Annotated in this window: 38 protein-coding genes and 1 pseudogene (1 of these 39 running past the window's edge); 20 read left to right on the top strand and 19 right to left on the bottom strand. The window is 63.5% G+C overall.

Going from position 1 to position 57,671, the window contains the following annotated elements; genetic code table 11:
• Together EV688_RS04190 and EV688_RS04185 are read right to left on the bottom strand one after the other, a co-directional pair.
• Positions 1–948: the 5' portion of a M24 family metallopeptidase gene (locus EV688_RS04190; RefSeq protein WP_131917550.1), read on the bottom strand. Its footprint begins 519 nt before the window's first position; 948 of the gene's 1,467 nt are visible here — the first part of the coding sequence; its start codon is at positions 946–948; its stop codon lies beyond the left edge, outside the window.
• 18 nt (positions 949–966) lie between these two features.
• Positions 967–4,137: a WD40/YVTN/BNR-like repeat-containing protein gene (locus EV688_RS04185; RefSeq protein WP_117317455.1), complete on the bottom strand. Its 3,171-nt coding sequence runs from the start codon at positions 4,135–4,137 to the stop codon at positions 967–969.
• A 270-nt stretch (positions 4,138–4,407) separates the two neighbouring features.
• On the opposite strand from EV688_RS04185, the gene EV688_RS04180 reads away from it, so the two are divergent.
• From EV688_RS04180 to EV688_RS04170, 3 genes are read left to right on the top strand one after another with little or no spacing between them, the layout of a single operon-like run.
• Complete coding sequence (locus EV688_RS04180) at positions 4,408–4,959, top strand: PepSY-associated TM helix domain-containing protein (RefSeq protein WP_131917549.1); 552 nt, start codon at positions 4,408–4,410, stop codon at positions 4,957–4,959.
• On the top strand, positions 4,956–5,258 hold the full coding sequence (locus EV688_RS04175; protein ID WP_117317459.1) for a hypothetical protein: 303 nt from the start codon (positions 4,956–4,958) through the stop codon (positions 5,256–5,258). The genes EV688_RS04180 and EV688_RS04175 overlap by 4 nt, the downstream gene beginning before the upstream one ends.
• A 10-nt stretch (positions 5,259–5,268) precedes the next feature.
• Positions 5,269–5,730, top strand: a complete 462-nt coding sequence (locus tag EV688_RS04170; protein ID WP_117317461.1) for a nuclear transport factor 2 family protein — start codon at positions 5,269–5,271, stop codon at positions 5,728–5,730.
• A gap of 54 nt (positions 5,731–5,784) precedes the next feature.
• Here EV688_RS04170 and EV688_RS04165 read toward each other — a convergent pair whose 3' ends face one another.
• Together EV688_RS04165 and EV688_RS04160 are read right to left on the bottom strand one after the other, a co-directional pair.
• Positions 5,785–7,419 carry a DUF885 family protein gene (locus EV688_RS04165; protein ID WP_117317463.1) on the bottom strand — a complete coding sequence of 545 codons (1,635 nt, stop codon included), beginning with the start codon at positions 7,417–7,419 and terminating at the stop codon, positions 5,785–5,787.
• A gap of 70 nt (positions 7,420–7,489) precedes the next feature.
• A complete protein-coding gene (locus tag EV688_RS04160) occupies positions 7,490–9,322 on the bottom strand; it encodes a DUF885 family protein (RefSeq protein WP_162883891.1) in 1,833 nt (610 codons plus the stop codon).
• Between the two features lie 477 nt (positions 9,323–9,799).
• Between EV688_RS04160 and EV688_RS04155 the strand changes: the two genes are divergently transcribed.
• Positions 9,800–12,619, top strand: a complete 2,820-nt coding sequence (locus tag EV688_RS04155; protein WP_162883892.1) for a TonB-dependent receptor plug domain-containing protein — start codon at positions 9,800–9,802, stop codon at positions 12,617–12,619.
• A gap of 209 nt (positions 12,620–12,828) precedes the next feature.
• Entirely contained in the window at positions 12,829–14,616 is a 1,788-nt protein-coding gene (locus EV688_RS04150; RefSeq protein WP_117317468.1) for a putative 2OG-Fe(II) oxygenase, read from the top strand.
• Here EV688_RS04150 and EV688_RS04145 read toward each other — a convergent pair.
• Genes EV688_RS04145 through EV688_RS04135 form a run of 3 tightly spaced genes read right to left on the bottom strand, consistent with a single transcriptional unit; the run spans position 14,591 to position 21,187 of the window.
• The gene (locus tag EV688_RS04145; RefSeq protein WP_117317470.1) at positions 14,591–15,580 is read right to left on the bottom strand and encodes a class I SAM-dependent methyltransferase; all 990 of its coding nucleotides are present in this window, start codon (positions 15,578–15,580) and stop codon (positions 14,591–14,593) included. The genes EV688_RS04150 and EV688_RS04145 overlap by 26 nt on opposite strands.
• 12 nt (positions 15,581–15,592) lie before the next feature.
• Positions 15,593–17,821: a prolyl oligopeptidase family serine peptidase gene (locus EV688_RS04140; RefSeq protein ID WP_117317472.1), complete on the bottom strand. Its 2,229-nt coding sequence runs from the start codon at positions 17,819–17,821 to the stop codon at positions 15,593–15,595.
• 39 nt (positions 17,822–17,860) lie between these two features.
• Positions 17,861–21,187 carry a VPS10 domain-containing protein gene (locus tag EV688_RS04135; protein WP_205686615.1) on the bottom strand — a complete coding sequence of 1,109 codons (3,327 nt, stop codon included), beginning with the start codon at positions 21,185–21,187 and terminating at the stop codon, positions 17,861–17,863.
• 364 nt (positions 21,188–21,551) lie between these two features.
• Here EV688_RS04135 and EV688_RS04130 point away from each other — a divergent pair, with 364 nt between their 5' ends.
• Complete coding sequence (locus tag EV688_RS04130; RefSeq protein ID WP_162883893.1) at positions 21,552–23,231, top strand: DUF885 family protein; 1,680 nt, start codon at positions 21,552–21,554, stop codon at positions 23,229–23,231.
• 32 nt (positions 23,232–23,263) lie between these two features.
• Here EV688_RS04130 and EV688_RS04125 read toward each other — a convergent pair whose 3' ends face one another.
• Together EV688_RS04125 and EV688_RS04120 are read right to left on the bottom strand one after the other, a co-directional pair.
• Positions 23,264–25,360 carry a TonB-dependent receptor plug domain-containing protein gene (locus EV688_RS04125; protein ID WP_117317476.1) on the bottom strand — a complete coding sequence of 699 codons (2,097 nt, stop codon included), beginning with the start codon at positions 25,358–25,360 and terminating at the stop codon, positions 23,264–23,266.
• Positions 25,361–25,378: 18 nt separating this feature from the next.
• On the bottom strand, positions 25,379–28,633 hold the full coding sequence (locus EV688_RS04120) for a WD40/YVTN/BNR-like repeat-containing protein (protein WP_240624341.1): 3,255 nt from the start codon (positions 28,631–28,633) through the stop codon (positions 25,379–25,381).
• A 166-nt stretch (positions 28,634–28,799) separates the two neighbouring features.
• Between EV688_RS04120 and EV688_RS04115 the strand changes: the two genes are divergently transcribed.
• From EV688_RS04115 to EV688_RS04105, 3 genes are all read left to right on the top strand, one after another.
• Entirely contained in the window at positions 28,800–31,826 is a 3,027-nt protein-coding gene (locus tag EV688_RS04115; RefSeq protein ID WP_205686616.1) for a WD40/YVTN/BNR-like repeat-containing protein, read from the top strand.
• Positions 31,827–31,836: 10 nt separating this feature from the next.
• Positions 31,837–32,760, top strand: a complete 924-nt coding sequence (locus EV688_RS04110) for an ornithine cyclodeaminase family protein (protein WP_117317480.1) — start codon at positions 31,837–31,839, stop codon at positions 32,758–32,760.
• A 195-nt stretch (positions 32,761–32,955) separates the two neighbouring features.
• The gene (locus EV688_RS04105; RefSeq protein ID WP_117317482.1) at positions 32,956–33,798 is read left to right on the top strand and encodes a sugar phosphate isomerase/epimerase family protein; all 843 of its coding nucleotides are present in this window, start codon (positions 32,956–32,958) and stop codon (positions 33,796–33,798) included.
• Positions 33,799–33,853: 55 nt separating this feature from the next.
• Here EV688_RS04105 and EV688_RS04100 read toward each other — a convergent pair whose 3' ends face one another.
• Positions 33,854–34,621 (bottom strand): SDR family NAD(P)-dependent oxidoreductase, encoded by a 768-nt coding sequence (locus tag EV688_RS04100; RefSeq protein ID WP_117317484.1) that lies wholly within the window; start codon positions 34,619–34,621, stop codon positions 33,854–33,856.
• 68 nt (positions 34,622–34,689) lie between these two features.
• On the opposite strand from EV688_RS04100, the gene EV688_RS04095 reads away from it, so the two are divergent.
• The 10 genes from EV688_RS04095 to EV688_RS04050 all read left to right on the top strand — a co-directional run bounded on the left by EV688_RS04095 (position 34,690) and on the right by EV688_RS04050 (position 45,515).
• Positions 34,690–36,381, top strand: coding sequence for a 2Fe-2S iron-sulfur cluster-binding protein (locus EV688_RS04095; protein ID WP_117317486.1), 1,692 nt, complete (start codon positions 34,690–34,692; stop codon positions 36,379–36,381).
• Positions 36,368–37,492: an NAD(P)/FAD-dependent oxidoreductase gene (locus tag EV688_RS04090; protein WP_162883894.1), complete on the top strand. Its 1,125-nt coding sequence runs from the start codon at positions 36,368–36,370 to the stop codon at positions 37,490–37,492. The genes EV688_RS04095 and EV688_RS04090 overlap by 14 nt, the downstream gene beginning before the upstream one ends.
• Before the next feature lie 101 nt (positions 37,493–37,593).
• Complete coding sequence (locus EV688_RS04085) at positions 37,594–38,928, top strand: ABC transporter substrate-binding protein (protein ID WP_117317490.1); 1,335 nt, start codon at positions 37,594–37,596, stop codon at positions 38,926–38,928.
• 75 nt (positions 38,929–39,003) lie between these two features.
• The gene (locus EV688_RS04080) at positions 39,004–39,903 is read left to right on the top strand and encodes a carbohydrate ABC transporter permease (RefSeq protein WP_117317492.1); all 900 of its coding nucleotides are present in this window, start codon (positions 39,004–39,006) and stop codon (positions 39,901–39,903) included.
• Complete coding sequence (locus EV688_RS04075; RefSeq protein WP_117317494.1) at positions 39,900–40,721, top strand: carbohydrate ABC transporter permease; 822 nt, start codon at positions 39,900–39,902, stop codon at positions 40,719–40,721. The genes EV688_RS04080 and EV688_RS04075 overlap by 4 nt, the downstream gene beginning before the upstream one ends.
• Positions 40,722–40,727: 6 nt before the next feature.
• Positions 40,728–41,807 carry an ABC transporter ATP-binding protein gene (locus EV688_RS04070; RefSeq protein ID WP_117317496.1) on the top strand — a complete coding sequence of 360 codons (1,080 nt, stop codon included), beginning with the start codon at positions 40,728–40,730 and terminating at the stop codon, positions 41,805–41,807.
• A gap of 46 nt (positions 41,808–41,853) precedes the next feature.
• Complete coding sequence (locus tag EV688_RS04065; RefSeq protein WP_162883895.1) at positions 41,854–42,783, top strand: dihydrodipicolinate synthase family protein; 930 nt, start codon at positions 41,854–41,856, stop codon at positions 42,781–42,783.
• Positions 42,784–42,832: 49 nt separating this feature from the next.
• Complete coding sequence (locus EV688_RS04060) at positions 42,833–43,618, top strand: SDR family oxidoreductase (RefSeq protein ID WP_117317500.1); 786 nt, start codon at positions 42,833–42,835, stop codon at positions 43,616–43,618.
• Entirely contained in the window at positions 43,618–44,313 is a 696-nt protein-coding gene (locus tag EV688_RS04055) for an SDR family NAD(P)-dependent oxidoreductase (RefSeq protein ID WP_117317502.1), read from the top strand. The genes EV688_RS04060 and EV688_RS04055 overlap by 1 nt, the downstream gene beginning before the upstream one ends.
• Before the next feature lie 239 nt (positions 44,314–44,552).
• Positions 44,553–45,515, top strand: a complete 963-nt coding sequence (locus tag EV688_RS04050) for a TolB-like translocation protein (protein WP_205686617.1) — start codon at positions 44,553–44,555, stop codon at positions 45,513–45,515.
• Between the two features lie 10 nt (positions 45,516–45,525).
• Here EV688_RS04050 and EV688_RS17855 read toward each other — a convergent pair.
• A pseudogene (locus EV688_RS17855) lies at positions 45,526–45,645 on the bottom strand (OST-HTH/LOTUS domain-containing protein); the annotation flags it as partial.
• A 95-nt stretch (positions 45,646–45,740) separates the two neighbouring features.
• On the opposite strand from EV688_RS17855, the gene EV688_RS04040 reads away from it, so the two are divergent.
• The gene (locus tag EV688_RS04040; protein WP_117317504.1) at positions 45,741–47,276 is read left to right on the top strand and encodes a M20/M25/M40 family metallo-hydrolase; all 1,536 of its coding nucleotides are present in this window, start codon (positions 45,741–45,743) and stop codon (positions 47,274–47,276) included.
• Between the two features lie 101 nt (positions 47,277–47,377).
• Here the strand turns inward: EV688_RS04040 and EV688_RS04035 are convergent, their stop codons facing one another.
• The 8 genes from EV688_RS04035 to EV688_RS04000 all read right to left on the bottom strand — a co-directional run bounded on the left by EV688_RS04035 (position 47,378) and on the right by EV688_RS04000 (position 57,418).
• Complete coding sequence (locus EV688_RS04035) at positions 47,378–48,655, bottom strand: aminotransferase class V-fold PLP-dependent enzyme (protein ID WP_117317506.1); 1,278 nt, start codon at positions 48,653–48,655, stop codon at positions 47,378–47,380.
• A 523-nt stretch (positions 48,656–49,178) separates the two neighbouring features.
• The gene (locus EV688_RS04030) at positions 49,179–51,254 is read right to left on the bottom strand and encodes a S9 family peptidase (RefSeq protein ID WP_117317508.1); all 2,076 of its coding nucleotides are present in this window, start codon (positions 51,252–51,254) and stop codon (positions 49,179–49,181) included.
• A gap of 60 nt (positions 51,255–51,314) precedes the next feature.
• A complete protein-coding gene (locus EV688_RS04025) occupies positions 51,315–52,478 on the bottom strand; it encodes a DUF819 family protein (protein ID WP_117317509.1) in 1,164 nt (387 codons plus the stop codon).
• A 26-nt stretch (positions 52,479–52,504) separates the two neighbouring features.
• A complete protein-coding gene (locus EV688_RS17850) occupies positions 52,505–53,119 on the bottom strand; it encodes a D-2-hydroxyacid dehydrogenase (RefSeq protein ID WP_424282594.1) in 615 nt (204 codons plus the stop codon).
• Positions 53,120–53,535: 416 nt separating this feature from the next.
• Positions 53,536–54,324, bottom strand: coding sequence for an ABC transporter permease (locus EV688_RS04015; RefSeq protein WP_117317512.1), 789 nt, complete (start codon positions 54,322–54,324; stop codon positions 53,536–53,538).
• Entirely contained in the window at positions 54,321–55,163 is an 843-nt protein-coding gene (locus EV688_RS04010; protein WP_117317514.1) for an ABC transporter permease, read from the bottom strand. The genes EV688_RS04015 and EV688_RS04010 overlap by 4 nt, the downstream gene beginning before the upstream one ends.
• A complete protein-coding gene (locus EV688_RS04005) occupies positions 55,160–56,218 on the bottom strand; it encodes an ABC transporter ATP-binding protein (RefSeq protein ID WP_117317516.1) in 1,059 nt (352 codons plus the stop codon). Before EV688_RS04005 ends, EV688_RS04010 begins: the two co-directional genes overlap by 4 nt.
• Positions 56,219–56,221: 3 nt before the next feature.
• Positions 56,222–57,418, bottom strand: coding sequence for an ABC transporter substrate-binding protein (locus tag EV688_RS04000; protein WP_117317518.1), 1,197 nt, complete (start codon positions 57,416–57,418; stop codon positions 56,222–56,224).
• Between the last annotated feature and the right edge of the window lie 253 nt (positions 57,419–57,671).

The following is a 57,671-nucleotide window of genomic DNA, read 5'->3' as shown; positions in this document are numbered from 1 at the left end:
CTTGCGCGCGGCCTCTTCTTCCGCCGTGGTCTCCCACTTCAGCGCCTCGTTCAGATTGCTCGCCGGTGACACGCCGGTGAGAAAGCCGAGACCGGCGCCATGCAGTCGATAGACGTAATCCACCGTGTGCATGACCTGCAGCGTAGTCAGTCCGGGGCTGGCCACTTTCATGCCCTCCATCAGCCCCTGTCCGGTGATCTCGATCGCGCGCAGCAGATTCTGCATGGCGAAATCGTCGAGAATCATGCGCATCGGGTCGAGCAGATCACCGGCATCGCGGACATCAAGCTCGGCGGTGGCTGCACGCAGACGGTCGACGAACGCGAGCCTGGGGTTGGCGGGTTCATTCAGATTGGTGAACCGCGGGTAATTCACGTAGAGCACCTTGGTCTGATCACCCCAGCCCAGGGCGTAATCCGACTCCACCTCCTTGAAGCGCAGCTGGGTGATGCGCAGGTTGCGATAGTCGGTCAGCGCGCTGCTCATGTGCTGCAGAAAACGCTCACGCGGGAACACGTGCTCTATACCCGACAGTCGACGCGCCTCAGCGGCGTCCATGTCCGTGTAAAGCACCTCCCGGTACTCGCTGCCACCCGGGTTCATGACCAGGATGTGCCCGGGCGGGTGCGAGTCGTAAATCCCGGTCAGAAACACGAAGTCCTTGTGCTCCGTGTCAGGCGTGTAGAACTCGTAAAGATTGGGCTGGGAGCGGTCCGCGCTGGTAATCACCGCGAGGCCCTCGCCCATGCGGCGCATGAAATCGCTGCGCCGGGCGATCGCCGCCTCGCGGTGACCCTCGCGATATTCGAGGGCAGCGAGTGAGGTATGCCCGGCGCCGTCCGCGGTCGCGGCGGGGGCAAGGCTGAACAGCAGGGGTATCGCAGCGATGACGGGAACGCAGAAGCGCATTCTCGCGGCGATCGACAGCATTGGTTTAAACACGGTCATGGTCTTGGGCACCTTTTGTTAACGGTAGTCGGGAATCAGGTTTTCCGCTGGCGCCTCGGGCAGCGAGTCAGCTGGCCAGGCGACGTCGGCCTGTTCGGCGCTGTCGCGCAACGCCGGCAGGGCCGTCTCCAGGAACGGCCTCAGTTCCGCGAGAACACGGCTCATGTCGCGGTGCGCCGCTTCGGTCAGCTCACGCTGTGCCGGGGTGGGAGCGCCGCTCCAGGACTCTGTTGTCATGTACAGACGCAGCGTGAGGTCGGCCAGGGGCAGTCGCGTTTCCTGCTGTGCATTGCCAAGCGCTTCGCCGCGCATCGCAATGTGCAGGCGCCGGGCTTCTTCCACCGCGGCCTGCGCCTGCTCCCGCAGTGCAGGATCAGCAGCGCTCTCGTCAAGGCTGCTCAGCAGCGCTTCTGTCTGCTCGACACCGGCATCGACGGCCTTGCCGGCGTGGTAAGCGGCCGTCAGCAGCTGCGCCTGCAGGGCCAGAACGGTCTCCCTGCCTCGACTGTCACGATCTGAGACGTCAACTGCGGGATCCCGGCGCACGCTCAGCGGCTGTGTATGAACCTGGTCACCGACGGTCAGGCGCACCTGATAGTCACCCGCAGGCACAAAACGACCCACAGGGGTGCGCCAGGATGACGTGCTGTCACTCGGCGGCGCCTCGTGCCGCAGGTCCCAAACAACACGCTGCGCACCGCGCTCGGCAGTGGACTCGGCGATGCGACGCAGCGTATTGCCACGACGATCCAGCACCTCGACCGTCACCGCCTCACCCTCGGCGGCTTCACCGATCCAGTAATCCAGAATGCTGCCGCGCGGCGGATTCTCCGCGCTCCAGTAGCTGTGGCCGAAATTCTTGCGCCCGCGGTTGACGTCACGGATCTGCGTTGCCGGCCGCGGCGTTGCCAGATAGCTGTGCCCGCCAACGACCTCAGGCGTCAGTGACTCCAGCAGGCTGAGCTCATCCAGCACCCAGAAGCCTCGGCCGTGGGTGCCGATCACCAGATCGTTCTCACGGGGGTGTACGACCATGCCCTGCACCGAGTTTGTCGGCAGGCCGGAGCGCAGCGCCAGCCAGTGGTCGCCGCCATCGCGCGACGCGTAGACACCGAATTCGGTGCCGACGAACAGAAGATCGCCATTACGCGGATGCACGGCAATGCTCCGGGTCGGGCCGAACTCCGGCAGATTACTGGTGATATTGCGCCATGTCCCGCCAAAGTCGTCGCTGCGCACGACGTGGGGCCGGAAGTCGTTGTCCTTGTGACCGTCGAACACGACAAACAAGGTGCCTTCTTCCGTCGCGGACCAGGCCAGCATGCCGACCTTCATCATCTCGGGCACGCCCGGGAAGGTATCGGAGCGCTGCCAGTTCCTGCCGCCATCGCGGCTGACCTGAACCAGTCCATCATCTGTTCCGGCGGCAAGCAGTCCGCGCCGCAGCGTCGACTCCGCCAGCGAATGCAGATTGCCGTACATGGCGGTGCTGGAATGCAGATCGATGGCGTCGGATGGCTGAACCCTGCCCTGCAGCGGCAGTTCGTCGCGACTGACCTGACGGGTCAGATCCGGGCTGATACGCTCCCAGCTGGTACCCCGATCCTTGCTGCGGAACACCACGTTGGCGCCGAAATACAGCGTTCTGGAGTCATGGGGGGAAATGACGAACGGCGAGCTCCAGTTCCAGCGGTAGGGCGGGAATTCGCCGTCCTGGGGCTGCCAGGGCTGAATGCGGCGCTGCTCGCCGCTCTTGCGGTCAGTGCGATACAGCACGCCGTACTGCGACTGGGAGTAAATGATATTGGCGTCGGTGGGATCGGCCACCGAATAGAAACCGTCACCGCCGGAGATGAACATCCAGTCTTCGTTGGTGATGCCGTCGGCGTAGCGGGTACCGATCGGCCCGCTCCAGGAGCCATTGTCCTGGGTACCGCCATAGACGTGGTAGAAAGGCTCCTGCATGTCGACTGACACGGTATAGAGCTGCATGACCGGCAGATTGCTGGTCCACTGCCAGGTGTCACCACCATCGCGCGAGGTGTAGACGCCGCCGTCATTGCCGGACATCAGATGCTCCGGATCGTCGGGATTCACCCACAGCGTGTGATGATCTGCGTGCACCATGGTCTGCGCAATGTTGTCGAAGGTCTCGCCACCGTCCTCGGACATGAGCAGTGGCGTCATGGGTGCATACACGCGATCGGGATTTTCCGGGTCGCAGACCAGTTCACCGTAGTACCAGTGACTCTGGACTTTCGCGTTACGACGCTCCCAGGAGTCGCCGCCATCCGTGGACCGGAACGTGCCGCCATCGGGGCCCACCGCCGTCGCGTAAAGGGTGTCCGGCTGGCTCGGGCAGAATGTCACGCCCACGCGACCCACGGCGTCCTCTGGGAAGCCGTTGCCCACCCGCCGCCAGGTGTCGCCACCATCATTGCTGCGAAACAGTCCGCCTTCATCGCCACCACCAACCATGCTCCACATGCGCCGCTCGCGCTGGAAGGTCGCGGCAAACAGCACGTCCGGGTTTTGCGGGTGCATCTGCACCTCGACAACGCCGGTGAACTCGCTGGGGCTGAGCAGTTGCGTCCAGGTGTCGCCACCGTCGGTTGTGCGATACAGGCCGCGCTCCGGGTTGGGGCCCCACAGCGACCCCATGGCCGCGACGTAAACGACATCGGGGTTGTCCGGGTGGATCAGGATGCGTCCGATGTGCCGACTGTCTTCCAGCCCCATGTGCTGCCAGGTCTTTCCCGCATCGTCAGAGCGGTACACACCATTGCCGAACTGCGAGCTGCGCACGCTGTTCTGCTCACCCGTGCCAACCCAGACGATATCCGGGTTGCTGGGCGCCAAGGCAACATCCCCCATGGATACACTGGATTGCTGCTCGAAAATGGGCTCCCAGGTGGTACCGGCGTTAACGGTTTTCCAGAGCCCCCCCGAGGCCGTCGCGGTATAGATGACCCTGACATCATCGGGGTGCACTGCGAAGCGGGTGATGCGGCCACTGGTTGCCGCCGTACCTACCTCTCGCCACTGCAGGGCACTCAGATCCGTTTCGCTAAGACCGTCAGGGGCGGCGGCAAGGGCTGCCGGCACGGGCAACAGTGCCGCGACGCCGAAAATGAAAAGAGAACGCGCGCAGCGGCGCAGGGCACTCACGGGAACAATGACTCGGGGCATGGTGGGGGAACCCTCCGGTTTTTTGATTATCGGGCGACTTGGCTGATCCTAACCCATCGCTCACTGGGGATTCCAGAGTTTTGCGAACACTTGTGCGTAGAGTGCAGCCATTCGTGGCAGCTAAGCCACTCGCGCCCACGTCAGGTTGCAAACCCTGTATGCTTGGGATTTCATGCGGGCTGCGAGACGGCCGCCATGCCACTCGATCATCATGAAAACTGATGTTGTTACAACGCTTTATCGAATACGCTTGCTTTCAGAGAGGTCGCCTTGACTGCAGCCACCCCCAACGCCTCGCGCCGCCGAAAACCCTCCCGGGGTGCCCGCGCCGTTACCAAAGGAATGTTTTACACCCACCTCTGGCTGGGCGTTATCGTTGCATTCCTGGTCATCATCATTGCGGTGACCGGGATCATGCTGAACCACAAACGGGCGCTTGGCTTCATGCCGGGGACGGACGCCCGGCAGCCCGGAGCCTTTGCCATGGCGCTGCCATTACCGGAGCTGGCTGAAAGGGCGGCGGCAGCGGTAGCCCCCGAGGTCGCGACCTCGGGCATCGACCGCATGGACGTCCGGCCCGACAAGGGCATCATCAAGGTGCGCTTCAACGACATTGGTATCACCGAAGTCACCCTGGCGCTGCATGATGGAGCCGTGCTTGTCACAGGACTGCGCAACGACAGTTTTCTCGAGCAACTGCATTCCGGGGATGTGTTCGGCGAGGAGGGCTATCTGCTCAGCGACCTGGCCGCCAGCGCACTGATCCTGCTGCTGCTGAGCGGTTTCTGGATGTGGCTCTACCCGCACACAAAGGTCCGATGAACAGTCTCGGTCTGATTCTCGGCGTTTTCGTCGTGCCGCTGGCAATGCTTGTGGCCTGTCACCGTTTCCGCAGGCTTTCCCGACAGCAGCGGCGGATTGTCTGGGGGCTGATCATCGGCTACGGCCTGGCACTGCTTCTGGTGCTGCCGGCTCTGTTCATACCGCCGGTCATGTGGGCCCCCGACCAGCCCGTTCGCACCTTCCTCGCGTATTGGGGCCTGTTTCTGATTCCGGTGACGGGCGCCCTTGCCGGACGCCTGCTGCCCCTGCGGCCCGACAAACTTCCCGAAAACCCCTGAAAGGCGCCCCATGGAAATCGAACGCACGCTACGCGAACTCACCGACCGCCAGGCCATCACTGACCTGATTCACGCCTACTGCGAGCGCTTTGATCGCAATGATCCCGAGGGGGTCGCGGCGCTGTTTACGCCCGACGCCGTGATCGACTACAACCCGGATACCCCGAACATTCTGGGCGCGGACATGGCGTCAACCATTGCCGTGGGGCTGCGCGATCTGTTCGCTGCCTCCAGTCATCATGTCAGCAACGTGATGATTACGCTCGAGGGCGAGGACGAGGCGCAGTCCCTGTGCTATATCGACGCCTGGCATCGCTACAGGGATGGCTCCCCGGACGGCTTTCTATGGGGCCGCTACCTGAATCGCTACCGGCGAACGGCGGATGGCTGGCGAATCACCCGCCTGCTGCTGCAGGGTGCGGGCACCATCGACTTTCACCGCGAGCGCATGCACGGCATCGGGCGCGCATAGGGCCACAGAAAGTGCCGCCCTCAGGTCAGAGGATAGCCGGCAGGCGGGCCCGGCTCACTGGTCGCCGGGGAACGGCTTGCCGACAACGTCTGCCCAGACGGCCCGGGCGCTGTCGTCCAGACCCGCCATTTCCCAGCGAATCAGCGTCACCGGGATAATGCCTCGGGACAGAAAGTCGTCGTGAAACTCACCCAGGTCGAAGTCGTCGCCGAGCTGGAACGCACGCTCTGAGATCAGCTGCTCGATCTGGGTCTTGCCCAGCAGGTACATGCTACCCAGCCCCGGGCGCCGCAGGTAACCCACCAGGTCGTAACGGCCTAGATCCTCTTCCATGTAAGGCACCCAGTCCATCATATAGGCGTTGGCCTCTTCCAGCGTCATCGTGCCGGTGTGCATGCCGATCTCGGCAAAGAAGCGGCTGCCGCGCTTGATCAGTGCCGCGTAGAACAGTTCGCGCACCCGCGGATTGTCCTTCGCGATACCGGCCTGGATCAGCGTTTCCTCGAGGTAGGTGGCCCAACCTTCGGCACGGGCACTCTCACCGTGGGTGCGCCGTATCGGGTTGGTCAATCTCTCGCGCAACCTGCTGTCGAAGCGGTGCCCCGGAATCGATGCATGTATGTGGTTGTTCAGTGCGTTGCGAAACTGGATCTCTTCCCAGAAATGGCGGTCGGTTTCCGCACGCGGGCTCCAGAAGACATCGGACTCAAACTCGTCGGGCATGTCGTCGGGGATGGTGAAGAGCTTCAGGTCCCGCACGAGCTTGCGGGTGTCCGCCTCGGCCTGACGGGTGCGCTGGCGGTGCTGCTCGGCGCTCCGGGTGAGTTCGAGCTCCTCCAGCGGAGCGTTGACGTGGCGGTCCAGCAGATAGTTGAAGCGGTAGCGGTGAAACTCCCGTTCGCCGATGCCGCGAAGGTCATCCACCGTCTGCGGCAGCAGGCGGACATGCTTCAGATACCAGTTGAAGTTGTCGGCGCCGATGGCCGCAGAGGCCTGCATGCTGTCAAGGTTGTCGGCCAGCCAGTCGTGATACTGCTGCGCGGCGGCCGTGGCCCGGCGACACGCGTCGACCAGGCTCCCGTTCTGCCCTTCCAGTCGGCCACAAAGATCCTTGAACCAGCCGATGGTTCCCTCCGGGGGCTCGTCGCGGTAGGGCTCGCCCTGGCCAACGCCATCGAAATTATCGAGCAGGAAAATAGCCAGCTCCGCCAGCTCGCCCGCGGGCTGCGTCAGGTTGACGATGGCACGGTCGACCATCGCCGGCACGGCCTTCAAGCGGTCCGCAAGCGCCGCCCGCTCCTCCGGCGTTGCCGGCACCTCGGCGTGCGGAATACCACGGAAGTGATACAGGTAGGTCAGCGGGTCACGCGACCAGGGCTGCATCACGCGGTGGTTGAACACAATGGCGTTCATCTTGGACCACACCAGCAGGTAGTCTATCTGTCGCGACACCTCCCACCCGGCGGTGTCGATCTCGCGCAGGCGCGCCTCGAAATCCTCCAGTGCCTCCCGCTGTGCCGCAATCGTGGCGGGACTCAGGTCCGGCACCCCCTCAATCACGGCAGGCTTGGCCAGCGCCAGAATCTCCTCGTTCATCTGCACCAGCCGCTCGTAGCTGCTCTGCGCAAAGGCACCGGCACAGAAGGCACAAGCCACTGATACCAGCAAAAGCCCCTTCAGGTTTTTCATGCTTGCAAACTCCGTTTAAAGATCTATCTGGCGGCACCGGCCTTCGCTGGCGGGCCAACAGGCACCGCCATCAGCGATGCCACTCGGGGCGGTACTCCCGCTCCAGCTCAACCATGAGCTGATCGCGGACCAGCTCCACCGGAATGAATCCGATGCGATAGACGCGGTCGTGGAAGTCCTTCAACGTGCCTTGCTGGTCTAGCTCGCGCATCTTGTTGAAGTAATCGTCGCGCAGCAGCATCCACTGGAAATAGCCGATGGTGGGCGCTGCGGTGTTGGTACCGCCGCCGGCAATACCGTCGATGTTGATCTCGGCGCCGCGGCGCACGAAACCGGTGCGCTCTGACTCCACCGTCACCGCTTCGTCCCAGGTCATCCGGCCGCCGTGCAGTCCGGAGTCGATGATCACCCGTCCCATGCGCCACAGCTTCAAGCGCAGGATCTCCAGCTCATAGCGGTCCTGCATCTCTTCGGGGAAGAAGCCGTATTCCGGCCGCGGTGTCAGCTCCCATTCCACATAGTAGCACCAGGCCTGATCGGAATAGCTGTACTCGTAGCGACGCAGGGGTCGGTCATTGCGGTGGCGGTAGAGGCGCATGAGGTGATGGCCCGGATAGGCCTCATGGGGTCCGATCGCGTAGTAGAAACTCCAGTCCTTTTCGGTGAGGTTTTCCTCGGCAACATCCGCGGGCCACTCGGGCTGTATGGGAATAATCGGCCAGGCCATCTTGGTGGACGGGTGTCCGGCGGGCAGATAGCCGGGGCCGAAGCCCCACCACTGGGACGCCGCCATGCTCGGGTCAGACGCCACCATCAGCATGTCATCGTCTTCCCAGGGAATGCTGACCAGGTCATTCTCGATAGTCCACTCCCGTGTCTTTCTCGACAGCACAATGCCTTCATAGACCAGCTGCTCATTGAACGGGTGCAGGCTCTTGGTCTCCCTGATGATCTCCTTCCACGTCTTGTCCGGGTCTATCGAAGCCGCCTTGCGCTCCAGGTGTCCCTCCACGATCTCGTACTGCTTCCAGCCCCAGTCATGGTAGTCCGGCATCCGGGTAAAGCCGCGCTCACCCCGCGAGATCTGCTCCAGGGCGCGATCGGCGGTGGGAATCTGGTGCCGGTGCTCGTGCAGGTAGTTGTACAGATCCGCGCCAATACGGAAGTCACCCTCGGGACGCTCGGTCCAGTCCTCGTTCACGAAACGGCGGAAGCGTCCCAGCGCCTCCACCGTCTGCTCGGCCTCCCTGATCAGCGCGTCGCGCAGGTCGGGTGACAGGCGTGAGGCAAACTTGCGCAGGTGTTCCTGCATCACGATGACCGTGCCGTCGATGCGGGCGTTGGCGTAGGGCAGCCAGTTCGGAATGAATTCGGTGAGATTGGTTTCGGCATTGACCAGGCGTGCGCGCAGGGTCTGCAGTTCGGCAACCAGGTCGCGGCCCCGCTCGTCGGGGTGGCGGTGATCCGCCTCGATCTTGAAGATCAGGCCATTGGTGAACACGTACTGGCGCGGGTCCTGCCGCCAGCGCTGCACGTCGCTCTCGGCGCGGATGTTGGCCTTGAGAATGCCACGCAGAAAGCGCCAGTCGATGTCCTGCTCGAGGGTCAGGGTGCCGCGATCAACCGCCTCGAGATCCTCGAGAATCGCCGACTGTGCGGCGATACGCTGCTGGAAGCTATCGGCGCTCATGTCCCCTGGCAGACTGCAGCCAACGCCGCGCACCTCGCACAGGTAACGCTCGATCAGGGTCTCGAACGCCGGAGCGAGCTCGCGGGCGCTTCCCGGCGGATCGCCGGGTCCGGCCAGCGCCGTCATAACGAAGGGTGCGATGAGAAAAACGGGAAAGCGTGCCAGAATTGCGCGGGGCTGCCTGCCAGCCGCGGGATATTGCCGAGTGACCATGATCAGGCCTCCTGAAGTTGGCTTCCCGGCTGACGGGACGCCCTTGCAGGGCATGGCAAAGCACGCTCGCGCTGCCCCGTTATTTTTGTATGCCGCATAATCTACCCCACTGCCATCGGCTCAGGCAACGCAACCCGAAAACGGGCGTCACGCGGAGTCACTTTTCAGGGTTTCTCCGCCTGACTGCCTGGTGCGTCGCCGGCTTGCCAAGCAAAATCACTCTTTGGTGTTCGCCTTACGACCAGGCGTTCACGAGATTCTCCGCAGACGCCACATGACTGTTTTATGGCAAAGCCTCGGTGAATACCGTGAATTTTTTACAAAAACCCCGAGTTTTGACGACATCGAGCCTTGATTCAGTATGATGCGCTCGCGCTTGATAGTAATAATGTCGACGCAAGCCGCACAGCTCAACCGCGAGTTATGCGCACGATTGGACGCATAGTAGCGTCCAGCCAAGTCATCAGGAGGAAGTGCATGTTCAAGAAAAAGCGAATTAACCTGGCGGTTACTTCGGCAATGGGTGCTACCGCAGCATTCATGGCCGCGCCGAATGTGTCTGCACAGGGACAGCAGATTGTCGAGGAAGTGGTAGTCACGGGTTCACGTATTGCACGTGCCGACTTCACCTCCAACAGCCCGGTCGCCACGGTCGGCGCCGAGCAGTTCCAGTTGACCGGTACTATCAACACGGAAAACCTGATGAACACCCTGCCGCAGGCGGTTCCGGGTTTCGACAGTTCATCCAACAACCCCGGTGATGGTACGGCTACCGTGAACCTGCGCGGTCTGGGCGCCTTCCGTACCCTGGTCATGATGGATGGCGTCCGCGTCACGCCATCCAGCGCGCAGGGTATTGTCGACTTGAACAACATTCCCTCCGCCATGATCGAGCGCGTGGAAGTGGTCACCGGCGGTGCATCGGCGGTTTACGGTTCTGACGCTATCGCGGGCGTTGTCAACTTCATTATGAAGAAAGACTTCGAGGGCGTCGATGTCTCCTTCGGCAACCAGATCACCCAGGAAGGCGATGCCGAGAACAAGGTCTTCAACTTCACCCTCGGCGGTAACTTTGCCGACGGACGCGGCAACGCCGTTATGGCGCTGAGCTACAACGATCGCGATCCGCTGTTCGCGGGAGAGCGCGACTTTTCGCGTGTCGCAAACTTCGACAACGTGGCCGAAGGCCGGTTTGACGCCGGCGGCTCCTCATCGATTCCCGGCACAGCTATCCTGACGGGCAGCCGCAAATTCGAGCCAGACGGCAGTATTTCCCCGTTCGTCACGCCTGATGACCTTTACAACTATGCCCCGGTCAACTACCTGCAGTTGCCCCAGGAGCGCTTCCAGGTGTCCACCTTCGGCCGCTTTGACCTGACCGAAAACCACGAGCTGTATGCTCGCGGCACCTTCGCACGCAGCCAGGTTGACCAGCAGCTGGCGCCGACACCCTTCGGTTTTGACGGCCCGCTGGCGATCACCGTAGAAGGCAACCCGTTCATCACGCCAGGGGCACAGCAGATCCTGCGTGACAACTACAACACCGCGACCGATGCGAACGGCAACGAGATTCCGAATACCGTCGCCATCCAGTCACGCGGCCGGGTAACCCGCCCCCGTCGCGCCATCAACACCCGTGACATGCTGCAGTTCGTATTCGGCGCGCGCGGTGACCTCACGGACAACCTCAGCTACGACGTGTACTTCTCGGAAGGTCGCTTTGAAAGCAACCTGACCCAGGAAGGCAACATCAGCCTGTCCAAGCTCAACCAAGGTCTGCTGCTGGATACCTCGGATCCCGACAACATCACCTGCCAGGATACATCCGGCGGCTGTGTGCCTCTCAACATCTATGGCCCGGGTAATCTGACGCCGGAGATGGAGGATTTTATCGGCGTAAGGGTCAACGCGGCCACTGACATCACGCAGCGCGTGTTCCACGCATCGCTTGCCGGTGATACCGGATCCTTCCAGCTCCCAGGTGGCGCCATCGGCTTTGCGGCGGGTTACGACTTTGTGCTGAATGACGTCGACTACCGTCCATCCCAGGCGCTGGCCGTAGGCGACTCCGCTGGCTTCAACGCCACACCGCCACTGTCCGGTGGCTACCACTCGAAAGAACTGTTTGCGGAATTCTATGCGCCAATTCTGAGCGGTGCGAAGTTTGCCGAAGTCCTCGCGGTCGAGGGTGCATACCGCTCATCTGACTACACCACGGTCGGTCGCGTTGACGCCTGGAAAATCGCCGGTGAGTGGGCGCCGATTCAGGACGTACGTTTCCGCGCCTCGTTCAACACCGCGGTACGCGCACCTAACATCAACGAGCTGTTCCGGGCGCAGGCATTCGCGGCTCCCTCCGCGGTTGACCCCTGTTCCGCGGTGGCACTGGACAACGGCCTCGCCAACCCCGAAGCAGTGCGCGCTACCTGTGTAGCCACCGGCGTCCCAGCGGGATCCGTTTTCACGGCAGACATCAACGCGCCGGCAAGCCAGGTGCGCGGTCTGTTCGGTGGCAACCCCGACCTGAAGGAAGAAGAAGCTGAAACCACCACCTTCGGCGTGGTCGTCACACCGTCTGCTGTACCCGGCCTGACATTCAGCCTGGACTACTTCCAGGTTGAAATCGAAGACCGTATCGCCAGCTTTGGCGGTGGCGTCGCGAACATTCTGGATCTTTGCTATACGGACCAGTCTGCAGGCGGTGTGGGCTCGCCCTTCTGCAACGCGGTCAATCGTTTCGGCGACGGCTCCATCCAGTTCGTTTCGGCAAACGACCAGAACATCGCGTCCTCCACCCTCAAGGGCTTCGACCTGATGGCGGAGTATGGCTGGGAGAACCGTCTCGGTACCTGGGACGTGGCCTACATGGGCACGATCACGGATGAGAACAGCTTCGAAGCCTTCCCGGGCGCAGAGTCTGTGGATTGCGCCGGCAAGTTCGGTAACCAGTGCCGTGGCATTATCGGCTCACTGGATGCGGACTACCGTCATCGCACCACGCTGCGCTGGAGCAACAGCACCAACCTGACGGCTCAGCTGGTATGGCAGTACATTGGCGAGACCAGTGACACGGCAGAATCCGGGTTTGTGACGCTGGACGTTGACGCGCAGAGCTACTTTGACGGCTCTGTGTCCTACACGTTCAACGACACCTACCGGGCGACCTTCGGTGTCAACAACATCCTGGACGACGAACCGCCGCTGTTCGGCTTCAACTCAGAACAGTCAAACACCTACCCCAGCGTGTTTGACCCCTACGGCCGCATGTTCTTCCTGAACGTGGGCGCAACGTTCTGATAGCGCCGTCATGGCCGGCCTCTGCCCCAGGCAGACAGAGCCGGCCAGCCAGACTGGCGGTGGGCTCATGCCAACTGCCAGATGGATTGCAACGGGTGGGCCCTTGGCCCACCCGTTTTTCGTTGTGAACCGGCAATAGCCGGCGCAACGTTCCTCTACACAGGCCCACGCTTGCACAAGCGGGGGCAGCGGAGCATTCTGGCCTCATCATGGAAACACTGAACCGACAGCTGCAGCAGGCACTGGCCCTGTATCAGCAGCGCGACTACGCCAACGCCGGCGAGTCCATACGCAAAACGCTCACCGCTTACCCGGATGCTGCCGATGCCTGGTGCATGGCGGGCAGAATTGCCCGCGCCGTGGGCGATCCACAGGCCGAAGCCTGCCTGCGCCACGCGCTGACCCTGCAGCCAGCGCATCTGGACAGCCTGAATGCCCTCGGTGGGCTGCTCTACGACCAGCGCCGCCTGCGAGAGGCCGAAGACTGCTATTACCGGGCGCTGGCACAGGCCCCCGGGCATACCGCCGTGCGCCAGAACCTGTGCCGGCTGCTGCTGACAGAGGGACATACCGAGCCAGTCCTGACGCTGACGCGCGGCCTCGCCGCGAGCCAGGATGCTCCGCTGTGGCGCCAGCGCGGCGAGGCCCTGATGCGTGTCGGCCAGCCGCAGGCAGCGCTGGAAGCCTTTGATACCAGCGCACGCCTCGCACCGAATGACAGCCGCAGCCACCATGGCCGGCTGCGTGCCCTGCTGGAACTGGGCCGTTTTGACCAGGTACACCGGGAAATCAGCGGCCACCCCATGCCGGATCTGTCCTTTGCCACCCTGCTTATCAAGGCGCTGGCGGGCATGGATCGCTGGCAGGAGGCCGTCGATGGCGCGCTGGATCTGGCGCGCCAGCAACCCCAGCTGCCGGACGCCGTGTTTATCGCCGCGCAGATGTGCTGGACGCAGGGCGAGGAAGCTGCGGTGGAAGCCCTGCTTGGGCAGGTGCTGGCTGCCCGGGCGGGGCCCGGCAGCGACGTCATGTGCGCCGCCATACAGCGCGGCATGGCGGCGAACGACCGTGCCCTGGCGACCCTGGCCCAGGCAGAGAAGCGTTACGGGCCGCAGGGCAGTATCGCCGGTGCCGTCGTGGATGTCGCGCTGGAAACCGGCGACACAGCCCTGGCGCTGAACGCCGGCAACACGGCCTTCACGCTGGATCCCCAGGGCACGGGCAGCCGCCTGGCCTGGGTGCAATCCCTGCTGGTGAACGGTCGCGCCGCCGAGGCGCTGCCGCTGATCGAGGAAACGCCAATATCGCGGACCAATCAGCACTGGTTGGCGCTGTGGGGTGACGCGCTGCGTCAGCTGGGCGATGCGCGCTATCGCTGGCTACTCAACCACCAGGACATGGCGCGGGTTTTCAGGCTCTCGCCACCCGCCGGCTATACCTCCATCGAGGCGTTCAACCGCGTGCTCGCCGCGCGCCTGAAGATTCTGCACAAACTGCAGGTACACCCGCTGGACCAGTCGCTCAAGGGCGGCACCCAGACAGCGGTGGATCTGCGCTTTGTCAGGGAGCCGGTCATCGCGGCCTTTCGCGACAGTATTCAGGAGGCGATTGCGCGCTACACCGCGGAGCTGCCGCAGGATGACAGCCACCCGCTGTACCGTCGACGCAGCGCCACGGCTGCGCCGAGCGGTATGTGGTCAGTGCAGTTGAAGCCCGGCGGCAACCACGTCAATCACGTGCACCCGGAGGGCTGGCTGAGTTCGGCCTACTACGTGGAAGTGCCGCCGGAAGACGCCGATGCGCCCGATGCCGGCGCACTGCAGCTGGGCCTGCCGCGCTACGCCACACCGGGTGCCACTGTGGAGCGCACCATTCCGGCGGAGGCGGGCAATCTCGTACTGTTTCCCTCGTACATGTGGCACGGCACCGTACCGGCAAAAACCGGCAGCCGCCTGAGCATTGCCTTTGACGTCACGCCGCAGGACGAGTGGCAGTGAGCTTCCAGGCGAGGGGCTGACCCTCCACCTCGATCACCCCGGCATCACAGTGCTGCAGGCCCTGTGACGTCCAGTCTGACAGCAACTGCTCCGTATCCGCTGCGTCGCGGGCGGCCTGCAGCATGCCCTGCATGCGCTGTCGATAAGACACCAGCTCCGCATGCATGCCATCGAGCCACGGCATGACGTCAGCCGTGGCGTAGGCGCCGGCGCGCGTGTACAGGCGGGCAAGATCCGCGTGCATGCGGCCCGCCAGCTGCCGCGCCGGGCACTGGGGAGATTGCTGTAACAGGGACTCCATGGCGCTGATGGGTTCGCGCAGTTTTTCCGCGGCCTGGGAGCGCGCCAGCGGCCGCTGCCTGCCGCTGGCGCGCTGCTCGAACCAGTGCCGCATCGCCTCCAGCGCACCACAGGCCAGCACGGCTTCGACGATGTCCCGGTTGGCACTGCAGCTGGCAGCAACCGGACCGTCCGCATGGTGCACCAGCAGCAGCAACTCTCCCGCCGGCGCGAGAAGACGCGCCGCGCCTGACAGGGCCTCCTGGCCGGCATACTCGAGACCGAACTGGCTCAGGACCACGTTCATGCTGCCATCGGCAAACGGCGGTCGCGCCGCGTCGCCGACTACCAGCTGGGATGGCGTTGCGGCGCCCTTGCGCAGCTGCTCCAGGGCAGGTGCCGCGATGTCCAGGCCGAATAATTCCCACTCCAGTGACGGCGCCTGGCTCGCGGCTTCGAGGTGGCGCAGCGCAAAGCCGCCGCCGCAGGCCAGATCGACGATGCGCGCGCGGCCTGCGCGTGAGGCCAGCTCTGCCGCATAGCCGCGCCAGACCTCGGCCAGTGCGCGGGTACCCGGGTTGTCGTCGGGCAGCGCGTGCTCGGTGTCACCCTCGCGCCAGTAATCACTCCAGGCGCCGCGCGCGTCGGGACCGGCCGCGTCGTTGCGCAGGTCGTCAGCGCTCACCGGCGCAGCGCCTCAGCCGTCATGCGAAGCGCCCGGCGACGCTTCACAGGCACCCTCAACCTGACCCGGGGGAAGGTGTCGGGTGAAGAAGTCGAGCATCCTGCTGTAGGCAAAGCGGGTCTGTGCCGGGCTGTCGGCCATCCATCCGTGCGATCCGCCGGGCAGCGTCACCAGCTCAGCGGTCTTGTTCTGCGCGATCAGGCGTTCGAGCAACGCCAGAGTATCGCTGTAGAGCACAATCGGGTCGGTCGTTCCGTGGATGATCATCAGCGGATCGGCAAGGCCGGCGCTCTGGAACAGCGGCGACTGGCGCTCGTAGCGGGCGGGAAAATCGTCCCCTGCCGGCTCGCCCATGACCCACATCTGGCTCGGGTAGGCATGGGCCACGTTGGTCGCCGGCGCACCGGCAATCCCCGCGGCGTAAAGGCCGGGCTTGCGGAACAGCGACATCACGGTCATCAGGCCACCGTAGCTGTTGCCCCAGATTCCCACACGGTCGGCATCCACCGTGCCATCCGCAATCAGGCCGCGCACCACCGTCTCGATATCATCGATATCGATACCGCCATAGTCATGGAACAGACCACCGCTGAAGACACGACCCTGGCCGCGGCTACCGCGGACGTTCACTTTCAGCACCAGGTAGCCCTGGGACACCAGATACTGGTCCAGCGCCCAGTTGGGACGGCGGGTCAGGCGCGCCCACTGGTTGACCACGGTATCCGAGTAGATGGAGCCGACGATCAGTGGATAGCAGCCCTGGGGATCGAAATCCGGCGGCACCTGCAGGCGACCGAGCACGGACTGTCCGTCGCGGTCACTCGGATAGGCGATATAGTCGGCTTCGGCCCAGGTGTACTCGTCGAAGGCGGGCGTGGGTGAGTGGGTGATGCGCGCCGCCTCAGATGCGCCGGAAAGCAACAGGGCATACAGATCCGGCGGCAGGGTATCGCTGGAGTAGGTAAGCGCAACCCGGGAGAAATCCCCGGCAAACTGCGGGTCCCAGTGCCCGGCGGCTGATGTCAGTCGCTCAACCTCGCCGCCGCTGACGGGTACGCGATAGAGATGGCGCTCGGCCGTGTGGTCGCGGTTGGCAACGAAATAGAGAAGACCGTTCGCGCTGTCCACGTCGAAGGACCAGATTTCCCACTCACCGGCGGTGATGGCTCTGGGCTCGGCGCCCGCCTCGGGTACATGGTAGAGGTGATAGTAACCGTCACGATCCGTCAGGATTATCAGGCCCTCATCATCAGGCGCCCAGGCGGCGCGCCAGCCTGGCACGACATTGCCCGGGTCCTGGCGCTGATAAAAGACCTCCCGATCACCGCTGTCGACCGTGTGAACATACACTTTGGGGTGCTTGACCAGTGAATCGCTGGTCAGGGTGAACAGCTGTGAGCCGTCGGCGGACAGTCCGAAGTCCCAGACGGGATATTCCGGATCATCCAGTTGCAGCCAGCGCGGCTCGCCGCCGCCGGTCACATCCAGCACCCCCAGGCGACGCCGCGTGACCGGCTCACCGGGGAAGGCGCGGGCCACCCGGTCGACTTTCAGCTCACCGTCGAGATGATAGTGGATCTCGCGCTCGCGCACGGGACTGTTATCCGCTTCAAGCAGCGCAATGCGGCTGCCGTCACCAGACCATTCGTAGCGCTCTACCGCCACTTTCGGATCGGCGTTGCCGTGCAGCTGTACGCTGGGGCTGCCGGCCGGCGCATCCGTATCGCGCAGCCACAGGCTGCCGTCGCCCATGAACGCATGCTGGTAGCGGGTTGCCGGGCCACCGCTGGTGAACGCCAGCCGGCGGCCATCGGGGGACACCTGCAGATTGCGCAGCTGCGCAATACGCGACTCCAGCTCGCGCAACTGCGCGCTGCCCAGATCATAGGACCAGAGCGCGCCGTCGATAACCAGCGCGATACGCCGCGCATCAATCCAGTCGAGCTCGGTGACGCCGGCACCACCCGTCTCGCCCTCCGACAGCTGAGTCAGGCGCCGGGCATCGCCCTCACCCGGAATATGCAGCCAGAGGTCGCGGGTAGCGCCGCCGCGGTCATTCCAGGCAAACGCCAGTGCGCTGCCGTCGGCGTTCCAGGCCCTGGCGCCCGGGGCGACACCGATAATTGGCGGCTGCACCAGCAGCGCGTCAAGATTGTCGGGCAGGCGGGCGAGTGCGGGATCGACAACACCGACCAGAAAAAACAGGCTGCATAGCAGCCTGTAGGGTTTCCGTGACAACATGGTTGCGCCTCCGCTGCGCGTACCCGGGGGTTCAGGCCATCAACGGCCGCCCGGGCGCTGCCCGGGCGTCCAGGGCGCATCAGCCTCGGCCAGTGCACGCTCAATCGCGGCCAGTTCACCGTCGCGAAGGTCCGTGACCTGCACCTCGACAGCAGTGAGGGCCTCGCTGCCCATGCGCAGGTTCTCGCGCTCTGTCTGCGTCGGTGCCATACGGGTCTCCATGACGCCGCGCGCGGCGCGGATGCGGCCGGCGACACCGGGCTCCGTCCACTCGCTCATTGCCCGCTGCGCGGGGTTGCCGTCCAGGATCGTGCGAAGATCCGCCAGCTGTGTCTCGAACGCGTCGACACGGCGGTGCAGCTCAAGATCCGCCGCCGGCGTTTCATCCATGGCCTTGCGCAGGTAGCGAACGCGCTTTTCCATCAGCTTCAGCGTACCGGTAACCGCGTCGAGGCGTCGGGCGGCCCGTACATAGGCTTCCTGGAACTCCGACGCTGCCTCCATGCTGGCGCCGGAGGGCAGGTTGTCCACGGCGCGCAGGCGGAATTCCTGTGGGGAGCCGAGCGCCGTGACGCCCTCCGGCCCCACTCGCATCAGCCGCGCCCGATAAGTGCCGGGCGGCTGCATGGCACCCTGTGGCTCGCCCCACCAGGGGGGTCTGAAGCCGCCTGTCTCGATGCTTACGGCATCCGGCGGCGCGCCACGCATATCCCAGGCCATGCGATGCGCTCCGGTGGTCGCAGGTACCGGCAGGCGACGTACCGTGGCACCCGCGCTGTTCAGAATTTCCAGATAGTGCCGATACCCATCGGGTCGTCGCTCCTGCACCAGCGTTTCCCAACCGGGGAATGCTACGTCATCCCCGCTCGCCGCAAGATTGCGCTCGCGCTCGCGGCGCGCCTCCTTGGCGGTCTTTGGCACTTCATTGATGTGCAGCGTAAACACCGCGCCGTGGGGCGGGTTCGGTGCGCGCCAGGACGCGCTGCCCTCTTCCGGCAATCCGGGCGCCTGTCCTGTGGTCGCCGGGATGTAAGACCAGGCATCGCGCAGACCAAACAGCGTGGCATCCGCCTCTGCCAGTGCCTCGCCATTCTGGCGCAGGCTCGCCGCCATTTGGCGCAGCGGGGTGTAGTCGTGGAGGATGTAGATGCCGCGGCCGAAAGAGGCCCCCGCCACGTCAAGGTCGCGACGCTGCAGTTCCACGTCGCGGAAGGAGATGGTCGGCGTGCCGGCAAGCCGATCCCAGCGCTCGCCGCCGTTCAGGCTGACATACAGGCCTTTCTCGGTGCCGAGGAACAGCAGGCCCGGCTCTGCGTCGTCCTGCTGAATGGCCCAGGTAATGATGTCGTCGGGCAGGTTGCCGCTGATGTCACGCCAGCTGCGGCCACCGTTGTCCGTGGCAAACACGTAGGGGCGGAAGTCCCCGGCCTTGTGGTTGTCTGCGACCACGAAAGCTGCGTCTTTGGCGTGCTGGGATGCCTTCACGTCGTTGACGTAGGCGCGCTCGGGCAGTCCCTTCACCGTCGCCCGCTGCCAGCTGTCACCGCCATCGGCAGTGGTGTGCACGAGGCCATCGTCGCTGGCCGTCCACAGCCGCTGACTGTCCAGCACCGACTCGGAAATGGCCGTCAGGGTGGAATAGCGCGACATCGCGCCGACGTCGATCAGCGAATCCACGCTGCGCACGCGCCCGGCCATGGGCAGCGTGAAGCGGTTGGTATCGGTGGTCAGGTCGCCGCTGATGGGCGTCCAGCTGTCGCCGCGGTCATCGCTGCGCCAGACGCGCTGGGAACCGAAGTAGATGCGGCCTTCCAGTGTCTGGCTGACTTCCAGTGCGGCATCCCAGTTCCAGCGCTCGGCCGGATCGCCCTCGGCGGGCTGCGGGCGGATTACCACGTTCTCGTAGCTGGGGGCGTGGTGACGGGCAATGTTGCCGTTCTGCCACATGTGGTAATTCAGGTCGTCATCAAAGGGATCAAAGGCTGCACCGTGCCCATCGGCTCCGTAGGGCACATGCCAGTCCCGGTTGCGCACGCCCTCGTTGTTAAGCGTTCTCACGGGGCCGCGAAGCGTGCCGAGGTCCTGGGTGCCACCCACCACATCGTAAAAAGGAACGTGGTTGGACAGCGCAATCTTGTAGAACTGGCTCACCGGCAGGTTGGCGAAGAAGCGCCAGGTGATGCCGGCATCAAAGCTCTCGTAAAGACCGCCGTCATTGCCGACGATCAGGTGCTCCTGATCCGTAGGGTCAATCCACAGCGCGTGGTTGTCCGTGTGTGACTGCACGCCATCGCCGACCATGTTGAAGCTGCGGCCGCCGTCGCGTGTCTCGTGCAGGAAGACGTCCATCTGGTAGACGCGGTCAGCATCGACCGGTGAGGCGACGATTTCCTGGTAGTAATGCGGGCCGGTACCGCCGGAGATGTAGGTACTGCGTCGTTCCCAGCGCTCACCGCGGTCGTTACTGACATAAAAGCCCTGCTCGTCGTCGCTCGCTTCTATGGTGGCGTAGACACGATCCGGATCCGCGGGTGTCACCGCGAGGCCGATCTTGCCAATCGCCACGTCGCTCTTCGCGCTGGGCAGGCCATTACTGACTTCCCGCCAGCTGCGACCGCCATCGTCGGACTTGTAGATGCCGGAACCGGCGCCACCGGCCATGAAGGACCAGGGGCTGCGCCGACGCTCGTAGGTGGCAGCGTAGACAATAGACGGATCGGCGGGGTGGAACAGCACGTCGGTAGCGCCAGTGTCGTCGTTGACATGCAGTACCCGTTCCCAGCTCTCGCCGCCATTCTCGGTGCGGTAGACGCCGCGGTCACCGCCGGCGGACCACAGCGGTCCCTCTGCCGCGACCAGCACGACATCCGAGTTGTCGGGATGCACGATGATGCGGCCGATGTGCTGCGAATCCTTGAGCCCGAGGTTTGTCCAGCTGTGGCCGCCATCGCTGCTGCGATAAACGCCGTCACCCCAGCCCACATGCCGGCCGCTGACATTTTCACCGGTACCGACCCAGACCACCTCCGGATTGCCGGGGTCGATAGCCAGTGCGCCAATGGAGAATGAGCCCTGCTCATCGAACACCGGCTTGAAGGTGGTGCCGGCATTCGTGGTTTTCCACACGCCGCCGGAACCCGCGGCGACATACCAGGTGCGGTAATCCGGGTGCACGGCGATATCGGCGATGCGCCCGCCCATGAAGGCGGGGCCGATGCTGCGCATGGGCATGCCCTTCAGGACTGCATCGATCGCATCGCCCGTGTCGGATTGTGCCATTCCGGGGACGGCGTAAAGCGTCGCGCAGAGACAGACCAGAAGGAAGCGCGCCGAGCGCCGGGTGAAATCGAAAGGAATGAAGGCCATGAACAGGGGTTCTCCGGATGCCGTTAGTGTTGTTGTCCGAGCGTTGCCACCGTGTCCTGCGGGACAGCGTCCGCCACGACGGCGCCCGACAGGCCATTTGCCGCGGAACACGATGCAACGTGGACGGCGCAGGTGTTGACACCCGTCGTCCGTACACGTGTTCGTTTGAGTATACCCTTCCTGTTCGCGGCAGGGCCACCCCGTGTGTATGCACCAGCGAACTGGCGAGGCTCCCGCGCACAACTGTGCGCCAGTCTGGTCACAGCTTCGCGCAATGGGTTAAGCTGATCCCGATTTTCTGATAACGGACAATAATCCCATGCCCCAGCCTATGCACCCTCGTCTTGTCATGAATTCTCGCCCTGTGGCGTTCGCGCTACTGCTGTTGCTGCTTGTCGCCGCCGGCGCGTTGCCGGGCCCGTCGGCGCAGGCCGCGGATGACGCTGCCTCAGCCGACGCCGCGCTGGTTTCGGCAGCAGAACGCTTTTTCGCCGTCAGCACGCCCGAGCGCGCCGAGGCGGAGTATCAGGCGGCCCTCGACGAGTACAAAGCCGTGCGGACGGCGCTGGAGGCCATCGATGAGGATGCGCTGTCGCTGGACGATCAGGTCGACCACGCCCTGCTCATGGCTGAGGTCCGGAGCCGGATTTTCGAGATCGAGACAGTCAGGCTGTATACCCTGCACCCGGCATCCTATTTCGCCCTGGGCAGAACCAATCGCCTGTTTGTGCGGCCCGGGGCCATTCCGGATGCCGGCGTGCGGGACGCGGTGGCAGAGCTGAAGCGCCTGCCGACCATCCTGGAAAATGCCGAGCGCAATCTGGAGCGACCGGCCCGGGTCTGGACGGAAAATGCCCTTTATGAGGCCTATTATGCCCATATGCTGCTGCGCGATACCGTGCCCGATGCCCCGGTAGACGATCCTGCCCTGAAAGAGGAACTGCTCGCCGCGGCGAAGACCGCGGATGACGCAGTCTCGCGCTACGAGCGCTTCCTGGAGGAGGAACTGCTGCCTCGCTCCGATCGCTCGCCCGCCTGGGATCCCGACTGGATCGAGTACCTGCAGTTCACCAAGGAGGAGCTCACCGACTGGCCGATCACACGCATGCTCGAGTTTGCCGATCGGGACATCAAGGAGACGCGCGCAGCCATGGAAGCCCTGGCGAAACGCATCCATCCCTCAGGCGATCTGCGCACCGTGTGGGACGTTATGCTGGAAGAGGCCCCCGCCTGGCCCGAAGTGCTGCCCATGGCCCAGCGCTACGTCGATATCGCCTCCGACTGGCTGCGGGATGAGGGCCGCCACGTCATCACCATTCCCGATTACATCGACTACGGCGCGCGCATCAGCCCGCCCATGTCGCGCCGCATCCTGTCCTTTGGTGGCGCCACCCGGGGCCCGGACGTCGCCGGCCGCCAATCCGGCTACTACATCATCACGCCCCTGGAAGACCGGCTCACCGAGGAAGAGGCGGCCAGCCGCATCCGCTCCTACAACCCCTACTGGACCCACGTGATCTCCTACCACGAGTGGCTGGGCCACAACGTGCAGATCGCCGCAGCCCGCGAGCACGTCGACAGCCGCATTCGCCGCGGCCTGTCCACCGGCTACTTCAGCCAGGCCTGGTCGTTCTACCTGGAGAAGCTGCTGGAAGACGAGGGCTACTTCGAGGACCGCTTCAGCCACGTCGCCGCGCTCAAGCACCGCATGGGCCGCCTGCAGATGCGCCAGTGGCGCAACGTGCGCATCACCACCAAGCTGCGCATGGCCCAGGGCGAAATGAGCTTTGACGAGGCAGTCGATGTCTATATCAACGAGATCGGCATGGAGCCGACCAACGCGTTCATCGAAGTTCAGCGGGATTCACAGACGCCACACCCCCCCGGAAAGGAAATCATCGGCGAGCAGAAGGTGCTGGAACTGCGTGAGGAATACCGGCGCCGCATGGGTGAGCACTACCAGCTGCGCAACTTCAACGACACGCTGCTCACCTACGGTGACCTGACCTTCAAGCAGATCCGGCGTCTGATGTTCCGCGACTAGCCGGGCGTATCCACGAGGTCAGGGGGCATCCGCTAGATCAGGGGAGCCTCCAGCGACAGCGTCAGGCCACGGCCTGGCGCGTCAAGGCCAGAGCCGTGTTCGCGGTAGCGCTTGTCGAGCAGGTTGTCCACGCCGACCAGCACTTCCCAGCGCTCGCCCAGGCTGCGACGTGCGCGCACGTTAAGCAGGCCCCAGCCCGATGTCCCCGTCGGATCAATCCGCGGGTCGCGCACATCCCGGGAGCTCAGGCGGGTCTGCGCCGCCGCGCCACTGAGGGTAGTCACAAGCTCCCAGGGCCCGGCGTCGCGCCAGGCCAGCTGCAGCCGTCCGTTCAATGGCGGAATGCGGTCGCCCGGCTCGGTGAACCCCTCCTCGGGCTGGTCTTCCGCCCACACCCAGTTCAGCGTGCCGCGCAGCTGCCACTGGTCGCCCAGATCCCGGCTGAAACCCAGCTCAAAGCCGTACAGCATCGAACTGCCAAGATTCTCGCTGGTAAAGATTTCCCGGCCGTCCGCCGTGAACTCCCCCGTGGCGAGACTGCTGATGCGATCGCTGTAATCCATGTAGAACATATAGGCCTGCAAACTGCCGCGTTCCGTGACCCAGTCGAGACCGGCGTCATAACTGCTCACCGTCTCTGCGGCGAGGTTGCGATTGGGCGCGTTGAAGCGGTTGCCGGGGCGCGGCCCAAGCGCAGAGAGATCGAACACATTCGGGGCGCGGTACGCCTCGCCCGCATTGACCAGCAAGGACAGCCCATTACCCAGCGACTGACGCAAGCCCAACTGCAGCGTCGTCTTGCGCGGCTCCAGCGATGCGGCGGGAAGCGCCTGCGTCGCCGGGAGATCAATCCGGTAGCGACTGAAGCGAGCGCCGAGCTCGAACTCGGTGCCCGGACGCGGGGTAAAATGCTGCTGCAGAAAAACGCCGAGGGTGTCCATCGAGGCACCGTCGGGAAAGCGGGCGGCAGTGGGCTGAAAAGCCTGATCACCCACGCGCTCTGCCCGCGTGCTGCTGACTCTGTCGGTGGCGACATCCAGCCCGTACTGCGTGCGTGCACGCGGCGACCAGCGCTTGTTGAATACCGCCGCCAGCGTATACAGATCGCTGCTGTTGCGCTCCCGGGTCAGCACGTCAGACCCGAACGGGCGGGTCGCCCGGTCATCGCGTATGCGTTGCCAGCCAAGTTGAATGCGCCCGGAGTCGGCCCAGCCAACGTCCATGGCCGGGTCCCAGGCAAGGCCGATAAAGTCACGCTGATTGGGCGCAAAATCAAAGCGCGCCGACGACGGTTCAGTCTGACCGAAGCCCGGCACCAGTTCATCGATACGCGGGGTACTCGGCTGCCGCATGTGCTGCACGAAAACATGCAGTTCATGGCCCGACGCCGATTCATGGCGCGTGCGCAGGCTCAGCCCGTGGCTGCGATAGCCGCTGTTGGCAATGCGATCGCCACCACCCACGCGGCGCGACCCGATGTCACTGGCCATGATGCTCAGTTCGCCAGCGTCAGCCGAGCCGCCCCAGGCCAGTCCGAGCTCGCTCAGGGTTGCCGCGCTGTTTCCCATCCACGCCAGGCGCCCGAACGGCGTCAGTGAACGGTCGAAGGCCGGCTCCAGACTCAGCTGCTGAACCGCCCCTCCCATGGCATCGCTGCCGTAGGCCACCGAGGCCGCGCCCCGAACCAGTTCCATGCGCTGCGGACCGGCGGTCGGCACCAGCGCCATGTACTGATTGGGTGCGCTGCGATAGATCGCGTTATTCAGGCGAAAACCATCCACCAGGTGCAGGACCTGCGAGCCGCGCAGACCGCGAACGATCGGTGTGCTCTGCCCCGGAGTGGTCTGCTGCACGAAGGCGCCGGGCACGCCGCGCAGCATGTCCGCCGACAGCAGCGGCACCGACTCGGTCGCATTCCGCTCGCTGACCGAACTCAGCGCCGCCGTGGTTTCACCAGCCGCTGTCGGCAGACGCTGCCCGGTCACCACCACCGTTTCCAGCACCGGCTGGGAAGCCGACGGCTGGGCGGCCACTGGCGGAACCGGCAGACAGAAGCCGACGGCCACCGACAGCTGAAAAAAGAAAACGGCGCGTGGGCAGGCCCGACGCGCCGCGAAGGCTATGGACATGATCAGTCCTCTGGCAAGTCAGTCCTCAGGTATTGTCTGTCCCCGTCCCCAGGGTGCGCCACGCTCCAGCAGCGCCTCCCGCAGCTCGGGCAGATCTTCCGTGAGAATGCTGTTCAGCCGATCGCGGATTGGGGCAAAGGCCTCCGCCGCATACTGCAGGCTTCGCTCATGTGCGGGCGTGGGGCCATAGGTCGAACCGGCGACCCCCGCCGTTGCGTGCATCAGCCAGTTGCCGACCCGGTGAATCTCGTAGTCGCCAACCTCCTGCTTCGACCGGTGCCCGGAGAGTGCCTGATCCAGGTCGTAAAGCTCCTGCCGCAGCGTGTGCAGACGCTCGTCCAGCTCGCCCGGTACCCGGGCCGTAGCCGCCAGCATGGACTGCATGACCTCCACGTCTTCAACGGCATCTTCCAGCGCGTAGCGAGCCGCGCTGAAGCGACCGGACAGCGCCGACAGCGCTTTCCAGAAGGCGTCAACCTCCTCCAGCGCCGCACCCTGCAGTGCACCTTCATGCAGGCGCCTGACGGTGACGGTCACCGGATCTGCCAGGCTGCGCGTCCTGCCGTCCCTGAGCAACACCAGCTCCGCGGTGTAATCGCCCGGCATGGCGAGGAAGCCTCTGGGTGGCTGGCCCTGCCAGTTCGGCGGTGTCTCCACGGCACCGCTGTAAGGATGACGGAGATCCCAGGCCACTCGCTGGAAGCCCTTTTCCGCAGGGGCATCGACACGGCGGATGACCTGGTCGTTGGCATCGCGGATGACCAGCTTCAGCGCCGGTGCCGCTTCACGCCGTTCGGCCTCTACCGCGTCCCAGCCGACAAAACCGACGTTCTGACCCTTATCGAGACGTGCTTTCTCATCCTGCTGTCGCTGTGCTTCAAGGGTGCTGAAGCCCTCCGCGAGGTGATAGGTAAATACCGCGCCAAACGGTGGGTTGTCCGCGGCATAGAGACCGTCGCCCTGACTTCCCAGCCGACGGGCCCCCATGACGCTGCGTTCCACGTACCACCAGGCATCGCGCGGCTCGAACAGGCTGGCTTCGGCGGCCAGGGTTTCGGCGTCCAGATCGCGCAGCGCACTGTAGTCGTCGAGAACGTAGATACCGCGACCAAAGGTGCCGGCAACCAGGTCATTCTCGCGTCGCTGGATCTGCAGATCTCGCACCCCGATGGTCGGTGCATTGCTCCAGAGCTTGTGCCAGCTGTCGCCGGCGTCCAGGGTGAAGAAGACGCCGAACTCGGTGCCGGCAAACAGCAGGTCGGCGCGCTCGTGGTCCTGCACCATGCGCCAGACCAGGTGCCGGTCCGGCAGCCCGTCGCCAATGTTCTTCCAGCTGCGACCGCGATTGCGGCTCACCAGCAGGTAAGGCTTGAAGTCACCGTACTTGTGGTTGTCGAGCGCGACATAGACGGTATCCGCATCGTGCAGATCGGCGCGGATGTCGTTCACGAACGCAGTTGCCGGGACACCGGGCAGCTTGCCCACTTCCAGCGCGCGCCAGCTGTCTCCGCCATTCTCGGACACCTGGATCATGCCATCGTCGGTGCCGGCATACAGGAGACCTTCCACGAGAGGAGACTCTGCCAGCGAGGTGATGGTGTTGTAGTCGGACATGGCATACATGTCCCAGGGTGCATCCCAGCTCCACTGGCGGTCCATCAGGGGCAGGCGCATACGATCCTGGTTGCGCGTGAGATCCCCGGAAATTGCCGTCCAGTCATTGCCGCGGTCCTCGGAGCGCCAGACGCGCTGTGAGGCAAAATACAGGCGGGTCGGGTTGTGCGGGCTGACCAGTATCGGCGAGTCCCAGTTGTAGCGCTCTGCCGGGTCGCCGGGGGCAGGCTGCGGCTTGATGTAGACCGACTCGCCGGTCGTGAGATCCAGGCGCGTCAGGTTGCCCTGCTGCCACTGGGCGTAGGCAATGTCGGGATTGCCCGGTTCCGTGGCCGGCTGGTGGCCATCGCCACCGAGCACCACGCGCCAGTCGGAATTCAGAATGCCGTGGACATTGTCCGTACGTGATGGGCCACGCTGCGTGCTGTTGTCCTGGGTTCCGCCGTAAATGTTGTAGAAGGGCTCGGCATCATCCAGCGCCAGCTTGTAGAACTGCGTGATCGGAAGGTTGGCCATGTAGCGCCACTTTTCGCCGAGATCGAAGCTCTCGTACAGGCCACCGTCCGTGCCCATCATGAGGTAGTCGGGATCTGTCGGGTGGAAGTTGATGGAGTGCATGTCGCCGTGCTGGAACGGCGTGATCTGGGGAGTGAAGGTCTTGCCGCCATCCTTGGACACCTGCACGTTGGGTCCGACCAGATACAGCCAGTCGTGATGATGGGGGCTGGCGTAAAGCTCCTGGTAATAATGCGGCCCGGTGCCGCCACCGACGGCATCGGCGCCGCGCTCCCAGGACGCACCGCGATTCGCCGAGCGGAACACGGCACCCTCGCGGCGGTTCAGCTCCAGTGCGGCGTAGACCACGTCGGGATCGGTCGCGGAAATGGCCAGGCCGATCTTGCCGATATTGCCGTCGGGGAGGCCGTTCTCGAGTTTCTGCCAACTGCGGCCGCCGTCCAGGGAGCGGTGGACGCCCGACTCGGGACCACCACCCATGTAGGCAGCCACCGTGCGATGATGCTGCCACGTTGCGGCGTAGAGCACGTCCGGGTCGCGCGGATCCATGATCACATCGGTGACCCCGGTCCACTCGTCGTCACCCAGCGTTTTCTCCCAGGTCTCGCCGCCATCGGTGCTCAGGAAAAGCCCGCGGTCACCCCCCTTGCTCCAGAGCGGTCCCTGCGAGGCGACCCAGACGGTGTTCGAATCTTCGGGGTGAACGATGACCTTCGAGATGTGCTCGGAATTCTTCAGGCCCATGTTGGTCCAGCTGTGGCCGCCGTCGTCCGAACGGTATACGCCGTCACCGTAGGCGACGTGGCGGCCACCGACATTCTCGCCGGTACCCACCCAGACGATTTCCGGGTTGGAGGGATCCAGGGTCACGGAGCCGATGGAATAGGAGGTCTGCTGGTCGAAGATGGGCGTCCAGGTGACACCGGCGTTGACCGTTTTCCAGACGCCGCCGGAGCCGACGGCAACGTACCAGACGCTGTTGTCATCCGGATGCCAGGCAACATCCGCAATGCGGCCGGACATGAAGGCCGGGCCGATGTTGCGCCACTCCAGACCGCTGAAATCGGGACCCTCCGCAGACTCATCGGCGATAACCGCCCGACCACCGAACCCCAGGCCGGCGAACAGCAGCACAGCCGCCATACAGGACATCCATCGTTGCATCTGGCACCTCGTTGTCAGTCTTCGAAAATCGTTACTGAGGCCGGAGTGTACGCAATTTTTCCCGTGTGGTCAGGTCCCGCCGGGACCTGACCCCGGCGGTGGTACACTCCAAGCCTCCACGTTCAGGAAAGTGACAACCAAGCCCATGCGTCTACCCACGTTTGCCGCCCTTCTTTGTCTTTTCGTCGCGCACGCCGCCACGGGCGACCCGACCCGGGAGCAGATCGCCCTGCGCAGCATCGGCCCGGCGGGGATGAGTGGCCGCATTACCGCCATCGATGTCGTCCCGTCCGACAAGACTGTCTGGTACATCGGCGCGGCATCCGGCGGCCTGTGGAAAACGACCAATGCCGGCATCACCTTCGAGCCGGTTTTCGACCGGCAGCCGACGCAGGCCATCGGCGCGGTCGCCGTGGCGCCTTCCAACCCCGACGTGGTGTATGTCGGCAGCGGCGAGGGCAATCCACGCAACTCGCAGTCCAGTGGCAACGGCATTTACAAAAGCACAGATGGCGGCAGCACGTGGCGACACCTGGGCCTGGAGCAGAGCCGCAACGTCTACCGGATGATCGTGCACCCGAAAAATGAACAGATCGTCTGGGCCGGCATACTCGGCGACCCCTTCCGCGATAGTGAGATACGCGGGTTGTACAAGTCCACCGACGGCGGCGAGAGCTGGACGAGAGTGCTCTACAGCAATGCCAGCAGCGGTATCGCCGAGCTGGTCATGGACCCGGAAAACCCCGACAGACTCATGGCCGCGCTGTGGGAGTTCCGTCGCAGCCCCTGGGACTTTGTCTCGGGGGGTGAGGGCTCGGGGCTCTTTATCAGCGACGATGGCGGTGACACCTGGAAGGAGCTTGACGACGCCATCGGCCTGCCGGAGAAGCCCTATGGCAGGATCGGGCTGGCCATCGCGCCGTCCAATACCCAGCGCCTCTATGCGCTGATCGAATCCGCAAAAAACGCCCTGTACCGCTCGGAGGACGGCGGCGAAAGCTGGGAAAGCATAAACACCGACACCATCGGCAGCCGACCCTTCTATTTTTCCCAGATCCATGTCGACAGCCACAACGCAGACCGGGTCTACAATCTGTATTCCCGGCTCGCGCGATCCGAGAACGCCGGCGAGGACTTCGAGGTTATTGAAGACTGGGGCCGCAAGGTCCACGCCGACCACCACGCTTTCTGGATCGACCCGGACGATCCCGACTTCATCATCGACGGTACCGATGGTGGCCTGTACTGGACCCGGGACCGGGGCGAGAACTGGCGCTTTGCCGAGAACCTGCCCCTGGGGCAGTTCTACCACATCACCCTCGATGATGCGCTGCCTTACAACGTGTACGGTGGCCTGCAGGACAACGGCACCTGGTATGGGCCCAGCGAGGTCTGGAACCGCTCGGGAATCCGCAACAGCTACTGGCGTGAACTGGCCTTCAACGACGGCTTCGACGTCGTGCTGGATCAGGCTGAGAGCGATATCGTCTACGCGCTCTGGCAGGGCGGCATGCTGGTGCGGGTTAACAAACGCAGCGGACAGCGCAAGACCATCATGCCGGTCGAGCCGGACCGGGAGCTGCGCTTCAACTGGAACAGCGCCATCGCTGCCGACCCCTTTCAGCCCGGCACTCTGTATATCGGCAGCCAGTTCGTTCACAGAAGCGACGATCGCGGCAACACCTGGCGCATCATCAGCCCGGACCTGACCACCAACAATCCGGACAAGCAGCAACAGCTCCTGTCCGGCGGGCTCTCCGTCGACGCCACCACCGCCGAGAATCACACAACCCTCACCGTTATCGCACCGAGCCACATGGAAGAGGGCGTGATCTGGGTGGGCTCGGACGATGGCCGCCTGCACCTGACGCGGGACGGTGGCAATAGCTGGCAGGACCTCACCGTCAATCTCGCCGACGCCCCGGCACAGGGGTGGATCAGGCGCATTGTTCCGTCGGCGCAGGATGCCGAGAGCGCCTTCGTGGTAATCGACAATCACCTGCAGGGCGACTGGTCCCCCTATGTGTTCCAGACCACCAACGCCGGGCGCACCTGGACCAACCTCCTCGCCGATCAGGGCATCCCGTCCTACGCGCTGTCATTTGTCCAGGACCCGACGGAGCCGAAGCTGATGTTTGTCGGCACCGAATTCGGCCTGTACTACTCCCTGGACGCCGGCGACAGCTGGTCTCAGTGGACCCGCGGCTACCCGTCTGTCTCGACCATGGATATGCAGATCCAGGCCCGGGAACGCGATCTGGTGCTGGGCACTTTCGGCCGCAGCATCTGGGTGCTGGATGACCTGCAGCCCTGGCGGGCACTGGCCGCAGATCCGTCGCTGCGCAGTGAGGCGCTGCACGTATTTCCGCCCGCCGACACCGTTCAGCCGGTGATTGACCAGGCGCCCGGGCAACGCCTGTCCCCGGACCACCTGTTTGCCGGCGACAACAATGCGCGACAGGCGCTGATCAGCTTCTGGGTGAACGACCCGACGGTGGAAAGCGTCACGATCCGGGTGGAGGTGGCCGGCAGGACGCTACGCGAGTGGCGGGCGCCCGCCACACAGGGTATGAACCGGACCCACTGGGATCTGCAGCTGGACGGCGAGGAAATCTATGGCCCGCTGATGAGCCCTGATCTGGAGATGCCGCTGGCTGCACCGGGCGACTACCGCGTCATTGTCAGTGCCGGCGATAGCGAGGTACGGACGGGACTGACCCTGCTGTCGGATCCGCGTGTGGCCTACGACCCTGATGTCTATGCCAGGAACCTGGCGTTCCGACAGAGCCTGGAGTCGCTGCAGCAGCAAATGAAGGATGTGGAGGCGTCGCTGGACTGCATTGAGGCGCAGCTTCCCGAAGCCGGCAATGCCTTCCCGCCAGGCCGGATCGCAGCTTTCGGCAAAGCCATCGACGACGTCTGGGCACTCATCGGGTTCCGCGACACCCAGGGTGCGATCAGCAGTTCTCCGCGCTTGTCCCACCAGCTGGCAAAGGCGTTCTATTTCACGCATTCTCCGTACGAGGCACTGACCAAGAACGACAGGTCGCTGCTGAGAGCGCTGCAGGACCAGACCCGGGATCTGGTCGACACATTCAATCGCCGGATAAGAACACCATTCCTGGACGAGTCAGATATGTCTGACAGCTGCCCGCGGCGGGCAAACGACTGACGGAGGCAGCATGACAACTCCCGTGATTGGCCCCGATATCGAGAAACAGCTGCGCTGGGCCGACGTCCTCGACGCCCTGGAGGCGGGGCACCGGATGCCCAGGGCAGAAATTGCGGACAGCTTCCTGTATCGCGGCGCAGACACCCTGCTGTCGCGGGCGGCGTGGATCAATGGCATGGGCTCGCTGGTCAAGACGGCCCTGGTTTTTCGCGACAACCGGGCCCGGGGATTGCCGAATGTGAATGGCGGAGTCTCGCTGTTTTCCGATCAGAGCGGCCTGCTGGAAGCGCTGGTCGACTTTCACCTGGTCACGAAATGGAAAACCGCCGGTGACAGTCTGCTGGCCACGAGCCGGCTCGCGCGGCCGGACAGCCGCGCGATCACGCTGGTCGGTGCAGGCGCCGTGGCTCGCAGCATGCATGCCGCCTACCGCTCACTGTTTCCCGACGCACGCTTCACTGTCTGGAACCGCAGCCCCGACCCGGCCCAGGCAATGGCCCGGGAGCTTCCGAACTGCTCCGCAGCGACGGACCTGCAGGCAGCTGTGACGGACGCCGACATCATCTGCACCGCCACCATGAGCAAGACGCCCATTCTGCAGGGAGACTGGCTGCGCCCGGGGCAGCACATCGATCTGATCGGCGCCTACCGTCCCGACATGCGCGAGGCTGATGACGTCGCCCTGACCCGCGCCGCGCTTTTTGTCGACAGCATCGACACCACGCTGGACCATATCGGCGAACTGAAAGACCCTCTGGCGCGTGGCGTGATCCAGCGGCAGGACATACGCGCCGATTTTTACGGTATCGCGGATGACAGCTTTTCCCGGCCTGCACCCGACGCCATAACGCTGTGCAAGAACGGCGGCGGCGCGCACCTGGATCTGATGGTGAGTCGATACATTCTGGACAAGTGGAGAGCGTCACAGGGCTGAAGCGCGTCTCCCGGATCTCTCCGCCGTCGCAGCGCATTGACGATCGGAAGGCCGCGCCACGATACTCGCTCTGGCCATACAGACGCGCCACGGCCCCTTACCTATTGAACCTCTGACACTGTACGATATAGTAATTATTGTGCGCCAAGTGAACACGGCAGATAACAACCTACCCACGGCAAAAGGACCCCGATAATGAGCCAACTCGATGTGGCAGCCAGCACCTTTCCCTTTCTCTATTCGCACAGCGGTCTGGAGGCTCTCAAGCACCTGCGCGGCCTGGGTTACGACCAGTTCGAACTGCTGATATTTCCGCCCCACTGCTGGCCCCGTGAGCTTAGCGCCGATCAGCGACGCGAATACGTGTCATGGCTGGACGGCGAAGGCGTCAAGGTCACCTCTTTCTGTTATCCCCTGCTAGACAACAATCCCAATGGCGTTGACCGCCTGATGCGCGAGTACACCCTCGATCGCTACCGGGAAGCCATCGACATGGCGGCGGAGTTCAAGTGCCCCTATGTGATCGCGATTCCCGGCCCGGTGAACAGCCTGATCAACCCGCCTCACGAGTGGATGCTGGAGTGGTTCGTCGAGGGCATGAAGGATCTGGTGCAGCACGCCAAAGGCACCGGCGTGCAGCTGCTGCTGGAAAACGTGCCCTTTGCCTTCCTGCCGACCTGCCAGGAACTGAAGGACACGGCGGCACTGATCGGACCGGAAGTCGGTATCAACTTCGACGTGTGCAACAGTGCGTTCATCCGTGAAGACGTACCGGGAATGATTCACCTGCTCGGCGACATGATCAAGAATGTGCACATGTCGGACAGCGGCTACGAGGAATTCAAGCACGACCGGCTGGGCACGGGCATGGTCGAGACGGCGCCGGCGGGCAAGGCGCTGCAGGAGATTGGCTACACGGGTACGACGGTGCTGGAGATCATTACCGACGTGCTGGCGCCAGGCGCCGATCCCGATGCCGATATTGTCGACAGTCATGCGATTCTGGCCGAGAGCAGCTGGAAGGCGCTGAAAGGTTGAGCTCATAAGCTCTCTGGCTCAGCGTCGTAGCCCGGTCGGCGATCTGCGTGGCCCGTTAGTTGCCGAGACCCGCCTCAACCGGCACCACGATGCCGGTTATGCCGGCGGAGGCGTCTGACGCCAGCCAGAGGGCGGCGTTTGCCACCTGCTGGGGCGTGGCGATGGCGCCCAGGGCGGTTTCGGCATCCAGGGTGGCGAGCGCGGTTTCCAGATCGGGACCGCCCTCGGCCTGGCGTCCGACGATGCGCTGCTGAAGTGCCTCGGTGGCGATCGCACCGGGTGCGAGAGCGTTGACACGGATTCCGTGGTGACCGAGGTCCAGTGCTGCGGCGCGCATGATGCCAATAGCCGCGTGCTTCGAGGCGGAGTAGAGAACCTGGCGGGGGTGCGCCTTGTAGCCGTTGATGGAGGCCATCACTACCGCCGAGCCGCGGCCGGAGGCTGCCAGCGCCTCGGCGAAGCCGCCGAGAGTAGCGGCAACCCCCCAGGTATTGATGTTCATGACCCGCTGCCATTCGTCGGCGTCGAGCTCGCCAACCCTGCGCCAGGCTGGCACAACTCCGGCATTGGCAACCACAACATCGACCGACCCTAGATCCGCGGCGAGCCGGCGCTGCGCGTCGAGGCTGTCAGCGGCGCCCAGATCCATCGCCACGGGGTGCCAGGCGGCAGGCAGACCCGCAACCTCGAGAGCCTGCGCAAGATCGATTACCGTAAGGGTCGCCCCGGCAGCCGCCAGGTTCTGTGCGATGGCGAGACCGAGGCCCCGGGCACCGCCGGTGACAACCGCGTGCCGGCCTGTCAGATTCTGTAAGTTTTGCATGGGGTGAGCCCTTTTCTGGAGCGTTGAATGTCTGTATTTTGCAGTACGCTTGTGCGTTATGAGAACAAATGATGTCTGATCCTGTCACTTTTTTCTTCGAGGGCGAAGCGCTGTCAGCGCGAAACGGCCAGTCGCTGGCCGCCGCACTGACGGATGCGGGCCAGCGGGTGTTCCGGCATACCGGCAAGGGCTCACCCCGTGGCGTGTTCTGCGGCATGGGCGTCTGTCAGGACTGCCTGGTAAGCGTTGATGGCCAGCCAAACCAGCGCGCCTGCATGACCCTCGCACGGGACGGGGCCCTGGTGCAGCGCCAGGTTGCGCGGCCGGAACTGGAGAGCAAGGCGGACTTCGACGGGAAGCCGGCACAACCACTTGCCGCGCGCGAACTGACGCCGGATGTGCTGGTGATTGGCGGTGGCGCTGGAGGCCTGAATGCGGCTGCCGTTGCCGCCAGCGCCGGGGCGTCCGTGCTGGTGCTGGATGAGCGCAAGGTTGCCGGTGGGCAGTACTTCAAACAGCCTGCGGCAGACGCCCCGCTGCTCGATGCCCAGCAATCCGACGGTGCGGACCTGCTGGCTGCCGCAAGGGAAGCCGGGGCCGAGTTGCTCGGCGGCGTGGAGATCTGGGGCGCCTTTGCGGGACCGCTGCTTTACGCGGTGGCGCCCGATGGCACCCCTCTGGTCCTGCGCCCGAAACAGCTGATCGTGGCCACAGGCGCCTATGAGCGTCCATGCATGGTGCCCGGCTGGACCCTGCCCGGCGTCATGACCACCGGCGCGGCGCAAACGCTCTGGCGCAGCTATCGCAGCCTGCCGGGCAGGCGGGTCGCCGTCTGCGGTTCCGGACCGCTCAATCTGCAGGTGGCGCTTGAGCTGGCGCGCGGCGGGGCGGAGGTGCGCCTGGTCGCAGAATCCGCTCCCTCACCCCTGAAAAGACCGGCGTCCGCCATGGCGCTGCTGCTGGCGGGGCCGAAGCTGGCTCTTGCGGGCAGCGGTATGCTTCTCGGACTTCGCCGCGCCGGGGTTCCGGTACACTACGATACCGGACTGGCTGCCATCGCAGCCAATACGGATGGCAGTCTGCGCGCCACCTTTCGCCGCAACGGCAGGGAAGAAACCACGGAGCTGGATGCGCTGTGCATGAACGATGGCTTCGAACCCCAGAACGAGATACTGCGCCTGCTTGGGGCCGATATGCACTATGACCCCGCTTTCGGTCACCTGCGCTGCACCCGCACGGACTCCCTGTCGACGTCCGTCGACGGCGTCTACGCCGTGGGCGACTGCTGCGGCCTCGGCGGTGCGCCGGCGGCCGCTGCCGAGGGCAGGATTGCCGGCGCCGCAGCGGCCGCCGCCTGTGGCTTTGCGACCCACGAGGACCTGTGGTCAAGCCGCCAGGCGCTGGCGGGGGCGAGGCGCTTCCAGAAACGGCTCTGGGCACTGCACGACCCGGCGCCGCGCAACCTGGATACCCTGCCCGATGACACGCTTATCTGCCGCTGCGAGGAAGTGACGCTGGGCCAGTTCCGCAATGGCATGGCGGACGACGCAGACCACATCGGCACGGTGAAGCGCGTGACCCGGGTGGGCATGGGCTGCTGCCAGGGGCGCTACTGCGGTCCGGTTGCCGCGCGGCTGGTGGCCAATGCGACCGGCAGGTCACTCACCGACCACAGCTATTTCGCCCCGCGCGTGCCGATCAAGCCCGTCAGCATCGGCACACTCATGGCAACCCAGGAGGCCCTCGATGCCAAAGCCTGAGCTGCTGATCGTCGGCGGCGGCATTACCGGACTGTGCGCCGCCATCAGCGCGGCGCAGCAGGGCGCCCGGGTGACCCTGGTCGACGCCGCGGTGAACGCCGGGACCACCGCCAATGCCGGCAGCCTGCACGTGCAGCTGCAGAGCCGCTTCATGCGGCTGTATCCCGAGCAGGCGCCGAATGTCGAGGCGTCCCTGCCGCTGTATCTCCGGGCCGTTCGGGAATGGGATGCGCTCGAGGCCACCCACGGTCCTTTTGAAATGGTGCGCAAGGGCGGGCTCATGCTTGCCGAAGACGCAGAGCAGCTGGCGTTTCTCGAAACCAAGGCCCGGCGTGAAGCCGACAAGGGTCTGGACGTCGAGATTCTTGACCGCGCGGCGCTGGAGCGCATCGCGCCCTGGCTGGGACCGCAGATAATCGGCGCCGAGCTGTGTCGCGACGAGGGCAAGCTGAACCCACTGGCAGCCAACATCCGCCTGCAAGCGGTGGCACGCAGCCTCGGTGTCAGCCTCGTGCGCGATCGCATTACGTCTCTCTTGATCGGCAGCGACGTGCAGCTGCGGGGTGAAACCGACAGCTACCGGGCAGACCAGGTCATTATCGCCGCGGCCTGGGGCGCCGGAGACCTGGTGAGCGGACTGGGCCTGGCCCTGCCCAGCCGGGCAGAACCCCTGCACATGAATATTACTGAGCCCGCTGCCGCCGGCATCGAACACCTGATCCAGCACGCCGAGCGCTCGATCACCCTGAAGCAGCTGCAATCCGGCCAGATCGTGATCGGCGGCGGCTGGCCGGCGCAGTCACGCGGCAACCATGCGGTGCCAGAAGTGCTGGCAACATCAATGCTGGGCAACGTCGCCCTCGCCGGCAGGCTGGTGCCCGGCATCACCGGGCTGCGGGTCATCCGCACCTGGGCCGGCATGAATACCACGATCGACGGCAAGACAGCCCTGGGAAGGCTGGCGGGGGCGGAGCGCGTGATTGTCGCCGTGCCCGGGGACGCCGGCTACACCCTGGGCCCGCTGGTCGGACGGCTCGCCGCGGAACTCGCCGGCGATGTGCCCGGCGATGTGGATATCGCGCCCTTTTCCCTGGCACGCTTCGCGGCATGACGGCAGAACGGCGCGCCGGGCTTGGGTCGCGCCAGCATTTGTGTTAGTTTCGCACAATAATTCGCACTGTGAACATTCTCCGCTTACGGCGCCTATCCTGCATGCACAATCATCACGACATCGGTGGGGCACACTCACGCCGGACCCTGCTGAAAGCTCTGGTCGCCGGCGCTGCGATCGGCAGTCTGCCGTTGCGGACGCGGGCCCAGCGGGCAGAATTGCGCTGGTGGACACCCCAGGGGGCACCGGCCCAGCTGGATGCCTATCGCTTCCAGATCGCCGCATTTGAGGCGCTGCATCCCGGCGTGACCGTGGTTCTTGAGCCCCTGTCCGACGAGGGCTACGCACCCCAGCTGGCGGCCGCCTTCTCCAGCGGGCAGGTGCCGGACGTGGTGACGCACCTGCCCTCCTTCTCGGTACAGAGCTATTACGCCAAGGGACTGGTGGAGCCCTTCGACGACGTCATCGAGGCCATCGGCCCGGATGACTTCTACCCCGGCGCCAATGACGTTTTCCGGGCGGCGGATGGCCGGCATGTGGCCTGTGGCATCGGCAACTCCGCCGTGAACATTCTCTGGCTGCGCACGGACATCATGCAGCGCGTTGGCCTTGAGCGCGCACCGGAGACCTGGGACGAATTCCGCGATGCGCTGCAGAAGCTCCAGGGGCGTGGCATCTACGGTACGGCCCTGCCCTACGGGCGCAACACGGCGACATCGCTGGTGTTCATCGGCTTCATCCATGGCGCAGGGGGCCAGGTATTCACCCCCGACCTGGAGGTCGCCATCGACAGCGAGGCGACCCGCAACGCACTGGAGTTCTACCGCGAGATCCGTGATTTCAGCCCCATCGGCGCCACCAACTACAGCTGGGGTGAGGGTCTGACCGCCTTCGTCAGCGGCGCCACCGCCACCGGACTGTATACCGGTCGCGTGCTCGCCAACGTCAACGACCAGAACCCCCGTCTCAGCGACCACATTACCTGCGCTCTGTGGCCGACGATGACCCGGGATATCCCGCCCTGGACCTTCAACGATTTCCCCAGCGTGTTCATTCCCGCGCAGTCAGGGAACAAGGATCTCGCCAGGCGACTGGCGGCCTTCCTGTTTGAACCCGAGGGCTACATCCGACAGCTGCATGCCGCACCGGGCCACGTGCTGCCCGTGCTGCAGTCCATCGGCGAGGATCCGCGCTACCGGGATAACGCCATTATCCGCAAATACCGCAAGGAAACGGATCTGATGGCGCAGGCCGCGGCCAACGGCTTCAATCTGGGCTATGAGTCCAGCGCGCACCGCTCCAACGAGAAAGCCGGTGAGGTCATCGCCTCCGGCGCCATTGCCGACATGGTGCAGCGGGTGGTGCTCAACCGGGAAAATGTTGATCGGGTACTGGCCGACACCACCCGCGCAATTGCCGCTGTGATGGCGCGCTGATGGACAGCCGATGCCCCGTCGGCGCCACGCTGCACCACTGATACGACGTTGAACAACGTCAACAGGAGGCCACGCATGTCACGCTCGCCACAGGCTCTGCTGGAGCGCCGCTACGCCCGACTCGGACTGCTGCTGATTGCGCCGACAATCGTCGTTTTCTGCGCGGTGATCGTCTATCCGCTGCTGGCGGCGATCTACCTCAGCCTGTTCCAGCTCTACACCCCGACCCTGGAGGGCAGCTTTGTCGGTATCAGCAATTACCGCGACCTGCTGGCCCGTGGCGAGTTCTGGATATCCTTGCGCAATACACTGGTGTGGACGGTGGGCACCCTCAGCCTGCAGATTGTCCTGGGCATCGGCATGGCACTGATGCTGCACCAGGCCGTGTGGTTCCGCAGCCTTGCGCGCAGCCTGATCCTGTTTCCCTACTTTGTGTCTACCGTGGTTGCCGTTCTGGTATGGCGCTGGCTGTTCAATGACCTCTACGGCATTCTCAACCACATGCTGATCGGCTCGGGCGTGGTCGACATGCCCGTGGATTATCTTGGCAGCATGCCCAATGCCATGATTTCCATGATTCTGGTCGGTGCCTGGAAGTACTTTCCATTTGTCGTGATCGCAGTTCTGGCGCGCCTGCAGACCATTCCCGACGCCCTGTACGAGGCCGCGCGCATCGACGGGGCCGGGCCCATCGCCCGCTTCTTCGACGTCACCCTGCCGCAGCTGCGCGACGTCCTGGTGGTCATCATCCTGCTGCGCGCCATCTGGGATTTCAAGGAGTTCGACCTGATCTTCCTGTTGACCGGCGGCGGTCCGGTGATCAGCACGCAGACACTGCCGCTACTGGTCTACAAGGAAGCCTTCGCCCTCAACCAGATGGGCATGGCCGCGGCCTATGCGGTGGTCATGATGGCGATCATGCTGGTCTTCATGATCGTGTACATCCGCCAGACGCGGGAGAAAGAAGCCTCATGATGCGCCGACTGTTGTTCAACCTCATGGTCTGGAGCGCGGTGCTGATTGTGGCGTTTCCGCTGTTCTGGATGGTCGTGACATCCCTCAAGCCGCAGCTGGAGCTGTGGGCGAGGCCGCCCGCCTTTCTGCCCATTGAGCCCACCGTCGAGCACTACGTGACGCTGCTGCAGGACACCAACTTCCTGGTGTACTTCCGCAACTCCATCTTTCTGTCGACAGCCACTACCCTGGTGGTCATCGGCGTGGCAACGCTGGGTGCCTACAGCCTGGTGCGCTTTACCTACCGGGGTCGCGAGAGCCTGGCGATGCTGGTGCTGTTCACCTACCTGCTACCGTCTGTCGTGCTGATTCTGCCCCTGTACCTGATGATGGTGAAACTCGGGCTGGCCAACACGCTGTTCAGTCTGGTGCTGGCCTATACCACCTTCGCGCTGCCCTATGCCCTGTGGCTGCTGCGATCCTTCATGGCGGGTATTCCGGAGGATCTGGAGTCCGCGGCCCTGGTGGATGGCGCCAGCCGCATGGGCGCGTTCCGCGATGTCATTTTCCCGCAGCTGCTGCCCGGCATTATTTCCACGGCCCTGTTCACCTTCATTCTTTCGTGGAACGAGTATCTGTTTGCGCTGGTGCTGGTGAACTCGGACGCGTCACGGCCGCTCACCACCGGCGTCATGAACATGCTGATCTCCTCGTTCAATATCGAGTGGTCGCTGCTGATGGCGGCGTCAGTCATGATGAGTGTGCCGCTGATCATCGCTTTCGCTTTCCTGCAGAAATACCTGACGCGCGGCTTCGGTGCCGGCGCAGTAAAAGGATAGGTCCTTATGGCGGGTGTCACGTTTTCCAGGGTTCGCAAGGAGTTTGCCGGGTTTCTCGCTGTCGAGGGGCTCGATCTCACCATAGAAGAAGGCGAATTCGTCTCACTGCTGGGGCCCTCGGGCTGCGGCAAAACCACCACGCTGCGCATGCTGGCGGGGCTCGAGTTCCCGACCAGCGGCGAAATCCGCATCGGCGACCGGCTGGTCAACGACGTGCCGCCGGGGCAGCGCGATATCGCCATGGTGTTTCAGTCCTACGCGCTCTACCCGCACATGACCGTGGGTCGCAACATGGAGTACCCGCTGAAAAAACGCGGTCTGCCGAAAGCCGAGCGCAAGGCCAAGGTCGCGAAAGCGGCAGACATGCTGCAGCTCACCGAACTGCTGGACCGTAAGCCGAGCCAGCTCTCCGGAGGGCAGCAGCAGCGGGTGGCACTGGGTAGGGCGCTGGTCCGCGATCCCCAGGTCTTCCTGCTGGACGAGCCGCTGTCCAATCTGGACGCCAAGCTGCGCGGCTACATGCGCGCCGAGCTGGTGGAGCTGCACGCGCGCCTCGGGCGAACCATGGTTTACGTGACCCACGATCAGCTCGAAGCCATGACCATGTCCAACCGCATTGCCATCATGCTGGCCGGCGACCTGCAGCAGTTTGCGCCGCCGCAGGAGGTCTACCGCAGGCCGGCGAACCGCTTTGTCGCCAGCTTTATCGGCACCCCCTCCATGAATCTGATTGACGGCCAGCTGTCGCGCAGCGACGCGGGCTGGCATTTCACCTCACCCGGCCTGACACTGCCCGTGCCCGCACTGAGGGATAGCGCAAAGGCGGGTGATGCCTGCCTCGGCGTGCGGCCCGAGCATGTGCATCTGGGTCATGGCGACCTGCAGGCAAAGGTGCAGCTGGTGGAACAGACGGGGCACGAGAATATCGTCGTGCTGGACGTCGCGGGCGGCAACCGTCTCACCGGGCGCACCCCGTCGTCCCAGGTGCCGCAGATGAGCGAAGCGATCAATTACCGTATCGACAGTGACCAGGTCCATGTTTTCGGTCCCGGCGACACGGGAGCACGGCTCAACGCCGACGGCTGAACCGACCTCGACCCCGATAAACCACAGCAGCCACAGGAGACCCACCTTGAACCGAGACTCAGTGAACTGGCACGGCCCCATGCCAGCGGTCACCACGCCCTTTCGCGACGATCTGTCGCTGGATGAGGAGGCCTTCTTCGCCAATGTCGGGCGCCTGTACGACGCCGGCGCCACCGGCATGGTGGCCGGGGGCTGCACCGGTGAATTCTGGGCGCTGACCCTGCCCGAGCGCGCCAGGCTGGCGCAGTGGGTGGCGACGGCCAGCGCCGGTCGCGGTCCTGCAATCATCGGCACCGGCGCTATCCGGGCGGAGGAAGTTATCGAGCAGATCCACGCGGCGCGCCAGGCGGGCTGCGATGGCGTTCTGGTCATGCCGGCGTTTTTCGCGCACCTTACCGAAGGCGAGATAATCGCGCACTACGAGACCATCGATGCCGCCAGCGTACTGCCGATCATTCTCTACAACATTCCGGGCAATGCCGGCAACGCACTGACGCCGGCCATCGTCGACCGTCTGGCGGACCTCGACAAGGTCGTCGCCGTGAAGGAAAGCTCCGGCAGCTGGACCAATTTCCACGACACCCTCCTGCGGGTGCAGGATCGTATCCGCGTCTTCTGCGGCCCTTCGTCAGTGTACGGCACCGCCGCGGTGCTGGCGGGCGCCGATGGCCTGATCGACTGCTTTCCCAACGTCTGGGCGCCCGGCTGTCTGGACCTGTGGCACACGACAAAAGCCGGTCGCATGGAGCAAGCGTGGGCCCTGCAGCACACCGGCATCCGTCTCACGGAACTGTTCACCGCAGAGGGCCGCACCCTGTATCCCTCGACCAAGGCGATCATGGATATGCTCGGCCTACCCGGGGGAGGCCTGCCACGACCACCGCTGCGCGCGCTGCAAGGCGCCCAGCTCACCTCGCTGCAGGAAGGCTTCCGCTCGATCATGGCCGACACGGGGTCTGACCCTACAGGAGTCTGACCGCCCGGTAGGGTCAGAAGCTTTACCAACCACCACAAGGAGAATTCACATGGATCTGGGAATCAAGGGCAGAAGTGCCATCGTATCGGCCGCCAGTCGCGGTCTCGGCCTCGCCTGCGCGCGCTCGCTGGCGGAAGCCGGTGTCTCACTGACACTCAACGCACGCTCGCCGGAAGCCCTGGAAGAGGCCGGTGCCGCGATTCGTGCCGACTTCGGCGTGGACGTGACCTGCGTTGCCGCGGATTTCAACAGCGCTGAAGGCCGCGCCGCCATTCTTGAAGCCGCCGGCGGCAGCTGCGACATTCTGGTGAACAACCCGGGCAAGCGTCAGGTGCCAACGCCCTACAAGGACATCACATCGGCGGACTGGCGACAGTGGCTGGACGATCACTTCCTGTCCTCCATCGAGATGATCCAGGCCGTTGCGCCGGGCATGCAGGAGCGAGGATTCGGCCGTATCGTCAACATGTCGGTCAGCTTCATCAAGTTCCCGCAGGTCGGCTTTGCCCACAGCCATTCTGCGCGCCTGGCCCTCTCCGGCGCATCGGCGGCCATGGCCCGGGAACTGATCCCGCACAATGTCACCATCAATACCGTCTGCCCCGGCCTGTTTGATACTGACGCCCTGCACACCAACCTGCACGGCCACGCCGAACGCGGCAACACCACCTACGAGGCCATCGTCGAGGACCGCAAGAAGGGCTGCCCGGCAGGTCGCTTTGCCGACCCCAGCGAATGCGGCGATCTGGTGGCCTATATCTGCTCGGCGCAGGCGGGCTTCATGACCGGCCAGAACATCGTCAACGATGGCGGCGTGCACCAGGGACTGTTCTGATGCGCGTTGCCATGATCTCCGGCGCCAGCCGCGGCGTTGGCGCCGCCATCGCGCAGCGCCTGCTGGACGATGGCTGGTCCGTATCGCTGGGGCTTCGGGATACGGCGGCTGCGGCGCAGTTTGCACCGCAGGATCGGGTATTCGCCGCGCATTTCGACGCCAACGAACCGCCGACGGCGGCGGCCTGGGTGGACGCCACGGTCGAGCAATTCGGCCACATTGACGCGCTGATCAACAACGCCGCCATCCTGCGCATGCTGACCCTGGAGGACGGCGATGAGTCCGAGCTGGACGAGCTGTGGGCGGTAAACGTCAAGGCACCCCTGCGCCTGATCCGCGCGGCCCTCCCGCACCTGCGCAAGACCGGCCACGGCCGCGTGATCAACATGGCTTCCACCGATGCCAAGCGCGTGCGCCCCGGCGCGCCCCTGGGATACGTGATGACCAAGCACGCCCTGCACGCCATGACCCAGGCGGTTCGCCTTGAAGCACATGCCGACGGTGTTCGCGCCACGGCGATCTGTCCGGGAGCGATCGATACCGAGATGATTGCGAATCTGCCGGGGGTTACCCCCAAGGAAGAGCGTCTGCAGCCGGAGACCATTGCCAGTATGGTGGCGTTTATTCTGACCCTGCCAAATCAGGCGAATGTGGCGGAGTTTGTGGCCAATACGCGGCTGGAGAGTACGCTTTAGGTCTTCGTGCTTCGCACATCGGCCGCTTGCCGGCGGGAGGGGTTTCGAGACTCGCCGTGAAGCCATCCTTGGCGGCTCGGCGGCGACATCCATGTCGCCGACGGTCTCGAAACCCCTCCCGCCGGCAAGCGGCCTGACTTTGAAGCGGCGTCTGACGCGATCATTGCATGAGTCTATACTGATATAGAGCGGGCGTAGCTGTTACCCCGGTTTTGTGTTTCTTCAATTGAGTGCTGTCCATGAACTATTCTCATCTCCGCCTACGTCCCGGGTTGTCCGGCACCGTCCTGCCGTTTGTCCTGGCGCTTGCCCTTGTGGCCGCGGGATGTTCCGACAATGCGCCCGATGCGCCCCGCCCGGAAGCCGCGAATTCCGAGCCCTCGGCGGCGACGGGCGCGCCGCAGGGAACCGACGTCTGGCTCCTGGACCTGGTGCGGGAAGACGATGCGCTGCGCGCCGTAGAGCCGCGCAATCTGACCAACCGGCCCGGCTACGACAATCAGCCCTTCTTCACGCCGGCGGGGGATCTTCTCTTCGTGCAGATGGAGGGTGCACGCACGGACCTCTGGCGATGGAGTCCCGACACGGAAACGTCGACCCGCCTCACGGCGACACCAGAGCAAAGCGAGTTTTCCCCCACGCCCATTCCCGGGAGCGCGGGCGGGATTAGCTACATCAGATCACCGACCGATACCAGCGGGCGCCTCTGGCAGATGCCACAGGAGGGCGCCGCCGCAGAGGTTGTCTTTCCCGACATCGGCCCGGTGGGCTATCACGCGTGGTTCGACGCCGATAACGTTGCGCTCTGGCTGCTGCAGGAGCCGTCGGCCCTTCAGCTTGTCGGGGTCGATACGAAGGCAGCACGGACGCTCGCCACGGGCGTGGGGCGCTCACCCCAGTCTGTACCGAACCGCCGCGCGGTGAGCTTCACGCGCGAGACCGATGATGGCAGGGCAGTCGAATTATACGATCTCGATCTGGAGCGTACCGAGGTGGTGGTTCTCCTGCCCGAGGCTGGCGATTTCCACGCCTGGACGCCCGATGGGGTGCTTCTCGCCTCCGCCGGATCGCGGGTAGTCGCCTGGCGCGATGGCGCCTGGCAGGAAGTCGTCGATCTCGCTCACCTGGGACTGGCGCTGACCCGGCTCGCCGTGTCTCCTGACGGCACCCATCTTGCGCTGGTTGGTGAGCCCGCAGGGTGATCCACTGGGTAAACCCGAAACTGCGTTGATCGAAGTCGGGGTAACGTTGCACCAACTGTTGCCCTACGCTGCCGGGTGCGGCCCAGCCGTCAGGATCTGCGTAGTCCAGGATTTTGTCCGCATCCCTCACGAGTCATTTTTGGATGCAAGTCAACATGTGGTGGCCTGGCAGTCAATCGTATAGTGTTCAAGCCTCTTTAAACATTGAAGGTATAGGCGGCGACCATGCGAAATCACCTCAGAGCACTATTCCTCGGCATTACTTCCAGCGTCTGCTGCGCTACGTTGACTCTTGCGGAGCCCCTGCCGGTCGATGAGATTCGCGAGCGGGTGGACGCCCACTATCGCGGATCGCTGGAGCTCTACCGTGAGTTCCTGAGTCTGCCAAACGATGCCAACCACCCCGACGATATCCTCAAGCTTGTCGAGTGGATGGAGTCGGCGTTTGGCGCGCGAGGTTTTGAAACTCAGCGTATTCCCACGCCGGGCAGTCCGCTTCTGTTGGCCGAGCGCAAACGCGAGGGGTCAGATCGAACTGTGCTTGTCTACCTTCAGTCCGACGGACAGCCTGTCGATCCCGATGCCTGGTTTCAGGATGACCCGTATCAGCCGACGCTCAAACAACGGCACGATGACGGCAATTGGGAAGAAATTCCGTGGCAAAGCCTCGACGCGGAGATCGATCCTGACTGGCGCGTGTTCGCCCGCTCGGCGTCTGACTCCAAGGGGCCCATGGCGCAATTCCTGGTGGCCATGGATATCCTCAACGATGCAGGGCAGGAACTCGACTTCAACCTGAAAGTCATTATCGATACGGAAGAGGAGATGAGCTCTCCTAACCTGCCTCAGGCGGTGATCGACAATCGCGACCTGCTCTCTGCCGACCTGCTGCTGATCTTCGACGGGCCGCCTCACGCCTCGAATCAACCGACGGTGAAATTTGGCGCCCGCGGTATTGCGAAGATTACTCTGGACACCTACGGTCCGCGTTTCCCCCAGCACAGCGGTCACTACGGTAACTACGCACCCAACCCGGCATTTCACATGTCGCGGATTTTGAGCTCAATGAAACGGGAAGATGGTCGTGTCCTGATTCCCGGTTTCTACGATGGCATCACCTTGAGTGACGAATTACGAGCAGTACTCGCCGCGGTGCCCGACGACGAAGACAGGATTCGCGCCGATCTCGGTATCGCCGCGCCGGATTCAATCGGCGCCAATCTCCAGGAATCCGTGCAATATCCCTCCCTGAATATTCGCGGCCTGTCATCGGGCTGGGTGGGCGACGAGGCCCGCACCATTGTGCCGGCGACGGCCACCGCCGAGATCGATATTCGCCTCGTGAAGGAATCCGACCCGGATACGCTCATAGGGCTGGTTCGTGACCATATCCAGGGCATGGGTTACCACGTGATCGACCACCCTCCGACGGATGAGGAACGCCGCAAGCACCCTCGCATTGTCCGCTTCAGCAGCAGCTACAGCTACCTGGCCTATCGCTCTGGTTTCGACGAGGCCGCCGGCCGCCTGGCCCGCGCCGGACTCCGGCACCTCTATGGCGAGGAACCCATTCTGATCCGCACCAGCGGCGGCTCGATCCCGATCTCGCCCTTTGTCGACACCCTGGACATCCCCGCCGCAAGCGTGCCGACGGTGAACATCGACAATAACCAGCACAGCCCGAACGAGAACATTCGCCTGGGCAATTTCAAGGAGGGTATTGCCATGCTGGTGGCGGTGCTCAGCCAGACGCTGGATTGAGGCTATGCTCTGCAATGGTAACCGTCGAGGCTTTGCGTGCCAGCGCCAGTCGCGAGAAACGCGTTAACGTCCATGATGCGTGAAAGTCGCGCACGCTGCGTCTAGGCTGGTGCGATGGCCGTCGCCATGGCCGCAGCGGCGCGCTCTATATCCGCTTCGTCATTGTAGATGTGTGGGCAAAGACGCAGCGCGCCGGGAAAGGCAGAGCCGGACACAGCAAACTGTTCGTAGGCTCTTGCTTGGGCCGCCCCAGACTCACCGTGTGTTACCGCCGTCACCACTACGCCCAGGCGATACGCAGGATTTTCCGGTGTCAGGAACCTGGCTGACGGTGCCTTATGGCGTATCTCGGCCATTAACAGATCAGTCAGTGACCTGACGCGCGCTTCCACGCGCGAGGGCCCTATCGCCAGATGCAGGGCGGCGGCCTGGCCGAGCGCATCGATGGCGCCGTCATCGCGCTGGCCCAGCATCTCAAAAGCCCTCGCACCCGTGTCGCCGCCCGCGAGCGGATAGCTGACGATAAGGGGGTTCAGCAGTTCCTGCCGGTCCTTGCGGACATACAGCATGCCCGCCTCTCTGGGGCCGCACATCCACTTCTGGCCGCTACAGGTCATGAAATCGCAGCCCAGTGCCTTCACATCGAGCGCCATTGCACCAACAGTCTGTGCGCCGTCAATCATCGACAGGGCACCCGCATCGGCAGTCAGCTTGCAAAGGGCTGCGGCCGGAAGTTCGGTGCCACTCGAATTTGAAACGTGACTGAAAGAGACCAGCCGTGTGCTCGGTCCGATCGCTTCGCGAAAGGGTGCGATAAGGTCCTCCGCACTTTCTGGCTGCTTCGGCGTGGCCACCCGGATGATCTTGAACCCCTCGCGCTGCGCCCTGACCTCCCAGGACAGCTCATTGGAGCGATGATTCTCCTCCCAGAGCACGATTTCATCGCCGGGACCAAGCGCCAGTCCCTGAACGATAAGGTTGTTACCTTCTGAGGTGTTGCGCGTTATCGCGATTTCGTCGAGTGCCGCGCCAATCAACTCTGCGAGAGCGGCGCGTGTTGCTTCGTGCCGCTGCTGGTATTTTGCTCGGTTCTCAAAGGAAGGATCGCGGTCAATATCCGTCGTGGCTGCCTCCAGCGCCGCCCGCGCGCCGGCGCAGGGAGGTGACATGTTGGCCGCGTTCATGGCTGTGATGTTTAGCGACCCCCTGAATTCCTCCCTCACGGCTCGCCACAACAGCTGGTCTGTCAGCTGCGGCAGGGGTGTCAGATTCCGCCTGTCGAGTGCTGTTGCCGCCAGGCTGGTCCCCATCAAACCGGCAACGGGCAAGCCCATCAGGAATGTGCGTCTTGTTGTTCCCGCAATCGTGTGTTTATCCATGTTGCTCGCACCGTTGTTGTCCAGCTCAGAGTAGCCGATATTGCGCAGGGTGGCCGAACAAAAGTCTCGCGCATGTTGCGGCGACTATCTACTTGCGATCATCTGCATTGATTCTTTCATCGTCTGCTATGAGTACAAAGTGACTGTACAAAGATATCGAATACTGCCTTTTTCATTGCTCGTGGTGTCTCTCATGCATGCCAGTGTATACGCGTCAGAGGAAGCGCAGGAGAGCGCGGTCCGGCGGTGGCGGCACGCCATTAGGCCGTTGCGGTTGCCTGGTTTACGGCAAAAGAGGAATCACCGAGAGTTCAGCTAGCCGTGTCGTCAGACAGTGGTGAGACCTTTTCTTCGCCAACGCTGGTAGCCGGCCCGGACACGAATGGCCGTGTCGATGCGCTGATTCTCGACAATGGCGAAATCGTCGTCAGCTGGATAGCCCTGACTGATTGCCGAGCGAACCTTATGCTGTCACGCTTCCGTGCCGACGGGGAATTTACGGATACGCTTGCAGCAACAGCGTTTAATCCATCCCGCCGCCGCGGGTTTCCGGCTCAACCTCGCCATCCAGCGTGTACTGCTGGTACCAGGACAGCATGTACAGCATTGTACGAATGTTGTTCGATGGTCGTGTCCCCGTGCCGTGATACTGGTCATTGAAGCGCAGCAATCTCGCTGGCACTCCCAGCATCTTGAGTGCCGCGTAGTACTCTTCTGACTGCGGCATCGGCGTACGCAGGTCCTGCTCCCCCGTCATGATAATTGTGGGTGTTTTCACGTTTCCGACGTACATCAGGGAAGACTGCTCAAGCCATTTGCCAGGGTCTTCCCAGAACGGCTTCTCAAAGAACGAGAACGTAAACGACGGAATGTCCGTGGTGCCGGCCATGCTCATCCAGTTCGTGACCGGGCAGCGCACTGCGGCAGCGGCAAAGCGGTCGGTGTGACCGATAACCCAGCTGGACAGCACGCCGCCGCCACTGCAGCCACCCACATACAGGCGCTTCTCATCGATGAAGCCTTCGGCGATCGCGGCATCCACGCCACCCATCAGGTCCAGGTAATCGACCCCTGGATAGGCAAAATCAATGGCCTTGGAATACTGCTCGCCATATCCGGTGCTGCCTCGTGGGTTGGTGAACAGAACCACAAAATCATTGGCTGCGAAAAACTGGTAGTTGAATACGAAGCGACCCTGGTACATGGCAAAGGGGCCGCCATGGATCTCCATGATCAGTGGATACTCTTTCCCGGGATCAAACCCCGGCGGCTTGATGATCCACCCGTGCGCCCTGTTGCCGTCCTCGGCCTCATACCAGATCTCCTCGGTGTCGCCGAGCTCCTTGCCCGCCAGCAGATCCGCGTTCACAGCGGTCAGCTGCTTTGGATCGCCTCGTCCATTGAGCGGAAAACTCACGACATCACCGGGCTCGTGAAAAGACGCGCCAATCCCAACACCCGTGTCGCCCGACCGTGAAGAGAGTGACACGACATGCTTCCCCGTCGTGACAGGGCGGACGCTGCCAGAAAGGGCCATGTGGAAAACGTTGATATAGCCCTCGTCCTGGGCTGTGAAGAATACGCCACGGTCATCGTCGTCCCAGACCAGCTTGCTTGCCGGGCGGTCAAAGTCGGCGCTGAGCCTGCGCCTGTTGCTGCCGTCAGAGGACATGCTGTATAGGCGCGGCATCGCGTAGGTAGCCGTCGTTGCCGGATACCCCGTGAATGCGATTTGCTGACCATCGCCAGAGGCGACGGGAGCGGACCAGAAGCCAGGAGTATCCGTCAGCTGAGTGATGCCGCGGGATTCCATATCGATGGCATAAATGTGAGAGCGCCGGTAAGCGAGGTCACCATCCGGCTCATTCCAGCCATCGAACAGGATCGTTTTGCTGTCCGGCATCCAGCTGATTCCCGCTCCCTCAAACAGTCCATCAAACTGCGCACCGACGTGCCACTCTCCCTCGGTCAGCTCTTTGGCCGTGCCAGACGAAGCGGGCACGACGAACAGGTGAGAAAAGCCGGGTTCTGTATAGCCGACGCGGTCCTGGCGATAGTGCAAACGATCCAGAACCATGGGTGGTGTGGTCCATTCGGCGCCCTCGGGCACTTTCGGCATGTCGATTTTCCAGGGATCCTCAGCCGGCACAATGGCCACGAACGCGATATGCTCGCCGTCGGGCGACCAGTGTGGGGAAGAGGGCGTAACCGTCACCCGCGTAACCTGGGAGACGGCGCCGTCTCCGTCCATCCAGCGCACGAAAAGCTGTGGCTTGTCGTTCTTGTCCTTGCCGATAAAGAGAATGCGGTCTCCCGATGGAGACCAACGGGGATTTGACCCCACCTGCAGGAAACGGTGGCGTGAGCCATCGGCGTCCATGATCCACAGGGCAGATTCCCAGCGATCTTGCATGACATCGACGCTTCGACGCGTGTAAATGATGTGCCTGCCATCGGGAGAAACCTGCGGATCCGTAACCTGCTCAAACTCCAGGTAATCCTCGGCGCTAAGTCGAGCGTCCTGTGCCTGCACGATGGCAACGAACGGCGCCAGTAACAGGATGAACAGAGCTGTAACTACAGTGGATCGTTTTTTCATCGGATGCCTCTCTGTCGTGTTCCCGTAAACTACGGAGACTGCGCATTTTGGCCCAGCCCGTCAAACGATGACGAGCCTCATAACATTGGCAATGACCAGTCCAACGTAGTTGCCAAGCGCTGTGCCCAGCAAACCCACGGCAATACCCGGCAAAATCAAATGCGGAACGCCCCTTGCCCCTGCTATCGCCATTGCAGACGAGGCGCCTCCAACATTCGCCTGCGACGCAATAGCAATCACGGTGGCATCTATTTTAAGCATCATGCCCACAGCAAAAATAATGACGCCGTGGATCAGCACGGTTCCCAGGGCAAAGTAGAATATTACGGGGCCTATCTCGATAATCCTGGCCACAACAGAGATCGCACCATTGGTTGCCAGAAACAGCAGCAACAAGTAATTACCCAGCACGAGACCGCCCGAAATTCTCTTGATCACCGGGAATTGTGCAAGGATCAATACCAGCGTGGTAAGCCAGATGATCATGGGGACAAGGGGTACCAGAGTACTGATAACGCGTGACAGCCAGAGGCAGCTCATGACAATTGACAGCAGCAGAGCCAGGTCCCAGAGCGTGATTGGCTTTCCACTGGAATTGAGCAGGTTGCCAACACGGGACTTCTGCAGCACGTCGACGTCGGCCACAGCATTCGCGGGTACACCTTGTGGGTCCACGTCTTTCTTGCCGAAAAACTCGGGGATCGTGATGCAGGCAATCAACCAGATAGCCGTTACGATAACGTCGGCGGCAACGCCCGCAGTAAAGTATTCGCCGGATGTGTCCAGTTCCTGTCCGACGGCCGCAAAGTTCACCCCGCCGCCAATATAGGTTGCGGCAAACTGTCCTGACAGCTTCCACGTCTCGGGACCGATGGCATCGGCAAAAACAAGACCCATGACGGCACCCCCCAACGCCGCCCCGCAGGCCCCGAGCAAAAACGCTTTCAGCATTGGACCGCCCGCTCGTCTGATGGAGTCCAGATCTACCGTCAGGAGAAACAGGGTGATGCCGGCCAGCACCCCTGGCCCGCGGAAGAAATCATAAACCACGGACTCCCCCGGAATAACACCGATATTGGACAGCAGCATCCCGATGATGATGCTGAGCGCGGCGGCGCCTATTTTTCTGAAGGCGGGTATGTTCTTTTCCATCCAGATGGCACTGAGAACGGTCAGCGCCAGTATAAGCGTGATTGCCGTCGTCTCTGTGGCCGGGTCAAACATGGATTAAGCACCCGCTGTGCTGAGGATCACACAACATTGATCAGCGGCTTGCCCGCCAGGTAGCGTTTCAGGTTCTGACAGAACAGATCGGTTATCAAGCGGTTCTCATTGTTTGTCGTACTGGCTGAGTGAGGGCTCACAATGACATTGGGCATGTGCCAGAACGGGCTGTGCCCGGGTAGTGGCTCCGTTTCAAAAACGTCCAGCCCTGCGCCACGAAGATGCCCATTCTGCAGGGCCGCTACCAGAGCCGGCTCATCCACAAGGGCGCCTCTGCCAATGTTGATAAGAACGGCGCCCTGGGGCATCAGGGAAAACTGTTTCTCCCCCATCATTTTTTCTGTTTCCGCCGTGTGTGGGGCGATCAACACCAGGAATTCGGCCATGGGCAGAACATGATCCAGATCCCCGGCGCCATAAAGCGCGTCAACGTTCAACGCACTCAGATCGGCATTTTTTATTGCTTGCTTCACACCGATGACGTTCATCCTGAACTGTTTCGCGAGGCGAGCGACTTCCTGGCCGACCTTGCCGAGGCCCACGATGACCAGCGTCCTGTTGCTTAAATCAAGGCCCGCATAGCGCTCCCAGCGCCTGGCTTTCTGGTCTTCCAGAACGCTGAGGACATTCTTGTTGAACATCGTCATGACCATGAAGCAGAACTCGGCCAGTGGCTGGGCGTGTATGCCGGCGGCATTGGTAAAGACCGTGTCTGGCATGCGCCTGTCATAACCGTGCTCGACGATAAATCGTGCAACCCCGGAACTGGTAGTCTGCAACCATCTGGCGCGCCCGGCGAGCTCTGGCAGGTCGTCGAGATGGGTCTGGTCGAAGTCAAAGATCACCTCCGCCTGCCCGAGGTATTGTCTCCAGCGTTCTTCTTCCCCGGCCGACCGGATGAAGGCCTCACCCTTGTGATCAGCAACGTAACGGGGCCTGGCAACGAGGGAAGGTTCATAAATCACGTCGAGGCGGGAATCCACCTGACGAATTTGCTCCACGTACTCAGGTTCAAGGTAACTGGCGATAAGCACGCGGATTGTCATGGGCCACAGCGTCACGCGCGCCGAAAAAGTCGCCGCAGCACGAGAAGCAAGATCACGAGCAGCGCCGAGATCACGGTACCGATCACCGCGACCGCCGGCACCAAGGGTGAATAATTCGTGGCTGTGCGTGAAAACAGCCATACCGGCAGCGGCGTGTCCGCCCCACTGGTGAATATCGACAGCGGCAGGTTCGACCAGGACAGCAGGAAGGCGAACAGGGCCCCGGAGAAGATGCCCGGCCAGAGGGCGGGAAACGTGACCTCCCTTGCCACCTGCCAGCGGCTGGCGCCGAGATCAAAGGCCGCCTCTTCCTGGGCGACGTCGTAGCCGAACAGGCGGATAGAAATCACCAGCGTTACGATGGGCACGATCCACACTGCGTGGGCGATAACGGCGGTTTTCCAGCCGGGGGTAATGCCCAGTGCCGAGAACGACAGCAGCAGCGCCAGCCCCAGCACCGGCTGCGGGAAAAAGATCGGCAGCACGATCAGGCGCTGGAAGACACTTCGGCCATGCCAGTCGTAGCGGGCAAACGCCATCGCCCCCAGCGTCCCGAGCACCACCGCCATGATCACCACGCACAGGGCCATCTGCAGGGACACCAGGTGGATGCTCCAGGTGGTGAATGAGTCAACCGCCTCCCGATACGCGTCGAGGCTCCAGACCCGGTGCGGGAAGCGCATGTAGCGGGTGTTGGCCAGCGATACCAGCACCACGGACACGATGGGAATGTACAGCAGCAGGATGATGGTGCCGATCCAGACGGCTTTCAGATAGCGCACGTGGCGATCGCGGATCATCGCTGGATAATCCGGTTCAGGTCGACGCGACGCAGCACGGGCCAGACGACCGCCGCGGTCACCAGAATCACGATTACGGTGAGCGCAGCCCCCATGGGCCAGTCCTGCGCGTAGCTGAAGCGCTGTTCGATGGCCGCGGAGATCACGGTCACTGCCCTTCCGCCGAGAATTGCCGCCTCGGCATTGGCGCCCAGGCACAGCACGAAGGTCAGCAGCGCGCCGATCATCAGGCCGGGAGCCGCCAGTGGCAGCTCGATCTCGCGGAACAGGGCCCAGCGTCCGGCACCGAGATCGCGCGCAGCCTCCAGCCGATCTTCCGGGATCAGCGAGACGCCAAGCAGCAGCGGAAACAGCATGAAGGGAAAATACACGTAGATCATGCCGAGCAGCGCGGCGAGGCGTGTGTTCAGGATGGAACCGATCTGGATATCGAACCAGGCGTTGAGGGAGCCAGCGAGAATGCCGCCCCGCGGCAACAGGAACATGGAGAAACCAAACAATCGCACGCTTTCGGAGATGAAAATGGGCAGGGCGATCAGTGCGGTAATGATGCTCGCGGCGCGGCCGGCGTGGGCATGCAGGATCTTTGCCGTTGGCCAGGCCATGAGGGCGCAGATCAGGGTGGTCAGGGTGGCGCCCAGCATCGACCAGAGGAGAGGCTTTTCATAACCATCCGAGAAGGCGGCAGCGTAGTTGGCGAGTGTCGGCGCGCCCAGCATGGAAAAGGTGCGCGGCGGCATCAGGCTGTACCAGCTGACGATCAGCAGCGGCATGGCGAAAAAAGCCAGCAGGAACAGCGCCGTCGGCGCGGCCAGCCAGGGTCCGGGACGGGTTCTCATTCGGCGACCCAGGCGATATCGTCGGGGTCAAAGCTGAAGCGCGTGCGCTGACCGGGCTCCATCAGGTTGCCGACGCCGGCGCCGATTTCCGCGATCAGCGCCAGATCACCCACCCGCAGGTGATACTGCGTTCGCGATCCGAGCATGAGTCGCTGAACGATATCGGCGTCAAAGCGGACGCTGCCACCGTCTCCCGCCTGCAATGCCTCCGGACGCAGCACGGCGTAAGCACCGGCAACCTCAGGCGCGGGCAGGTCGAGACCCGCAAACCGCGCGCTTTCCCCTCTGCCGCGGATCTCCAGAATGTTGACTTCACCCATGAAGCCGGCCACGAAGCGGTTGCGCGGCCGCTGGTAGATATCCTGTGGCGTGCCGACCTGCACAAAGCGCCCGTCCTGCATGATGGCAATGCGGTCTGACATCACCATGGCCTCTTCCAGGCTGTGGGTGATGTAGATGAAGGTCTTGCCCGTTCGCTGGTGCAGCTCCTTCAGCTCCACTTCCAGGGTTTTGCGCAGCCGGTAGTCGAGCGCGGACAGTGGCTCGTCAAAAAACAGGATCTCCGGGTCGGACGCCAGCGCCCGCGCCATGGCCACCCGCTGACGCTCGCCACCGGAGCACTGGGTGACCGCGCGGTCGTAGTAATCCCGGGGCAGTCGCAATAGTGACAGCAGTTCCAGCGCACGCTCGCGCCGGGCCGGCGGCGCCACGCCCTTCATCTTCATGGCAAACTCAATGTTCTGCCCCACGCTGCGATGATCAAACAGCGCCAGTGACTGAAAGACCATAGCCGTGGGACGCTGGTTTGCCGGCTGCCGGGTAATGTCCTCTCCACGCAGCAGCAGTGTTCCGGCGGTCGGCACCTCAAGACCTGCGAGCAGCCGCACCAGCGTCGACTTGCCGCTGCCCGATGGACCCACGATGGTGAAGAACTCGCCCTCGGCGATATCCAGCGTTACCGCGTCGACTGCCGTCAGCGCACCGAAGCGGCGGGTGATTTCCTGCAATGACAGTGCCGGCACGGCCGTGCCGCCCTCGGGCGTTACCGTGGCCATGCGCTAGCCCCGCGCGCGCATGGCAGCGGAATATATGTCGTACAGCCTGTCGTAGTCGGGCACCACATCGAACTCCACGGCATTGCCAATGCGCTCGTCGAACTCGTCCCACTGAATCGCCGCAAGCTCATCGCGGGAGAAGCGGCGCATCAGTTCCGGCTGGGCCATCTGGCTGACCGGCTGCAGATTACCGTTCCCCCGCGCGATGATTTCGGCGGCATCCGGGGTGGTGATGAACTCCAGAAAGTCCAGCGCCCTGTCATGCGGGTTCGGATTCGCCACCGCAGAGTTGATTTCAATCCAGTTGATGCCGCCCTTGCCATCTGCGGGGCCGTGGTTCGGCGTGATGGCGTGGAGCTCGGCAATACCCTCGAGGCGCGCAGCGGCGGTGGTGTAAGTGCCGCCGGTGAAATACAGGTCGATTTCACGGTTCATCAGCGCCAGATTCAGCTGCACGAAATCTGTCGTGATGAACGCCGCGTTATCGATCCAGCGCCGACAGGTCTCGGCGAACTTCGCAACCTCTGCTTCGGTCTTGACCTTGAAGGGGTGAATCCCGGCGCCCATGCAGATATCCATGACGTTCCAGTCCTCGTAGGCGAGAATCCCGTAACGCCGGGCGAAATCCGGGTTGTTGAACAGGTCCCAACCCTCGTCCTTTGCCAGCTGTGGCGAAATCACATCGGAATTCACGACGAAGTCGAAGGTCTCATAGCGCTGCACAATGCCGAGCAGGTCCTCGCCGTCCTCACTCATCGCCCACTTGTAGGGCATCTGGAACTTGTCCGCCATCTGCGAGTACAGCGGCTCGAAGCGGTCTCGCGGCAGTGAGCGGATCAGCCCCGCAGGCCACAGTTCGTTGCGCGCCCAGGGATTGTTCACGTTGATGAAATCCCAGATGGAGGTCTCGCCGGCGCGCAGACGGTTCACCGACGTCGGATCGGATATATGAATTTCGTAGCGGATGTCGCCACCACCCTGCTCTTTCCAGAGCCTGTGCAGGCGCGAGTCGGCGTAGGCATCCCAGGTGAGCAGCGACAGCGGGCGGGAGGGTTGCGCGAGCAACTCCAGCGGCAGGGTCGCGGCGGCCCCGCCGGCGGCCATCGCCTGCAGGAAGCGACGTCGGCCGGCAGAGTGCTGCATGGCACCCTGCACCGGGTTGCGCGCGGCGAGAGTGTGCAAAAACGAATCGTCGGGCATAGCTACCTCGTGCCGTGGTTCATGGATGCGCCGGTTCCTGCTTCCAGCGGGTGGACGCCGTGTCCGGCGCCCTGCAAAGCGCGCACATTATTGCAGACCTTCGGATTTTCTCAATGCATTGCGCGGCGGCGCACGGCGCGGGCGCCGCTCGTACCCCACTAGACATTATGTAGTGACCTACCCGTCCTCAAATATCGTGGGTTAAGCTGAGGACGGTGATCCAAGCTCAGAGCCAAAAGTGAGGAGGGTAGGC

Origin of the sequence: Chromatocurvus halotolerans (assembly GCF_004340525.1) — a bacterium.
Taxonomy (GTDB): Bacteria; Pseudomonadota; Gammaproteobacteria; order Pseudomonadales; family Halieaceae; genus Chromatocurvus; species Chromatocurvus halotolerans.
Note: the sequence above shows the minus strand (reverse complement) of the source record. Positions and strands in the feature narration are given on the sequence as shown.

Coding starts and splice junctions, on each gene's coding strand:
- EV688_RS04155 (WP_162883892.1), top strand. CDS start 9,800: ATGTTCAAGAAAAAGCGAATTAACCTGGCGGTTACTTCGGCAATGGGT.
- EV688_RS04140 (WP_117317472.1), bottom strand. CDS start 17,821: ATGTTGTCACGGAAACCCTACAGGCTGCTATGCAGCCTGTTTTTTCTG.
- EV688_RS04070 (WP_117317496.1), top strand. CDS start 40,728: ATGGCGGGTGTCACGTTTTCCAGGGTTCGCAAGGAGTTTGCCGGGTTT.
- EV688_RS17850 (WP_424282594.1), bottom strand. CDS start 53,119: ATGTTCAACAAGAATGTCCTCAGCGTTCTGGAAGACCAGAAAGCCAGG.
- EV688_RS04075 (WP_117317494.1), top strand. CDS start 39,900: ATGATGCGCCGACTGTTGTTCAACCTCATGGTCTGGAGCGCGGTGCTG.
- EV688_RS04105 (WP_117317482.1), top strand. CDS start 32,956: ATGAGCCAACTCGATGTGGCAGCCAGCACCTTTCCCTTTCTCTATTCG.
- EV688_RS04005 (WP_117317516.1), bottom strand. CDS start 56,218: ATGGCCACGGTAACGCCCGAGGGCGGCACGGCCGTGCCGGCACTGTCA.
- EV688_RS04100 (WP_117317484.1), bottom strand. CDS start 34,621: ATGCAAAACTTACAGAATCTGACAGGCCGGCACGCGGTTGTCACCGGC.
- EV688_RS04050 (WP_205686617.1), top strand. CDS start 44,553: ATGAACTATTCTCATCTCCGCCTACGTCCCGGGTTGTCCGGCACCGTC.
- EV688_RS04010 (WP_117317514.1), bottom strand. CDS start 55,163: ATGAGAACCCGTCCCGGACCCTGGCTGGCCGCGCCGACGGCGCTGTTC.
- EV688_RS04080 (WP_117317492.1), top strand. CDS start 39,004: ATGTCACGCTCGCCACAGGCTCTGCTGGAGCGCCGCTACGCCCGACTC.
- EV688_RS04175 (WP_117317459.1), top strand. CDS start 4,956: ATGAACAGTCTCGGTCTGATTCTCGGCGTTTTCGTCGTGCCGCTGGCA.
- EV688_RS04040 (WP_117317504.1), top strand. CDS start 45,741: ATGCGAAATCACCTCAGAGCACTATTCCTCGGCATTACTTCCAGCGTC.
- EV688_RS04185 (WP_117317455.1), bottom strand. CDS start 4,137: ATGCCCCGAGTCATTGTTCCCGTGAGTGCCCTGCGCCGCTGCGCGCGT.
- EV688_RS04110 (WP_117317480.1), top strand. CDS start 31,837: ATGACAACTCCCGTGATTGGCCCCGATATCGAGAAACAGCTGCGCTGG.
- EV688_RS04135 (WP_205686615.1), bottom strand. CDS start 21,187: ATGGCCTTCATTCCTTTCGATTTCACCCGGCGCTCGGCGCGCTTCCTT.
- EV688_RS04090 (WP_162883894.1), top strand. CDS start 36,368: ATGCCAAAGCCTGAGCTGCTGATCGTCGGCGGCGGCATTACCGGACTG.
- EV688_RS04000 (WP_117317518.1), bottom strand. CDS start 57,418: ATGCCCGACGATTCGTTTTTGCACACTCTCGCCGCGCGCAACCCGGTG.
- EV688_RS04035 (WP_117317506.1), bottom strand. CDS start 48,655: ATGGATAAACACACGATTGCGGGAACAACAAGACGCACATTCCTGATG.
- EV688_RS04060 (WP_117317500.1), top strand. CDS start 42,833: ATGGATCTGGGAATCAAGGGCAGAAGTGCCATCGTATCGGCCGCCAGT.
- EV688_RS04030 (WP_117317508.1), bottom strand. CDS start 51,254: ATGAAAAAACGATCCACTGTAGTTACAGCTCTGTTCATCCTGTTACTG.
- EV688_RS04115 (WP_205686616.1), top strand. CDS start 28,800: ATGCGTCTACCCACGTTTGCCGCCCTTCTTTGTCTTTTCGTCGCGCAC.
- EV688_RS04025 (WP_117317509.1), bottom strand. CDS start 52,478: ATGTTTGACCCGGCCACAGAGACGACGGCAATCACGCTTATACTGGCG.
- EV688_RS04085 (WP_117317490.1), top strand. CDS start 37,594: ATGCACAATCATCACGACATCGGTGGGGCACACTCACGCCGGACCCTG.
- EV688_RS04160 (WP_162883891.1), bottom strand. CDS start 9,322: ATGGTCACTCGGCAATATCCCGCGGCTGGCAGGCAGCCCCGCGCAATT.
- EV688_RS04170 (WP_117317461.1), top strand. CDS start 5,269: ATGGAAATCGAACGCACGCTACGCGAACTCACCGACCGCCAGGCCATC.
- EV688_RS04125 (WP_117317476.1), bottom strand. CDS start 25,360: ATGTCCATAGCCTTCGCGGCGCGTCGGGCCTGCCCACGCGCCGTTTTC.
- EV688_RS04055 (WP_117317502.1), top strand. CDS start 43,618: ATGCGCGTTGCCATGATCTCCGGCGCCAGCCGCGGCGTTGGCGCCGCC.
- EV688_RS04150 (WP_117317468.1), top strand. CDS start 12,829: ATGGAAACACTGAACCGACAGCTGCAGCAGGCACTGGCCCTGTATCAG.
- EV688_RS04095 (WP_117317486.1), top strand. CDS start 34,690: ATGATGTCTGATCCTGTCACTTTTTTCTTCGAGGGCGAAGCGCTGTCA.
- EV688_RS04015 (WP_117317512.1), bottom strand. CDS start 54,324: ATGATCCGCGATCGCCACGTGCGCTATCTGAAAGCCGTCTGGATCGGC.
- EV688_RS04120 (WP_240624341.1), bottom strand. CDS start 28,633: ATGGCGGCTGTGCTGCTGTTCGCCGGCCTGGGGTTCGGTGGTCGGGCG.
- EV688_RS04165 (WP_117317463.1), bottom strand. CDS start 7,419: ATGAAAAACCTGAAGGGGCTTTTGCTGGTATCAGTGGCTTGTGCCTTC.